The 55,601-nt window shown below is 71.6% G+C and carries 52 protein-coding genes, 1 tRNA gene and 1 pseudogene (2 of these 54 only partly in view); 30 read left to right on the top strand and 24 right to left on the bottom strand.

All coding sequences use genetic code 11. The annotated features are described in order from the left end of the window. On the bottom strand, window positions 1-1,542 hold the 5' portion of the coding sequence (locus ACH4UM_RS20745; protein ID WP_398181127.1) for a trypsin-like serine peptidase. The gene continues 303 nt to the left of window position 1, outside the view; the window shows 1,542 of its 1,845 coding nt (coding positions 1-1,542); its start codon is at window positions 1,540-1,542; the stop codon falls past the left edge of the window. Window positions 1,543-1,956: 414 nt separating this feature from the next. On the opposite strand from ACH4UM_RS20745, the gene ACH4UM_RS20740 reads away from it, so the two are divergent. Further along, the gene (locus ACH4UM_RS20740) at window positions 1,957-2,319 is read left to right on the top strand and encodes a carboxymuconolactone decarboxylase family protein (protein ID WP_398181124.1); all 363 of its coding nucleotides are present in this window, start codon (window positions 1,957-1,959) and stop codon (window positions 2,317-2,319) included. Window positions 2,320-2,458: 139 nt separating this feature from the next. Here the strand turns inward: ACH4UM_RS20740 and ACH4UM_RS20735 are convergent, their stop codons facing one another. The 3 genes from ACH4UM_RS20735 to phoU all read right to left on the bottom strand — a co-directional run bounded on the left by ACH4UM_RS20735 (window position 2,459) and on the right by phoU (window position 4,423). Continuing rightward, entirely contained in the window at window positions 2,459-3,016 is a 558-nt protein-coding gene (locus tag ACH4UM_RS20735; protein ID WP_398181121.1) for a lamin tail domain-containing protein, read from the bottom strand. Window positions 3,017-3,467: 451 nt separating this feature from the next. Further along, window positions 3,468-3,623 (bottom strand): hypothetical protein, encoded by a 156-nt coding sequence (locus ACH4UM_RS20730; RefSeq protein WP_190017446.1) that lies wholly within the window; start codon window positions 3,621-3,623, stop codon window positions 3,468-3,470. Window positions 3,624-3,733: 110 nt separating this feature from the next. Further along, window positions 3,734-4,423, bottom strand: coding sequence for a phosphate signaling complex protein PhoU (gene phoU / locus ACH4UM_RS20725; RefSeq protein WP_398181118.1), 690 nt, complete (start codon window positions 4,421-4,423; stop codon window positions 3,734-3,736). A gap of 331 nt (window positions 4,424-4,754) precedes the next feature. Between phoU and ACH4UM_RS20720 the strand changes: the two genes are divergently transcribed. Together ACH4UM_RS20720 and ACH4UM_RS20715 are read left to right on the top strand one after the other, a co-directional pair. Further along, entirely contained in the window at window positions 4,755-6,098 is a 1,344-nt protein-coding gene (locus ACH4UM_RS20720; protein WP_398181115.1) for a sensor histidine kinase, read from the top strand. Further along, window positions 6,095-6,775 carry a response regulator transcription factor gene (locus ACH4UM_RS20715; protein ID WP_010358452.1) on the top strand — a complete coding sequence of 227 codons (681 nt, stop codon included), beginning with the start codon at window positions 6,095-6,097 and terminating at the stop codon, window positions 6,773-6,775. Before ACH4UM_RS20720 ends, ACH4UM_RS20715 begins: the two co-directional genes overlap by 4 nt. 129 nt (window positions 6,776-6,904) lie before the next feature. On the opposite strand, the gene ACH4UM_RS20710 is transcribed toward ACH4UM_RS20715, so the two are convergent. Then, entirely contained in the window at window positions 6,905-7,600 is a 696-nt protein-coding gene (locus ACH4UM_RS20710) for a DUF461 domain-containing protein (protein ID WP_398181112.1), read from the bottom strand. Between the two features lie 656 nt (window positions 7,601-8,256). Here ACH4UM_RS20710 and ACH4UM_RS20705 point away from each other — a divergent pair. From ACH4UM_RS20705 to ACH4UM_RS20670, 8 genes and pseudogenes are all read left to right on the top strand, one after another. Beyond that, a complete protein-coding gene (locus tag ACH4UM_RS20705) occupies window positions 8,257-8,739 on the top strand; it encodes a CarD family transcriptional regulator (RefSeq protein ID WP_003953493.1) in 483 nt (160 codons plus the stop codon). Between the two features lie 294 nt (window positions 8,740-9,033). Next, entirely contained in the window at window positions 9,034-9,822 is a 789-nt protein-coding gene (ispD, locus tag ACH4UM_RS20700; RefSeq protein ID WP_398181110.1) for a 2-C-methyl-D-erythritol 4-phosphate cytidylyltransferase, read from the top strand. Next, on the top strand, window positions 9,812-10,309 hold the full coding sequence (gene ispF, locus ACH4UM_RS20695) for a 2-C-methyl-D-erythritol 2,4-cyclodiphosphate synthase (RefSeq protein WP_398181107.1): 498 nt from the start codon (window positions 9,812-9,814) through the stop codon (window positions 10,307-10,309). Before ispD ends, ispF begins: the two co-directional genes overlap by 11 nt. Before the next feature lie 168 nt (window positions 10,310-10,477). Continuing rightward, window positions 10,478-10,882, top strand: coding sequence for a PPOX class F420-dependent oxidoreductase (locus ACH4UM_RS20690; protein ID WP_398181104.1), 405 nt, complete (start codon window positions 10,478-10,480; stop codon window positions 10,880-10,882). 81 nt (window positions 10,883-10,963) lie between these two features. Further along, window positions 10,964-12,364: a cysteine--tRNA ligase gene (cysS, locus tag ACH4UM_RS20685; RefSeq protein ID WP_398181101.1), complete on the top strand. Its 1,401-nt coding sequence runs from the start codon at window positions 10,964-10,966 to the stop codon at window positions 12,362-12,364. A 115-nt stretch (window positions 12,365-12,479) separates the two neighbouring features. Next, window positions 12,480-13,421 carry a 23S rRNA (guanosine(2251)-2'-O)-methyltransferase RlmB gene (gene rlmB, locus ACH4UM_RS20680; protein ID WP_398181098.1) on the top strand — a complete coding sequence of 314 codons (942 nt, stop codon included), beginning with the start codon at window positions 12,480-12,482 and terminating at the stop codon, window positions 13,419-13,421. A gap of 833 nt (window positions 13,422-14,254) precedes the next feature. Then, window positions 14,255-14,314, top strand: a pseudogene (locus tag ACH4UM_RS20675) (hypothetical protein); the annotation flags it as partial. Between the two features lie 124 nt (window positions 14,315-14,438). Further along, window positions 14,439-15,413, top strand: coding sequence for a DoxX family membrane protein (locus ACH4UM_RS20670; RefSeq protein WP_398181426.1), 975 nt, complete (start codon window positions 14,439-14,441; stop codon window positions 15,411-15,413). Window positions 15,414-15,774: 361 nt separating this feature from the next. Here the strand turns inward: ACH4UM_RS20670 and ACH4UM_RS20665 are convergent, their stop codons facing one another. The 3 genes from ACH4UM_RS20665 to ACH4UM_RS20655 form a co-directional block, all read right to left on the bottom strand. Beyond that, window positions 15,775-16,509 carry an NDP-sugar synthase gene (locus tag ACH4UM_RS20665; protein WP_398181095.1) on the bottom strand — a complete coding sequence of 245 codons (735 nt, stop codon included), beginning with the start codon at window positions 16,507-16,509 and terminating at the stop codon, window positions 15,775-15,777. 116 nt (window positions 16,510-16,625) lie between these two features. Beyond that, the gene (locus tag ACH4UM_RS20660; protein WP_398181092.1) at window positions 16,626-17,081 is read right to left on the bottom strand and encodes a hypothetical protein; all 456 of its coding nucleotides are present in this window, start codon (window positions 17,079-17,081) and stop codon (window positions 16,626-16,628) included. A 259-nt stretch (window positions 17,082-17,340) separates the two neighbouring features. Beyond that, a complete protein-coding gene (locus tag ACH4UM_RS20655) occupies window positions 17,341-18,477 on the bottom strand; it encodes an ABC transporter ATP-binding protein (protein ID WP_398181090.1) in 1,137 nt (378 codons plus the stop codon). Window positions 18,478-18,722: 245 nt separating this feature from the next. On the opposite strand from ACH4UM_RS20655, the gene ACH4UM_RS20650 reads away from it, so the two are divergent. Then, a tRNA-Thr gene (locus ACH4UM_RS20650) sits at window positions 18,723-18,799 on the top strand. A gap of 461 nt (window positions 18,800-19,260) precedes the next feature. Here ACH4UM_RS20650 and ACH4UM_RS20645 read toward each other — a convergent pair. The 5 genes from ACH4UM_RS20645 to ACH4UM_RS20625 form a co-directional block, all read right to left on the bottom strand. Then, window positions 19,261-20,868 (bottom strand): cation acetate symporter, encoded by a 1,608-nt coding sequence (locus ACH4UM_RS20645; protein ID WP_398181087.1) that lies wholly within the window; start codon window positions 20,866-20,868, stop codon window positions 19,261-19,263. Next, window positions 20,865-21,311: a DUF485 domain-containing protein gene (locus ACH4UM_RS20640; RefSeq protein WP_398181084.1), complete on the bottom strand. Its 447-nt coding sequence runs from the start codon at window positions 21,309-21,311 to the stop codon at window positions 20,865-20,867. Before ACH4UM_RS20640 ends, ACH4UM_RS20645 begins: the two co-directional genes overlap by 4 nt. Window positions 21,312-21,668: 357 nt before the next feature. Then, window positions 21,669-22,322 carry a TetR/AcrR family transcriptional regulator gene (locus ACH4UM_RS20635; RefSeq protein WP_398181081.1) on the bottom strand — a complete coding sequence of 218 codons (654 nt, stop codon included), beginning with the start codon at window positions 22,320-22,322 and terminating at the stop codon, window positions 21,669-21,671. Between the two features lie 259 nt (window positions 22,323-22,581). Then, window positions 22,582-22,770, bottom strand: a complete 189-nt coding sequence (locus tag ACH4UM_RS20630) for a hypothetical protein (RefSeq protein WP_398181079.1) — start codon at window positions 22,768-22,770, stop codon at window positions 22,582-22,584. 38 nt (window positions 22,771-22,808) lie between these two features. Next, window positions 22,809-24,455: an FAD-dependent oxidoreductase gene (locus ACH4UM_RS20625; protein ID WP_398181076.1), complete on the bottom strand. Its 1,647-nt coding sequence runs from the start codon at window positions 24,453-24,455 to the stop codon at window positions 22,809-22,811. A gap of 257 nt (window positions 24,456-24,712) precedes the next feature. Here ACH4UM_RS20625 and ACH4UM_RS20620 point away from each other — a divergent pair, with 257 nt between their 5' ends. The 7 genes from ACH4UM_RS20620 (at window position 24,713) to ACH4UM_RS20590 (ending at window position 30,049) form a co-directional block, all read left to right on the top strand. Further along, window positions 24,713-25,846: a SchA/CurD-like domain-containing protein gene (locus ACH4UM_RS20620; RefSeq protein WP_398181074.1), complete on the top strand. Its 1,134-nt coding sequence runs from the start codon at window positions 24,713-24,715 to the stop codon at window positions 25,844-25,846. Window positions 25,847-25,921: 75 nt separating this feature from the next. Continuing rightward, window positions 25,922-26,368 carry a cupin domain-containing protein gene (locus ACH4UM_RS20615; protein ID WP_398181071.1) on the top strand — a complete coding sequence of 149 codons (447 nt, stop codon included), beginning with the start codon at window positions 25,922-25,924 and terminating at the stop codon, window positions 26,366-26,368. Beyond that, window positions 26,365-27,618: a beta-ketoacyl-[acyl-carrier-protein] synthase family protein gene (locus ACH4UM_RS20610; protein WP_398181068.1), complete on the top strand. Its 1,254-nt coding sequence runs from the start codon at window positions 26,365-26,367 to the stop codon at window positions 27,616-27,618. The genes ACH4UM_RS20615 and ACH4UM_RS20610 overlap by 4 nt, the downstream gene beginning before the upstream one ends. A 19-nt stretch (window positions 27,619-27,637) precedes the next feature. After that, a complete protein-coding gene (locus ACH4UM_RS20605; RefSeq protein ID WP_398181066.1) occupies window positions 27,638-28,882 on the top strand; it encodes a beta-ketoacyl synthase N-terminal-like domain-containing protein in 1,245 nt (414 codons plus the stop codon). Between the two features lie 63 nt (window positions 28,883-28,945). After that, complete coding sequence (locus ACH4UM_RS20600) at window positions 28,946-29,203, top strand: acyl carrier protein (protein WP_398181063.1); 258 nt, start codon at window positions 28,946-28,948, stop codon at window positions 29,201-29,203. Between the two features lie 2 nt (window positions 29,204-29,205). Further along, entirely contained in the window at window positions 29,206-29,688 is a 483-nt protein-coding gene (locus tag ACH4UM_RS20595; RefSeq protein WP_398181060.1) for an SRPBCC family protein, read from the top strand. Between the two features lie 28 nt (window positions 29,689-29,716). After that, a complete protein-coding gene (locus ACH4UM_RS20590; RefSeq protein WP_398181057.1) occupies window positions 29,717-30,049 on the top strand; it encodes a TcmI family type II polyketide cyclase in 333 nt (110 codons plus the stop codon). A 107-nt stretch (window positions 30,050-30,156) separates the two neighbouring features. On the opposite strand, the gene ACH4UM_RS20585 is transcribed toward ACH4UM_RS20590, so the two are convergent. Both ACH4UM_RS20585 and ACH4UM_RS20580 read right to left on the bottom strand, forming a co-directional pair. After that, a complete protein-coding gene (locus tag ACH4UM_RS20585) occupies window positions 30,157-31,185 on the bottom strand; it encodes a methyltransferase (RefSeq protein WP_398181054.1) in 1,029 nt (342 codons plus the stop codon). Window positions 31,186-31,238: 53 nt separating this feature from the next. After that, the gene (locus ACH4UM_RS20580) at window positions 31,239-32,297 is read right to left on the bottom strand and encodes a nitrous oxide reductase family maturation protein NosD (protein ID WP_398181051.1); all 1,059 of its coding nucleotides are present in this window, start codon (window positions 32,295-32,297) and stop codon (window positions 31,239-31,241) included. Between the two features lie 234 nt (window positions 32,298-32,531). On the opposite strand from ACH4UM_RS20580, the gene ACH4UM_RS20575 reads away from it, so the two are divergent. The 3 genes from ACH4UM_RS20575 to ACH4UM_RS20565 all read left to right on the top strand — a co-directional run bounded on the left by ACH4UM_RS20575 (window position 32,532) and on the right by ACH4UM_RS20565 (window position 37,400). Beyond that, the gene (locus tag ACH4UM_RS20575) at window positions 32,532-33,197 is read left to right on the top strand and encodes a rhomboid-like protein (protein ID WP_398181048.1); all 666 of its coding nucleotides are present in this window, start codon (window positions 32,532-32,534) and stop codon (window positions 33,195-33,197) included. A gap of 10 nt (window positions 33,198-33,207) precedes the next feature. Beyond that, entirely contained in the window at window positions 33,208-34,614 is a 1,407-nt protein-coding gene (locus tag ACH4UM_RS20570) for an NAD(P)/FAD-dependent oxidoreductase (RefSeq protein WP_398181045.1), read from the top strand. Window positions 34,615-34,766: 152 nt separating this feature from the next. After that, window positions 34,767-37,400 (top strand): glycosyl hydrolase, encoded by a 2,634-nt coding sequence (locus tag ACH4UM_RS20565; protein WP_398181043.1) that lies wholly within the window; start codon window positions 34,767-34,769, stop codon window positions 37,398-37,400. Window positions 37,401-38,209: 809 nt separating this feature from the next. On the opposite strand, the gene ACH4UM_RS20560 is transcribed toward ACH4UM_RS20565, so the two are convergent. Further along, entirely contained in the window at window positions 38,210-39,778 is a 1,569-nt protein-coding gene (locus ACH4UM_RS20560; RefSeq protein WP_398181040.1) for a DHA2 family efflux MFS transporter permease subunit, read from the bottom strand. Between the two features lie 85 nt (window positions 39,779-39,863). Between ACH4UM_RS20560 and ACH4UM_RS20555 the strand changes: the two genes are divergently transcribed. Next, a complete protein-coding gene (locus ACH4UM_RS20555; RefSeq protein WP_398181037.1) occupies window positions 39,864-40,565 on the top strand; it encodes a pentapeptide repeat-containing protein in 702 nt (233 codons plus the stop codon). Between the two features lie 16 nt (window positions 40,566-40,581). On the opposite strand, the gene ACH4UM_RS20550 is transcribed toward ACH4UM_RS20555, so the two are convergent. Further along, the gene (locus ACH4UM_RS20550; RefSeq protein WP_398181035.1) at window positions 40,582-41,082 is read right to left on the bottom strand and encodes a hypothetical protein; all 501 of its coding nucleotides are present in this window, start codon (window positions 41,080-41,082) and stop codon (window positions 40,582-40,584) included. A 7-nt stretch (window positions 41,083-41,089) separates the two neighbouring features. On the opposite strand from ACH4UM_RS20550, the gene ACH4UM_RS20545 reads away from it, so the two are divergent. Beyond that, the gene (locus ACH4UM_RS20545; RefSeq protein ID WP_398181033.1) at window positions 41,090-42,538 is read left to right on the top strand and encodes a M1 family metallopeptidase; all 1,449 of its coding nucleotides are present in this window, start codon (window positions 41,090-41,092) and stop codon (window positions 42,536-42,538) included. A 239-nt stretch (window positions 42,539-42,777) separates the two neighbouring features. On the opposite strand, the gene ACH4UM_RS20540 is transcribed toward ACH4UM_RS20545, so the two are convergent. Together ACH4UM_RS20540 and ACH4UM_RS20535 are read right to left on the bottom strand one after the other, a co-directional pair. After that, complete coding sequence (locus ACH4UM_RS20540) at window positions 42,778-43,308, bottom strand: GNAT family N-acetyltransferase (protein ID WP_398181030.1); 531 nt, start codon at window positions 43,306-43,308, stop codon at window positions 42,778-42,780. A gap of 94 nt (window positions 43,309-43,402) precedes the next feature. Further along, window positions 43,403-43,978: a TerD family protein gene (locus tag ACH4UM_RS20535; RefSeq protein ID WP_398181027.1), complete on the bottom strand. Its 576-nt coding sequence runs from the start codon at window positions 43,976-43,978 to the stop codon at window positions 43,403-43,405. Window positions 43,979-44,167: 189 nt separating this feature from the next. Between ACH4UM_RS20535 and arfB the strand changes: the two genes are divergently transcribed. Further along, a complete protein-coding gene (gene arfB, locus ACH4UM_RS20530; protein WP_398181024.1) occupies window positions 44,168-44,605 on the top strand; it encodes an alternative ribosome rescue aminoacyl-tRNA hydrolase ArfB in 438 nt (145 codons plus the stop codon). Window positions 44,606-44,740: 135 nt separating this feature from the next. On the opposite strand, the gene ACH4UM_RS20525 is transcribed toward arfB, so the two are convergent. Next, a complete protein-coding gene (locus ACH4UM_RS20525; RefSeq protein WP_398181021.1) occupies window positions 44,741-45,331 on the bottom strand; it encodes a flavin reductase family protein in 591 nt (196 codons plus the stop codon). 402 nt (window positions 45,332-45,733) lie between these two features. Between ACH4UM_RS20525 and cdgB the strand changes: the two genes are divergently transcribed. Beyond that, on the top strand, window positions 45,734-47,386 hold the full coding sequence (gene cdgB, locus ACH4UM_RS20520) for a diguanylate cyclase CdgB (RefSeq protein ID WP_398181018.1): 1,653 nt from the start codon (window positions 45,734-45,736) through the stop codon (window positions 47,384-47,386). A gap of 118 nt (window positions 47,387-47,504) precedes the next feature. Continuing rightward, complete coding sequence (locus tag ACH4UM_RS20515; RefSeq protein WP_398181015.1) at window positions 47,505-48,440, top strand: carbohydrate-binding protein; 936 nt, start codon at window positions 47,505-47,507, stop codon at window positions 48,438-48,440. 219 nt (window positions 48,441-48,659) lie between these two features. On the opposite strand, the gene ACH4UM_RS20510 is transcribed toward ACH4UM_RS20515, so the two are convergent. The 3 genes from ACH4UM_RS20510 to ACH4UM_RS20500 form a co-directional block, all read right to left on the bottom strand. After that, on the bottom strand, window positions 48,660-49,589 hold the full coding sequence (locus ACH4UM_RS20510; RefSeq protein WP_398181012.1) for a 1-phosphofructokinase family hexose kinase: 930 nt from the start codon (window positions 49,587-49,589) through the stop codon (window positions 48,660-48,662). 130 nt (window positions 49,590-49,719) lie between these two features. Next, window positions 49,720-50,862, bottom strand: a complete 1,143-nt coding sequence (nagA, locus tag ACH4UM_RS20505) for an N-acetylglucosamine-6-phosphate deacetylase (RefSeq protein WP_398181010.1) — start codon at window positions 50,860-50,862, stop codon at window positions 49,720-49,722. Window positions 50,863-50,869: 7 nt separating this feature from the next. Then, window positions 50,870-51,766, bottom strand: coding sequence for an ROK family protein (locus ACH4UM_RS20500; RefSeq protein WP_398181423.1), 897 nt, complete (start codon window positions 51,764-51,766; stop codon window positions 50,870-50,872). A gap of 220 nt (window positions 51,767-51,986) precedes the next feature. Here ACH4UM_RS20500 and ACH4UM_RS20495 point away from each other — a divergent pair, with 220 nt between their 5' ends. The 3 genes from ACH4UM_RS20495 to otsB all read left to right on the top strand — a co-directional run bounded on the left by ACH4UM_RS20495 (window position 51,987) and on the right by otsB (window position 54,600). Beyond that, window positions 51,987-53,237, top strand: a complete 1,251-nt coding sequence (locus tag ACH4UM_RS20495; protein WP_398181007.1) for an extracellular solute-binding protein — start codon at window positions 51,987-51,989, stop codon at window positions 53,235-53,237. Between the two features lie 76 nt (window positions 53,238-53,313). Next, window positions 53,314-53,619: a DUF3263 domain-containing protein gene (locus ACH4UM_RS20490; RefSeq protein WP_398181420.1), complete on the top strand. Its 306-nt coding sequence runs from the start codon at window positions 53,314-53,316 to the stop codon at window positions 53,617-53,619. A 60-nt stretch (window positions 53,620-53,679) separates the two neighbouring features. Then, window positions 53,680-54,600 carry a trehalose-phosphatase gene (otsB, locus tag ACH4UM_RS20485; protein WP_398181004.1) on the top strand — a complete coding sequence of 307 codons (921 nt, stop codon included), beginning with the start codon at window positions 53,680-53,682 and terminating at the stop codon, window positions 54,598-54,600. A gap of 182 nt (window positions 54,601-54,782) precedes the next feature. Here otsB and ACH4UM_RS20480 read toward each other — a convergent pair whose 3' ends face one another. Further along, on the bottom strand, window positions 54,783-55,601 hold the 3' portion of the coding sequence (locus ACH4UM_RS20480) for a trehalose-6-phosphate synthase (protein WP_398181002.1). It continues 624 nt past the right edge of the window; the window shows 819 of its 1,443 coding nt (coding positions 625-1,443); its start codon lies beyond the right edge, outside the window; it ends in the stop codon at window positions 54,783-54,785.

Here is a 55,601-nt window from a genome sequence, read left to right as displayed (position 1 = left end):
GGCGTTCTTCCAGTCGGAGTTCGGCGCCGCCAGGCGGTGCCTGGTGCCGAAGGTGCCGGCGCCGACGTTGGTGTGGAGGGTCAGTTCGCCGCTGGTCCAGCGGACCAGCAGGTCCGTGACGTACTTGCCGTTGTGGAACTGTCCGGCCGAGATCTGGACGGCGTTCTTCCAGTCGGAGCCGGGGGGCGCCAGCTGGATCTCCTTGCTTATGCCGGAGGGGCTGACGTCCGGGTAGAGGCTGACCTTGCCGCTGGGCCAGCGCACCACGAGGTCGAACAGGTCGGTGCCGGCGAAGTCGCCGCCGGTGATGGTCGCGGCCTGTGTCCAGGTGGAGTTGGGCGGCCGCAGCCGCGTCTCGGTCAGGTATCCGCCCTTGCCGTCACCGGGGTACAGGGTGACCTCGCCGTCGGACCAGACCACGATCATGTCGCTGAGGTGGTCGCCCGTGTAGTCGCCGGAGGTCAGCAGCCTCGCGTGCTGCCAAATTCCCGCTCCGTTGGGCAGCTTCGCCTGGATGCCCTGGTACGGGGGCAGGTCACCCGGCGGGTCCTGGTCGGCGACGGCGTTGGCGAGGAGGTTGGCGGCGTCGGTGCCGAACGCCGGTGCGTAGCTGATGTAGTCGACGTTCGCGTCGTTGCCGCCGCCGTTGTAGCCGCCGAGGTTGCCGATGACATGGCCGGTGCCCGCGTCGTCCTGGTAGTCGGTGATCCACGGACTGCCGGAGACACCGCCGTAGTAGCCGCCGCACGTCATGGACATCTGGCGGTAGCCGGACAGCTGGGTGGTCGGGACGGTGCACTTGATGGCCTGCCCGGCGTCATTGCCGTGCTTGCGCGCCGGGTAGCCCACGACGGTGACGCTCTTGTTGCTGTAGCCGGCCGGCTGAGTGAAGGTCAGCCCGCCTCCCACGGCGTCCTGGAGCTGCTGCCCGCGCTGGTTGGCCGAGACGCGCGCGAAGGCGGTGTCCAGGTCGGACCAGGCCTTCTTGGTCGTCGAGGCGCCCTGGTCGGGCACGTAGCGCGGGTCGATGAAGACGCGCTGGATGTGGAAGATGCCGTACGGCTGCTGGTCGGGGCCCGCGCCCTTGAGGAACTTCGGCACGAAGATGTAGTTGTTCCTGATGCCCAGCCCGCAGTGTCCCGCGGTGAGGATCACGTTCCGGGCCGGGGTGTCGAGCACGCTGCCGGTGCACGTCCAGTCGGCGCCGTTCGGGCCGCTGGAGCCGAAGAACGTCCCTACGAGCCGGGTCCCCCCGAACAGGGTGCCCTTGGCAACACCCGCCACCGCGGTCGCGCCCTGTTTCGGACCGGACGGTTCCGCCCGGGGGCCGTCCAACGGCCTTGCGCCCGCCATGCGTTGAGCGGTCCAGTACTCGGCGGCCTTCCGCGCCTCCTGCCCCGCGGCGGGGGAAGGGGCGGCGGAGGGAGCGGCCGCGGGGGGAGTGGGCGAGGGGGAGGACGGACGCGGTGACGGCGGCGCGGCCCACGCGGCCGGAACCGTGGCACCGAGCACGGCCGCGCACAGGGCGGCGACGACCGTCAAACGTCTGCGATACGAGAACAATTCCACTCCAGTGACAGCGCGACGGCCCACGCCAACGCGCCGGACGGCAGCAAACCAGGCGATCTTCGCACGAACGCACGAATAGAAGCGAGTGAGTTGAGCATCCCCGGAGCTGATTCGTCGACTTTCGGTCAACTCCGCCGTTCGACGGAGAGCGGCTTGGCCGACTCGGTCGTGGACCGGCCTGCGGCGCGGCGACCGCTGCCCCGGTGTCGCGGTGCCCCCGGTATCACGGTGCCTCGGTGTCGCGGTGCCGGGGTTCGTCCTGATGGCCCAGCATGCGCGCGGCCCGGGGGCCGCCTAACGTGGAAGGACAAGCCGCCGGCGTGTGAGGAATCCGTTCTCAGCGGGTCACGCGTGTCGGCTCTTCGTGGACCGGAAGGCTGCCTGAACATGCCCACTACGTCGGACACCCCCGTTCTCGACACACTCGCCGCCATGACCGTCGACTCGATCGAACGCTGTGGCCTCGACGAGCGCACGCTGATCCTCACCCGCATCGCCGCGCTGGCGGCCATGGACGCACCGCCCGTCTCCTACCTCGCCCACGTCGGTCCCGCCATGCAGGCGAACCTGACCGTCGAGCAGGTACAGGACGTGCTCGTGGCTGTCGCCCCGGTCGTGGGGACGGCCCGCGTGATGGCCGCGGCCGGCCACATCACCCAGGCGCTCGGCTTCACCATCGCCCTGGCGGACGCCGAGGCGCAGGCAATGGCCGATGCCGAGGCCCAGGCCGGGAGCGGCAGCAAGGGCTGATCCGGCCCGGCCCCGTCGCCGGCGGTCACGGAAGAGGGCCCCCTCCCCGCGGGAGATCCGCGGAGAGGGGGCCCTTCTGCTGCGTCGCGTGGCCGTGGAGTGTCGCCCGGGTGTCAGTGCGGGTTGTCAGCGCGGGGTGTCAGTGGCGGTCGCCGTGACGGTCGTCCCGGCGGTCGTCCCGGCGGTCGTCCCCGGGGACGTCGCGCCGGTCGTCGCGCCGGTCGTCGTCGCGGTAGTCACGGCGTTCGCCGCCCCAGGTGACGGTGTCGACGAGGCGGCCGTGTTCGTCGCGGAGGGTGGCTGTGTCGTGGCGGTTCCAGATCACGTCGCGGCGGTCCTGGAACAGGTCGGTGCGGGTGTCGCGGCCGTAGCCGGTGTGGACGCGGACGGTGGCGCGGCCGTCCAGGCGGTAGTGGTGGAAGGTGTAGGTGTGGCCGTCCCGGTCGGACAGCGTCCAGCCGTTCAGGTTCACATCGCGCCAGGAGCTGTTGGTGAGGGCCACCCACTGCTGGTTGAGGACGCGCACGGAACGGTCCTGGCGGCGGTTCTCCCGGCCAGGGGAGTCGTACCGCACGTTGCTGATCTCCACTCGCGGGTGGAACCGGCGGTCGTGGTCGGCAGCCGACGCCGGCAGCGCCACCGAGCCGACCAGGGCGCCCGCGGCGAGCGCGGCGGCGGCCAGACGACGGGTGGTCACAGAAGCGGAAACGGACACAGGTCCCCCTGCATGGTGTGGGCACGCCCCGTGCCGGCCTCCGGGCCGGGCACGGGAGGTGCGGTGTACGAGTGCGGCCGGGCGGCCGCACATCCACACCCTGCACTCTGATTCGTCCTGTTAAGGCGATACGTGCTCTGTGTTACGAGTCGTCCATTTATCCGTGACAGTAAGGTGCAATGTTCATCTATTGCCTGAACGTTTCGGTTCGGTGGAGCGACAGGGATGCGCGGCCCCGGGCGGCGGCCGCGTCACCTGAAAGTGGGTAACGGGGTCCGGCGGGTCGGTCGGGCGGACAGCGACGGTCTCGCGCGGTGCCTGCCGGGCCCCGGGCCCGTCCGCCCTGCACGCACGCATGCGAAGGGCCCCGGTCGTCGCCGTCGCGCGCCCGGGGCCCTTCAGTGTTGTACGGGAGTGCCGGCCTCGGGTGCCGTCAGCCGCACTGGCAGGGGCCGCCCGATTGGCACCCGCAGCCGCAGCCCGAGCCGCAGCCGCAGGCGCCGACGAGTGGAAGGCTCCTGATCTCGGCGGGCTGCTCGGTCTCGCGTTCCTGCGTGGGGTCGGGCGTGGTGCTGGGGGATTCGGCCATGGGTCCCTCCTCGGGGCTGGTGCCTTTGCTCATTCCATGCCCGCTGCACTGGGCGCATCAACGGCGCACAGTGGCTCACGCGCGCCCCGGCCCTCGGTCTTCGCGCCTGTTCAGGCGCCGTCCACGCCCGTCACCGGCTGGATGTCCTGCTGGAGCTCGTCCGCATGCTCGCCCGTCACCAGGTACACCACCCGCTTCGCCACCGCCACCGCGTGGTCGGCGTAGCGCTCGTAGTAGCGGCCGAGCAGGGTGACGTCGACGGCCGTCTCGATGCCGTGCTTCCAGCGGTCGTCGATCAGGTGCTGGAAGAGGGTGCGGTGCAGGAGGTCCATCTCGTCGTCGTCCTGCTCCAGCTGGAGGGCGAGGTCGACGTCCTTGGTCACGATCACCTCGGCCGCCTTGGCCATCAGGCGCTGCGCGAGCTGGCCCATCTCCAGGATGGTGGCGTGCAGGTCCTGCGGGACCGCACGCGCGGGGAAACGGAGCCGGGCGAGCTTGGCGACGTGCTGGGCGAGGTCGCCGGAGCGCTCCAGGTCGGCGGACATACGCAGCGAGGTGACGACGATACGGAGGTCCGTCGCCACCGGCTGCTGCCTGGCCAGCAGGGCTATGGCCCGCGCCTCGAGATCGTGCTGCAGCTCGTCGACCTTCTGGTCGGCCTCGATCACGCTCTCGGCCAGCTTCAGATCGGCGTCCAGGATGGCGGTCGTGGCGCGCCCGATCGCCGAGCCGACCAGCCGGGCCATCTCCACCAGTCCGTCGCCGATCGAGTCCAGTTCCTCGTGGTACGCGTCCCGCATCAGGGTTCCCTCTCGTGCGTCTTCGTTCGGGGGTTCGAGTTCGGTAAGGCTTTCCGCCAGGGATTTCGGTCGGTGTTCTCGGTGTTCTCGGTGTTCTCGGTGTTTCGGTGTCTGGCGTTCTCGGCCAGGATTTCGGCCAGGGGTTTCGGGCCCGGACCGTGGCGGAGCCGGCGGTGTGAACCCCACGCTCCCACGCTCCGGCCCTTACGCGTCCGTTTCCGTCACCCCAAATGAACCAATCCTGGCTCCAAGGTGAACTCTGGGCGACGAGTGTTCGAGCTCGCACCACGACGGCTGTGGTCATGTCGTACCCCATGCCTAACCTGGATGCATGGACGTGAACGCGGCGGTCGCCGCAGCGGCAGCGATCGCCGGAGTGCTCACCGGCGTCATCGCCATGCTGGCGTTCCGGTTCAGCGAGCGGGAACAGAAGCGCCCGACGCGGACGTCCCTGCACACCGACCCCGTCCTCCCGCCGGGCGTGGACACCGTCCTGTCCGTCCTGCGCTCCTCCGCCGTCGTCCTCGACGAGGCCGACGCCGTGGTCAAGGCCAGCTCCGCCGCGTACGCCCTCGGGCTGGTCCGCGGCGGCAAGCTCTCCGTGGAGCCCATGCTCCAGATGGCCCGGGACACCCGGCGGGACGGGGAGATACGGCAGGTCGAACTGGACCTGCCCCGGCGCGGTACCGGGCGCGGCGAGGCCCTGGCCGTCTCCGCGCGCGTCGCGCCACTGGGCTCGCGGCTGGTGCTGCTGCTCGTGGAGGACCTGACCGAGGCCCGCCGGATCGAAGCCGTACGACGCGACTTCGTGGCGAACGTGAGCCACGAGCTGAAGACACCGGTCGGCGCGCTCTCCCTCCTCTCCGAGGCCGTCATGGACGCCTCCGACGACCCGGAGGCGGTGGAGCGCTTCGCCGGACGGATGCAGATCGAGGCGACCCGGCTCACCAGCCTGGTGCAGGAGCTCATCGACCTGTCCCGGGTGCAGAACGACGACCCCCTGGAGGACGCCGAGCCCGTCCGCGTCGACGAACTGGTCGCCGAGGCCATCGACCGCTGCCGCCACCAGGCCGGAACCAAGCAGATCACGATGGCCACGAACATCTGGACGCCCGAGGGACCCGATCAGGGCGGTGGCGGGCGACGGGCGGGAGGTCCCGCCGACCTCCATGTGTGGGGCAACCGCGGCCAGCTCGCCGCCGCCCTCGGAAACCTCGTCGAGAACGCCGTCAACTACTCCCCGCCCCGCACCCGTGTCGGCATCGCCGCGCGCCGGATCACCGCCCCCGGCGGGGACCTGATCGAGATCGCCGTCACCGACCAGGGCATCGGCATCTCCGACAAGGACAAGGAGCGCATCTTCGAGCGCTTCTACCGCGTCGACCCGGCCCGCTCACGTGCCACGGGCGGCACCGGCCTGGGTCTCGCGATCGTGAAGCACGTGGTCGCCTCGCACGGCGGGGAGATCACGGTGTGGAGCGCCGAGGGACAGGGCTCCACCTTCACCCTTCGGCTGCCGGAGGCGGGTGCGGCCCGCGAGGCCCGTGACGCCCGTGACGCCCGAGACGCCCGTGACCGTGCCCAGCAGCACCCCGACCTCGACGACGAGGCCGGGCAACCCCCCACCGCATCATCCCCGTACGAATCGCTTCCCGCCCCGGAGGTCCTTCCGTGACCCGAGTGCTCGTCGTCGAGGACGAGGAGTCCTTCTCCGACGCCCTGTCGTACATGCTCCGCAAGGAGGGCTTCGAGGTCGCTGTCGCGGCCACCGGGCCCGACGGACTCGACGAGTTCGAGCGCAACGGCGCCGACCTCGTCCTCCTCGACCTGATGCTGCCGGGTCTGCCCGGTACGGAGGTGTGCCGCCAGCTGCGCGGCCGTTCCAACGTCCCCGTGATCATGGTGACCGCCAAGGACAGCGAGATCGACAAGGTCGTCGGCCTGGAAATAGGGGCCGACGACTACGTCACCAAGCCCTTCTCCTCCCGCGAGCTGGTCGCCCGCATCCGCGCGGTGCTGCGCCGCCGCGGCGAGCCGGAGGAGGTCACCCCCGCGGCGCTGGAGGCCGGCCCGGTCCGCATGGACGTCGACCGGCACGTCGTGACGGTCTCCGGCTCCAAGGTCGACCTTCCCCTCAAGGAGTTCGACCTGCTGGAGATGCTCCTGCGCAACGCCGGCCGCGTGCTGACCCGTATGCAGCTCATCGACCGAGTCTGGGGCGCCGACTACGTGGGCGACACCAAGACCCTGGACGTCCACGTCAAGCGGCTGCGCGCCAAGATCGAGCCGGACCCGGGGGCGCCGCGGTATCTGGTGACGGTCCGGGGACTGGGGTACAAGTTCGAGCCGTAGGCCGCGTGCCGGGCGCCGGCCGGTGGTCGGTGAGAAGGACGGCGGCCCGTCCGCGGCCGACGGCATCGGCTGCACGCGCAGGGGCGGCACCTCTCGACGAGAGGTGCCGCCCCTATGCGTACGCGGGTGTCAGTGACCGGCCGCCGACTGGGACGCCGAGTCGCTCGGGACCGGGGCCGTGGCGGTGCCCGTGCGGGTCGCCGACGGCGAGCCGGACGGCGTCCTGGACGGCGACTTCGACTTCGACGGCTTGCCGGAGGCGGAGGCCGGCCTGGACGGGTTTGCCGAGGCCTTGCCGCCCGGCGCCGCAGGGACGTTGCTCGGACCCCACTTGTCGAAGTAGCTCGTGGCCGGGACGACGAAGGCCCGCAGGCTCACGTCACCGGTCTTGCTGAAGGTGAAGGTGATCTGCTGCGCGTTGCCGTTCTGCACGGCCACACCGGCGTTCGACAGCACGGCGGAGGCGTTGCCCTTGCCGCCGATGACGATGGAGCCGCCGGCCGGGACGGTCAGCTTGCCCTTGCCCGTGGCGGGCGAGAGCTGGGCGTTGCCGTCACCCGTGACGCGGATGGAGTCCAGCGTCTGGTCGGTGGTGCCGTTGTTGAAGAGCGTCGCGGAGATCACGGCCGGGCCCTTGGACTGCGGGTCGGGCTGGCTGATGACCGTGGCGTTCTGGACCTTGATGTCACCGACGGCGGTGGCCGCGTTGTCCGGCTTGATCTGGAGCGTCTGGGCGTTGCTGCCGGCGCCGCACGCGGCGAGCGAGGCGATCGAGAACGCGATGGCGGCGGCGGCGAGGGCGCCGCGTCGAAGGCTGCTGCTCACGGCGGCGGCAACTCCTTGAACGTGGGCGGAGCAGGACGGCCTCCCTGTAAAGCCGCCCTAAGGTCTGTCAGCGGCCTTAGGTTACCGAGCCGTTCCCACGGCTCCGCACCCGACCCGCCCCTATCGGGCCCGGGGCACCCGCAGACCCCTCTGCCAGGGGTGTCACCGCGCTCGCAATGTGACCCCCGAGTCACATTGGCCGCACCGTCGTCCGCCATTCACATAAGCGTCCTCTGACATACCCCGGCAACCGCTCTCGGCGATTTCGGTGACGGAATGCGTGGCGGGCCGGGAATTGATCACCGGGTGCCCGGCCGGCGGGTTGTGCCGTGACCGTGATCAATTCCGGATTCGGCCCGGACGTGACTGAAGCTCACCGAACGGAGTAGCGGAAGTCGAGCACTTGGAACCGGACAAATCGGGATGTTCGGCCGTTTGGGCGGGCCGCCGGATGTGTGTAACGTACGCGTTTCACCCTGTGCGGAGAGCCCCTCCCACCTGCGAATACCCGCTTCCCCTTGGCCCGCGCGACCCTTCCGAAGCACGTTCCTGTTGCTGTTGTCAAGCCCCGAGATATGCCCTGACCTGCGAAAACGCCATTCAGAAGACGCCGTATCCGTGTTACCCTGGATAGCCACGGAAGGGGTACCTGTCACATGACGTTCAAGGTTGGCGACACCGTGGTCTATCCCCATCACGGGGCCGCGCTGATCGAGGCCATCGAAACTCGCCAGATCAAAGGCGTGGACAAGACCTACTTGGTGCTGAAGGTCGCCCAGGGTGACCTGACGGTGCGTGTGCCAGCGGACAATGCGGAGTTCGTGGGCGTGCGTGATGTGGTCGGTCAGGACGGGCTGGACCGGGTCTTCGAGGTGCTGCGCGCTCCGTACGCCGAGGAGCCCACGAACTGGTCGCGTCGATACAAGGCGAACCTGGAGAAGCTTGCCTCCGGTGATGTCATCAAGGTCGCGGAAGTCGTGCGTGACCTGTGGCGTCGCGAGCGCGAGCGTGGACTCTCCGCAGGCGAGAAGCGCATGCTCGCCAAGGCCCGCCAGATCCTGGTGAGCGAGCTCGCTCTCGCGGAGAACACGAACGAGGACAAGGCCGAGGCCCTGCTCGACGAGGTTCTCGCGTCCTGACGCGAGTCCTGACCCGGGGCGACACCACCACCCGCCTCAGTTCAGCACACTGAAATGCCGCGGTGCCCGATGACGCAGTTGCAGTCGCCGGGCGCTGCGGCATGTCCGCATCCGCTCCCGCCCGCGCGCGTGACGTCGCATGCCGTACGGCGGGGGAGGGCTCCCCCGATACTGTGTGCCGGGCCCGGGCAGCCGCCCGACCGGGGTCACGGAAGGGTCCGGTCTGGGCGTCGCGCGCCCGGCACGGTGAGGCCATACCCAGACAAGGCCAGCACACAAACCTGACAGGAACCGATGTCTGACGAATCGCGCCCTTCGCCCGCAGGTGCCCAGCCGGCAACCCCCGTCGCCGCCGTGATCCCGGCCGCCGGCCGGGGCGTACGCCTCGGCCCGGGCGCTCCCAAAGCGCTGCGCACGCTGAACGGCACTCCCATGCTGGTCCACGCCGTGCGCGCCCTGGCCGCCTCCCGGGCAGTCTCCCTCGTGGTCGTCGTCGCCCCGCCCGAGGGCGCCGCCGAGGTCAAGTCGCTCCTCGACGCGCACGCGCTGCCCGGGGGTCCCCCCAGCGCCAGCTGGGGGAGCACCGACTTCCTGGTCGTGCCCGGCGGGGAGACCCGCCAGGAGTCCGTGCGGCTCGGCCTGGAAGCGCTGCCGCCCGGCCACGACATCGTCCTCGTGCACGACGCGGCCCGTCCGCTGGTGCCGGTGGACACCGTGGACGCGGTCATCGAGGCCGTACGGGACGGCGCGGTCGCCGTCGTGCCGGCGCTGCCGCTCGCGGACACCGTCAAGCAGGTCGAGCCGGCGGCGGTGCCGGGCGAGCCCGAGACGGTCGTCGCGACCCCGGACCGGTCGCTGCTGCGCGCCGTGCAGACCCCGCAGGGCTTCGACCGGGCGACGCTGGTCCGCGCCCACGAGACGGTCGGCGACGACGTCACCGACGACGCGAGCATGGTCGAGCAGCTCGGCGAGCGGGTGGTGGCCGTACCCGGCCACGAGGAGGCGTTCAAGGTCACGCGCCCGCTGGACCTGGTCCTCGCGGAGGCGGTCCTGGCCCGGCGGAGGCTGAACGATGGCTTCTGACATCCCCGTCGCGCTGCCGCAGGTCGGCATCGGCACCGACATCCACGCCTTCGAGGAGGGCCGCGAGCTGTGGTGCGCCGGCCTGAAGTGGGAGGGCGAGGGCCCGGGGCTGGCCGGGCACTCCGACGCGGACGTCGTCGCCCACGCCGCGTGCAACGCGCTGTTCTCCGCCGCCGGCCTCGGTGACCTCGGGCAGCACTTCGGCACCGGGCGCCCCGAGTGGTCGGGCGCCTCCGGGACCACGCTGCTGACGGAGGCGGCGCGGATCGTGCGCGCGGCGGGCTTCCGGATCGGGAACGTCGCCGTGCAGGTCGTCGGGCCCCGCCCGAAGATCGGCAAGCGGCGCGAGGAGGCCCAGAAGATCCTCTCCGAGGCGGCCGGAGCGCCGGTCTCCGTCTCCGGCGCGACCACGGACGGCCTCGGTTTCCCCGGCCGGGACGAGGGCCTGATGGCGGTGGCGACGGCGCTCGTGGTGCGGGTGAGCTGACGGCGTGCGAGGGTACCCGCAGAGTCACCGCTGACACCGCTGACACCGCTGACACCGCCGACACCGCTGTCCGAGGCGGGTGAGACGCGTGAAGCATGTGAGGCGTGAAGCATGTGAGCGTGTGAAGCGCGTGAGGCGCACGAGGATCACGGAATCACGGAGGTACCCATGTCCGCCGCCCTGTCCGACCGGCTGAAGTCACTGCTCGACGGCCCCGTCTTCATCGTCCTCGGCACGCTCCAGCCCGACGGCAGCCCACAGCTGTCCCCGGTGTGGGTGAAGCGGGACGGCGACGAGATCCTCGTCTCCACGACCGCCGACCGCCGCAAGAAGAAGAACCTCGACCGCGACCCCCGCGTCAGCGTCGTCGTCCAGGACCCCGGCTCCCCCTACGAGTACGCCGAGATCCGCGGCACCGCCGAGATGACCACGGAGGGCGGCCAGGAACTCATCGACGAGCTGAGCCTGAAGTACACCGGCAGGAAGTACGCGGAGTTCAACCCCGCGTCCGCGCAGGACGCGGAGCGTGTGGTCGTGCGGATCAGGGCGCGGAAGGTCGTCGGCGGTCTGTGACGCGGCCCGCCGAGGTCACGAATGCGTGCCCGCGGCCGGGAGGGTCGCTGGGCACTCCCCGGCGCCCACTACCCTGGAGTGGTGACCATTCGCCTGTACGACACCAGCGCCCGGCAGATCCGTGACTTCGTCCCGCTCAAGCCGGGTTGTGTCTCGATCTACCTGTGTGGCGCCACCGTGCAGGCGGCTCCGCACATCGGGCACGTCCGGTCGGGGCTGAACTTCGACATCATGCGCCGCTGGTTCGCCTATCGCGGCTATGAGGTCACGTTCATCCGCAATGTGACGGACATCGACGACAAGATCATCGCCAAGGCGCGTGAGCAGGGCCGCCCGTGGTGGTCGATCGGGTACGACAACGAGCGTGCGTTCGACGACGGCTACACCGCTCTCGGCTGCCTGCCGCCCACCTACGAGCCCCGCGCGACGGGGCACGTGCCCGAGATGATCGAGATGATGCGCACGCTCATCGAGCGCGGGCATGCCTACGCCGCCGACGGCAACGTCTATTTCGACGTGCGTTCCTTCCCCGGCTATCTTCAGCTGTCCCGGCAGGAACTGGACAACCTCCAGCAGCCCTCGGGCACCGGTGAGACCGGCAAGCGTGATTCGCGGGACTTCGCCATGTGGAAGGCGGCCAAGCCGGGTGAGCCGACCTGGCCGACGCCGTGGGGCGAGGGGCGGCCGGGCTGGCATCTGGAGTGCTCGGCGATGGCGCACAAGTACCTGGGCAGTGCCTTCGACATCCACGGCGGCGGCCTGGACCTGATCTTCCCGCATCACGAGAACGAGATCGCGCAGGCCAAGGCATACGGGGACGAGTTCGCCCGCTACTGGGTGCACAACGCCTGGGTGACCATGGCCGGCGACAAGATGTCCAAGTCGCTGGGCAACAGCGTGCTCGTGGCGGAGATGGTCAGGCAGTGGCGTCCCATCGTGCTGCGCTACTACCTGGGCACCCCGCACTACCGGTCGATGATCGAGTACAGCGAGGAGTCGCTGCGCGAGGCCGAGTCGGCGTTCGCGCGGATCGAGGGCTTCATCCAGCGTGTGGTGGAGAAGGCCGGTTTGGTGGAGCCGGCCGCCGGGGTGCCGACGGCCTTCGCCGAGGCGATGGACGACGACCTGGGCGTGCCGCAGGCGCTCGCCGTGGTGCACACCACCGTCCGGCAGGGCAACAGCGCACTGGCGGCCGACGACAAGGAGGCGGCCGTGGCCCGGCTCGCCGAGGTGCGTGCGATGCTCGGTGTGCTGGGCCTGGACCCGCTCGACGAGCACTGGGCGGGCGGGGGCGGCGGCCGTGGTGAGGACCTGCACGGCGTGGTCGACAGTCTGGTCCGGATGGTGCTGGACCAGCGCGAGGCCGCCCGTGCCCGCAAGGACTGGCCGACCGCGGACGCCATCCGCGACCAGCTGGGCCAGTCCGGCCTGGTCATCGAGGACAGCCCGCAGGGCCCCCGCTGGAGCCTCGGCCCCCGCTGAGACCGCCCACGGGCACCGAAGATCGACTGTGCCGCCCGGCCTTTCGGGCGGCACACTTCATAGACGTACGTACGAAACAGACGTACGTACGAAGGCTTCAACAGACAGGTAGGTCATGGCCGCGAACAACCGCCGCATGTCCGGCAAGAAGGGCGCGCAGGTCGGCAGCGGCGGCAAGCGGCGCCGGAGCCTTGAGGGCAAGGGCCCGACGCCCCCCGCCGAGATGCGCAAGGGGCATGCCAAGCAGCGTGCCGCCCAGGCCAAGACGCGCCGTGCCCAGGGCCGTCCGCAGCAGCGCCGCGGATCGGGCAGGTCGTCCTCCGAGTTCGTCGTGGGCCGCAACCCGGTCGTCGAGGCGCTGCGCGGGGGCGTGCCCGCCTCCACGCTCTACGTCCAGCAGTTCATCGACAGCGACGAGCGGGTCCGCGAGGCGCTCCAGCTCGCGGCCGAGCGCGGCGGCATCAACCTCATGGAGGCCCCGCGCCCGGAGCTCGACCGGATGACCAACGGGCTCAACCACCAGGGGCTGGTCCTCCAGGTCCCGCCGTACGAGTACGCCCACCCCGAGGACCTCGCCGCCGCGGCCTACGACGAGGGCGAGGACCCGCTGATCGTCGCCCTCGACGGGGTGACCGACCCGCGCAACCTCGGCGCGGTGGTCCGCTCCGTCTCCGCCTTCGGCGGCCACGGCGTGGTCGTTCCCGAGCGGCGCGCGGCCGGCATGACCGCCGGTGCCTGGAAGACCTCCGCCGGTACGGCCGCCCGGACGCCGGTGGCCCGCGCCACCAACCTCACGCGGGCCCTGGAGTCGTACCAGAAGGCGGGCATCATGGTCGTCGGCCTCGCCGCGGACGGCGACGTCGAACTGAGCGAACTGGACGCCCTTCAGGGCCCGGTCGTCATCGTCGTCGGCAGCGAGGGCAAGGGCCTGTCCCGGCTGGTCGGCGAGACCTGCGACTTCCGGGTGCGCATCCCCATGCCGGGCGGGGCGGAGTCCCTCAACGCGGGTGTGGCGGCGGGCATCGTGCTGTACGAGGCGGCACGCAGGCGCGCGTGAGCGTCCCTCCGCCGGGCGGCGGGTGTCCGAACGGTCGTCCGCATGGTCGTCCGCACGGTCACCCGCTCGGGTAAACCCGGGCGTTCGGTGCAACCTTGACGCGGTCCGGACAGATCTGACGGGTCAAGGCAGTGTCCTAACTCCCCATCACTCGGTTAGATGAGTGTGGACACCAGAACACCCCGCACACCCACGGGGGACCGCTCGTCGGGAATCGACGACGCTCCCGCGCTGAGCATGGTGAAGGTGCCGAGCGATCCGGCGCAGGTCATCGTCAATCACGCGAGCTTCCGCGTGCAGTTGGGCGCCACCTCGCGGCGTACCCAGTCCCTGCGGGTCGCCCGGCACTTGAGCGCCACCGACAATCCCGCCCGGGTGCCCGTCTTCGGCGCGGCGGGCCGGGCGGCCGGCGCCGCCGCCCACCGCCGCCCGGTCGTCTGGAGCGGCAAGTCCGCCCCCGACGACACCGGCGCCCACCGACTGCTGCAGGCGGTGCGGAGCGGCAGCGTACGGCACGTCGAGGAGCCGCCCGCCGACGCCGGGGCCACGCAGGTCATCCCGCGCGTCGCCGGCGCCCCGGGCTACGGCGGCGGAGCCTACGGCGACCCCGACCAGACCGTCGAGACCCCCGTCGTCGGCGCCCCGCGCGCCCCCGGGCCCGGTGAGAGGCGGCTGCTGCCGCACATGCGGACGGTGGGCAGCACGTACGACGAGCCCGCGTACGGCGGTCCCGCCTACGGGGAGCCGAATCACGAGGAGCCGGCCTACGGGGAGCCGGCCTACGGGGAGCCGGGCTACGGCAACCCGGCCTACGGCGGTTCCGGCTACGGCGGTCCCGGCTACGGCGAGTCCGGCTACGGCGAGTCCGGCTACGGCGAGTCCGGCTACGGTGAAGGCCCCTACGACGACGCCGGCTTCGCGGACGACGACCACGACGACGTGCTGGGCGACGCGCGCCGGCCGGCCAGGCGGCACGCCGACGACCCGGCCCGGCACGCGTACTATCCGGGCCGCCGGATGAACCTCGGGGTCGTCCTTCTCCCGCTGCGGATCTTCCTCGGGTTCATCTCCATCTACGCCGGCATGGGCAAGCTGTGCGACCCGCTCTACTTCGACGGCGGCAAGCGCGGCTCCATGGTCAAGTGGCTCGACACGCTGCACCCCTGGGAAGTCGCCGAGCCACTGCGCCAGTTCGCCCTGCACCACCCGGTGGGCTCGGGGCTGGTCATCGCCTTCCTCCAGGTCATCGTCGGCGTGCTGACGGTGCTGGGCTGCTGGCAGCGGGTCGCGGCGGGGGTCGGCGCGCTGCTGTCGGCCGCACTCATCGTGACCGTCAGCTGGAAGACGATCCCGGCCTACGACGCCCCGGACATCATCTACCTCGCCGCCTGGTCCCCGCTGGTCATCGCCGGCGCCCCGGTCTACTCCGTCGACGGCCGTCTTGCGGCCTCGGCCTGGCGGCGGCTCGGGCCGCACTCCGACATCTGGGAGCTGCGGCAGTTCGTACTGCGCCGGGGTGCCCTGCTGACGGCGGTCGTCACCGGTCTCACGCTGCTCGTCGGCTCGCTGCTCGGCGGTGCCGTGCGGGACGCCGACCGGGTGGTCGCGCCCGGCCCGGGCGAGGCCCCGCGCAACGAACTGCCGGGCTCACCGCTCCCGCAGCAGCCGGGCAAGCGGCATCAGAAGTCGCCGTCGGCCTCGACCTCGCCCAGCCACCGCGGCGCGTCGGCGGGCCCCTCCGGCGGCCCCGCGACCTTGCCGGGCGCGGCCCGTGAGAGTGGCGGCACCGCCACCGGCGGCCAGCCCAGCCAGACCCAGGGCACCACCGGGCAGACCCGGCCGCGCCGGTCCTCCCCGGTGCAGCAGGCGCCCAGCACCAGCTCGGGCCCGACCTCCGGCGGCACCGCCACCGGTGGCAGCGGCTCGGCCGGCGGCTCGGGCGGCGGCTCCTCCTCGGGGCAGCCGGGGCTGGTGGGGGGTCTGCTGGGTTAGCGGGGGGTTGCCGGCTCGGTGGTCTGCGGGGGGCGGGTCGGACGGCTCGGTCGCCTGCGGGGCGCTCCAGCCGGTGTGGAGACGGCGAACGTGCTCGGCGCTTCGAGCCTCTGCGCTTCCCCCAAGCTCTTGATGACCAGGGGGAGACCCCCATGCCGTCTCCGCACCGGCGCGCCCCTTCGGCTCACTCGCGGCCGGTGCCCGGGGAGATGCGCCGTGGGTGGGCCGTTGCCCCTGCCCTCCGCCCTTGCACAGCCACCGGTCACGGTTCGAGTCGGCGCGATCCCGCGGCGCAGCCGCCACCGGTACCCCGGGAGAGCTGCCATGGGTGGGCCCGGGTCGCGATGAAACGGGCCGGCCGTCAGGCGCGGCCCAGCGCCGCCAGTTCCTTCGCGGCCTCCGTGAGGTCCTTCGCGGTGTCGATGGCGCGCCAGTAGGCGCCCTGCGGGATCGGGAAGCCCGCCAGCCGGAGTTCGCGGGCCAGGCGCGGGAACGTGGTGCGCTCGTGGTCGCCGCGCTCCGGGAGCAGGCCGGCGAACTCGGGCGAGAAGACGTAGACGCCCGCGTTGATCTCGAAGGTCGAGGGCGGCGCCTCGATGAAGTCCGTGATGTGGCCGAAGCCGTCCGTCTGCACGGCGCCCCAGGGGATGCGGGGGCGGGCCAGTGCGAGCGTCGCGACCGCGTCGCGCTCGGTGTGGAAGTCGGCCATGTCGCGCAGCGAGAAGCGGGTCCAGATGTCGCCGTTGGTGGCGTACCAGGGCCGGTCCGGATGGGGGAGGTGCGCGGCGGCGAACTTCAGACCGCCGCCGCGGCCGAGGGGCTCGGTCTCCACGGCGGTGGTGATGTTGACGGGGAGGTCCGCCGACTTGAGCCATGTCTGCAGGACCTCGGCGAGGTGCCCGCAGGACACCACCACGTCCGTCACGCCCTCCTCGGCGAGCCAGGCGAGCTGGTGACCGATGATCGGAGTGCCCGTACCGGGGATCTCGACCATCGGCTTGGGCCGGTCGTCTGTGTAGGGGCGCAGCCGGGACCCCTGGCCACCGGCCAGGATGACGGCTTGAGTGGGGCGGGACGCCGCATTCGGATGGGTCATGACGGAACTGTACGTCGCGCTCCCCACCGCTCTCCCGCCCGCAACCACCCCTTGGGGGGCGTGTGTCCCGGGCGGACGATCCGGAGTGCCCGGGACGGGTGGGGGGCGTCGGTGGGTCAGCTGTGGGCGGCCAGGACGCCTGAGGCGAACGAGGTGTCGCAGACCGGGCGGGCGTAGGACTGCGCGCGGGAGGGGCCGTAGATGCGTACCGCGGCGCGGCCCAGCGTGCGGGCGAGCGAGGCGCAGTGCTTCGCCAGCGACGGGCGGCCGTTGACCGCCTCCTGGAGGTGGGTGAGCGCGACGCCCGGGTCCTTCTCCTGCAGCTCGGTGAGCAGCCGGTCGCGCAGCACGTCCTGCGGGGCGCGGGCGTGCTCGTGGGCGGAGACCTCGGCCGCGGACGCGTCGGACGCGGTGAGCACCGAGTTCGAGGGGCTCCCCGACCAGTTGACTCGGGTGACCGCGAGGGTCCCGGAGAGCACCAGGACGACGGGCAGGACGAGGGCGAGGGAGCGGCCGATCCGGCGGGCGGGGCCCCGGCCGCGTCGCGTGGGTTGGGTGGTGGAGTGCTTCACGCGAGTGAGGGTAGCGCCCGGTAATGATTTGGCGACATTTAGTCACCTCATCGAGGGATGCCGAGGTGGCCCTTCCCGGGTGGCACGTTGACGCACATTGCTCGAAATGTCCGGTGGGCCGGGGTATTTCGGGGGCGGCGGGAGGCAGCGGGAAGGGCCCCGCGGCAGTTCGCGGGGCCCTTCCCGTCAGCCAGGGTGAATCACCCGGGTCCGTCCCGGGGTTTCAGCCGTAGGGCGTCAGCCGGAGTGAGTCACCCACTCAGTCCAAGAGGCGCTCGCCCGTCGAGGTCGAGAACACGTGGATCTCGCCCGGCCGCGGCACGACGTGCAGCGTGGAGCCCTTCTCCGGCACCTGGCGGCCGTTGACGCGGACCACCAGGTCCTTCTGCTCGCCGCTGACATCGGCGGTGCCGTAGACGTAGCCGTCGGCGCCGAGCTCCTCGACGACGTTCACCGAGACCGCGAGGCCGGCCGGGGCCTCCTCGGTGTCCTTGGAGAGCGAGGAGGCCACAGCGCCGCCCAGCTCGACCACGTCGAAGTGCTCGGGGCGGACGCCCACCGTCACCGTACGGTCACCCTTGTCGGTGGCGGCCTTGAGTGCGTCCCGGTTGACCGGCACCACACTGTTGCCGAACTTCACCCCGCCGTCGGCGATCGGCACCTCGATCAGGTTCATCGCCGGGGAGCCGATGAAGCCGGCCACGAACAGGTTGGCGGGCTTGTCGTACATGTTGCGCGGCGAGTCGACCTGCTGGAGCAGCCCGTCCTTGAGGACCGCCACGCGGTCACCCATGGTCATGGCCTCGACCTGGTCGTGGGTCACGTACACCGTGGTGATGCCGAGGCGGCGCTGCAGCGAGGCGATCTGCGTACGGGTGGAGACGCGGAGCTTGGCGTCCAGGTTGGACAGCGGCTCGTCCATGAGGAACACCTGGGGCTCGCGCACGATCGCGCGGCCCATGGCGACACGCTGGCGCTGACCGCCGGAGAGCGCCTTCGGCTTGCGGTCCAGGTACTCGGTCAGGTCGAGGATCTTCGCGGCCTCCTCGACCTTCTGCCGGATCTCCGCCTTGTTGACGCCGGCGATCTTGAGCGCGAAGCCCATGTTGTCGGCGACCGACATGTGCGGGTAGAGCGCGTAGTTCTGGAACACCATGGCGATGTCCCGGTCCTTCGGCGGCAGGTGGGTGACGTCGCGGTCACCGATCCGGATGGCGCCGGCGTTGACGTCCTCGAGCCCCGCGAGCATCCGCAGCGAGGTGGACTTGCCGCAGCCGGACGGGCCGACCAGGACGAGGAACTCGCCGTCCTCGATGTCGATGTCGAGCGCGTCGACGGCGGGCTTCTCGGAACCCGGGTAGATCCGGGTCGCCTTGTCGAACTGAACAGTGGCCATGGTGAATGGGCCCCCTTCTACCGGCAGGAACGTGCCGGACGATCCGTTGTGGAAGGTGGTTGCCACTACGGGTGGTTCCGTTGTGGTTGTGGTGTAGTCCACAAGGGTGAACTGGCACAGGACGGTACCTGGCGTTCACCTCGTCTGTCAGTACCCCCTGCCCTGTGAACTTCGTGGAAATTCTCGACGGGACGCGGCGGCGACCTGGGTACACTGCTCGGGCACGGCCACGCGCGCCGGTGCACGCCTCCTTAGCTCAGCTGGTCAGAGCGCCGCTCTTGTAAAGCGAAGGTCGTCGGTTCGAATCCGACAGGGGGCTCCACCCACTACCTGGGTCAACGCCCTCACGATCCATGATCGTGAGGGCGTTGACGGTAGCTCTTGACGGCAGTCCCCCTCTGACGGCGTCGCCTGAGCAGGTCGATCCATGTGCCCCGTGGTCTCCCGCCGGTCGCCGTCGCTCACGTGCGTGAGGTCGGCAACGCGCCGCCGGCAGCCCTCGAGGACAACCGCGGTGGACGTCGCCGCATTCGAAGACGCAGTCCCGTACCTCGCAGGCCGGACAGGCTAGCTGCGACCGGAAACGTTCACCGGCTCGCGACGCCCGGCACGGCACCTCGCCGCGTTGTCGCCTCACCCGAGTACATCCAGTACGCGGGCGATGCTCCGCCTTGCGATGCACCGCACCGGACGCCGCGGGCTTTCCGGCAAACCTTTCCGGCCACAGCACTGGCCAGGATCCTGGTCCGATCACCGGCAGGAGGAACTTGTGAGGAGTCGGCCTCACGAGGAGTCGCTGCCCACGAGCATGCGCAGCTCGAAGGCGGACCGGGTGGCCGGATGGGTCCTCTCCCCACCCATCACGGAGCCCAGCCATCCGAGCAGGAAGGCCAGGGGGACCGAGACGATGCTCGGGTACTTCAGCGGGAAGACGTCGAAGTCCATGCCGGGGAACAATGCGGCCGGATTTCCGGAGACGGCGGGAGAGAGCACGGCCAGGGACACCGAGCAGATCAGGCCGCCATAGACGCTCCACAGTGCTCCGGTGGTGGTGAAGCCCCGCCAGTACAGGCCGAGCAGCAACGAGGGGAGGACCGCCGAGGCCGCGACGGCGAACGCCAGCCCGGCGGCGAAGGAGACGTTGAGGCGTGAGGAGAAGAGGGCGATGGTCGTCGCCCCGGCGCCGATCACCACCACCGACGCCCGGGCCACCAGAACTTCCTGGGACGCGGTGGCACGCCCCTTCGTGATCACCGCACCATAGACATCGTGCGCCATGGAGGTCGCGGCGGCGAGGGCGATGCCCGCCACAACGGCCAGGATGGTCGCGAACGCCACACACGACATCACGGTGAGTAGCAGCGACCCGCCAAGCGAGCCCCCCAGCAGCAGCGTCGCCGTGTTCCCCGAGGCATTGCTGCTCACGACCGTCCGGGGGCCCAGCAGGCCCGCCGCGCCGAACCCGAGGACCCCCGCGGTCACACAGAAGACGCACGTCAATACGGCTGTCCATTGGACGGAGCGCCGGGCGGAGCGTGGGTTGGGTACCGCGCGCAGGCGCAGCAGGAGGTGCGGAAGGCCGGCTGCTCCGAGCACCGCTCCCAGTTGCAGGCTCAGCGCGTCCAGCTTGTCGGTGCCAGTGCCCTGAGACCGTGCTCCGGGCGCGAGGAACGCCTCGCCGACGCCGCTGCGTTCGGCCGCGACCCCCAGCAGGTGACTGGGGTTCCAGCCGAACTTCCCCAGCACCAGCAGGCCCAGGTACACGCTGGCAACCAGCAGGAAGGCGGCCTTGAAGCACTGCACCAGCGTCGCGCCGTACATGCCGCTGATGGTCACGTAGATGATCATCAGGATGCCGAGGAACAGCATCAGGAAGTTCTGGGCCGGGACTCCGGTGATGCCGAGCAGCGGGGCGGCGAGGGCGCCGGCACCCACCAGCTGGGCCGTCAGGTAGAACAGCGAGATCACCAGCGTGGCGATGCCCATGGCCATATGGACGGGGCGCGGCCGCAGATACTGCGCCAGCACATCGCCGACCGTGTACTGCCCGGCGTTGTGGAACGGCTCGGCGACCAGCAGGAGGATCACGGCCCAGGCGACGACGGGACCCAGCAGGTAGGGGATGCCGTCGAACCCGGCCAGCGCGATGAGACCGGGGGTCCCCAGCAGCGTCGCGGCGGAGATGAAGTCGCCGAACAGGGCGATGCCGTTGCGGGGGGAGGACAGCCGGCGACCGCCCGCGAAGAAGCGCCGGGGTGTGTCCGATTCCGATGCGTCCAGCAGGGAGATGAGCACGACGCCGACGACGAAGACCGCGAAGGCGGTGATGACGACCCCGGTGTGGCTCGTCTGCGTGAGCACGGGAGACGCGAGCAGGGGAGAGATGGTCACTGCTCCTCCCCTCGGTATCCCAGTCCTGCGCGCACCTGGGCGACGAGCGGATCCAGGTGGGTGTGCGCGTAGCGCGCGTACCACCGGCAGACCGCGAGCGTGGTGCCGCACTGCAGCAGCGCCAGCGCCAGGCCGACGTTCAGATGGCCGACGAGTCTGATCGCCATCACATCGGCCGCCCAGCTCGCCATGAGGGCACTGACCAGGTACAGGCTGACGACAGCGGCGGCGACGGGAAAGATCCTGGAGCGGCGCTCGGCACGCAGCCGGGCGAGGGACGTCATCACCTCGGGCGGGGTGCCCCAGTCCTCAGGGGCCTCGCGGAACTCCTCAGGAGCCTCACGGACGTACGACGGCGGTTGCCCGTACGGCGGCGGTTGCCCGTACGGCGACGGGTGCCCGTACGACGACGGTTGCCAGCGCGGCTCATGGGGCCCGTACACGGCATCAACTCCTTACTGCGAGCGGTGACGCGAGGCCGTGTGTGAGCAGGGATAGCGTGACACCACAACCGAACGCCGTTCGGTTCGGGAGCTTAGAGTGGGCTCCTGAGCCCGACAAGGTGCAGGCCGAGGTGTCACCGCGCTGTGACCTTGGGTGCGGGGTGCCGCTGCTGCCCGGCACGGGGAGGGGGCCGCCGGGGCGATCAGCGGCCGGGTTGTGCGGATCGCCGGGTCCGTCATGGGTCGTCGGCGGCCGTTGTGCGGATCGGGAACGGGCCGCTGTGCGGATCCGGAGCCACCGCCGGGTCGGGCGCGGGGGATCGGGAGCCCGCCCGCCGGGTCGGCGGGCGGGGCGGATCAGGAGCCGGACACGGACGCCTTGGGTTCCGTCACGCGCGCGTACAGCACGCCGAGGCCGTCGAGGAACATCTCCAGGGCCAGTTCGAAGCTGTCCCGGTCGATGGTGTCCGCGTGGTCGCTCAGGCGGTGGGCATCGGCCAGGTGCGCATACCGCTCGACGTAGACCTGTACGTCGTCGTCGAACCCTCGGGCGAAGGAGCTCATCGCCGACCCGATGACCAGGTACTTGGTCGAGGCTCCGATCATCGTGGCGTAGCGCGGGGGCCAGCCGGCGCCGACGAGGCCGCCGTGCACGGTGTCCGCGCGCCGCAGCGAGGCCTCGCGGCGAGCCGGGCCGTGGGCCAGGAACGGAACGATATGGGGATGGGCGGCGAGGGCGGCGCGGTAGGACCGGGCCCAGGACGCCACGCCGTGCCGCCAGTCGCCGGTCTCGAAGCCGGAGACGTCCACGCTCTCCATGATGGTGTTGGTGACCTCGTGGAGGACGTCGTCCTTGGTCTTGACGTGCTCGTAGAGGGAGGAGACCTGAACTCCGAGCTCCCCGGCGAGCTTTCGCATCGACAGCTCGGCGAGCCCCTCACGGTCCACGATGGCGAGCGCCGCGGCGCAGATGCCGCCCCGGCTGAGGATCGGCCTGGTTGGTCGGGCCACCGCTGCACCCCCGCATCGCTGCGCGCTCCGTCCTTCGTAGCGCCGTTTGCTCGGCGTTTACGGTACACGCACTCCGATAACCGAACATCGTCCGGAAGGGCGAGATCGTTCGATCTCAGACTTCCCCGAGCTGCCTTACGTTTCCGGGCGTGGGGCGCCTGCCATTCGCCGTGCGCCCGAGTCAAACCCGTCCCGCTGATCGAAGCCGATGTGCGTGGGCGGGGCAGGCGGTCCCCCTGTCCCGGCTCACGCCTTTTCGTCAGGCCGGCGTGCCGGCGACTCCGGTGTGGCCGTCCGCGACGCCGACGAGCGTCACGATGATCTGCCTGCGGATGTCCTCGCCGAGCGCGTCAACCAGGGCGTCGGTGGTGGCGGCGATGTGCTGGGCGGGAGCGTCCGGGACCTCGAGGAAGGTGATGGGCGGCTCCGCACGACCGAGGCCACCCACACCGTCCGGTATGGGTGGCCTCGGTCGTGTCCTGCGGGTCAGGCGGTTCTCAGCAGCGTCGCGAGGACCTCGCGCAGGACGCCTCCCGGGTCCGGTGCGGCGCCCGGTGCGCGCCAGGCCACGAACCCGTCCGGGCGGACCAGCACCGCCCCGTCGGAGGTGGTGCCGTGCGTCCGGGCCCAGTCCGGGGTCTCCCCGTCGGCGGCGCCCCGCGGGTCGTAGGTGAGCTCGGCCCCGATGCGGTACGAATCCAGCTGCATGCCCCCGTTCTCGGCGAGGCGCCGGGCCGCAGTGTGCCAGCCGGCCGCCGACTGGGCGTCGCTGAGCAGCACCATCGAGCGCTCGTAGAGGTCCAGCGTCGACACGCGCTCGCTGCCGCGCCGCAGCCACAGGTGGGGGGCCCGGCTGCCGGGCTCGCCGGTCAGGCGCATGCCCTCGGGCACCACTTCCTGGCCGGGGTCGGCGCCGATGACCGCGCCGTGCGGGTAGCGGTAGCCGAGGACGACGTTGAGGATGCCGCCCCGCTTGCCGCCGCCGACACCGGGGGCGGGCGCGAACCCGGGGTGGCTGTGCTCGACGGAGCGGGCGGAGGCGCGGGCGCTGGTCGCGGTGGCCACCGGGCGGCGCTCGGTGTCGTAGGTCTCGAGGAGCCCGGGTCCGGCCCAGCCGGCGAGGACGGCGGCCAGCTTCCAGGCGAGGTTGTGCGCGTCCTGGATGCCGGTGTTCGAGCCGAAGGCACCGGTGGGGGACATCTCGTGCGCGGAGTCCCCGGCGAGGAAGACCCGCCCGGCCGCGTACCGGTCGGCGACCCGTTCGGCGGCGCGCCAGGACGCCTTGCCGGTGATCTCCACGTCGAGGCCGGGGGCGCCGACGGCGCGGCGGATGTGCCGCTGGAGGCGGTCCTCGGTGAATTCGTCGAGGGTCTCCCCGTGCTCGGGGTGCCAGGGGGCGTGGAAGACCCAGTGCTCCTTGTTGTCCACCGGGAGCAGGGCGCCGTCGGCGTCCGGGTGGGTGAGGTAGCAGCAGATGAAGCGGCGATCGCCCACGACGTCGGCGAGCAGCTTGGAGCGGAAGGTGACGCTGACGTTGGCGAAGAGGTCGCCGGGGCCCGTCTGGCCGATGCCGAGGCTGCTGCGGACCGGGCTGCGCGGGCCGTCCGCGGCGACGAGGTAGTCGGCGCGGACGGTGTACCGCTCGTCGGCGGCGCGGTCGCGTACGACGGCGGTCACTCCCGCGCCGTCCTGCTCGAAGGACTCCAGCTCGTGCGAGTAGCGCAGGTCGCCGCCGAGTCGCCGGGCGCTTTCCAGCAGCACCGGCTCCAGGTCGTTCTGGCTGCACAGGCACCAGCCGGTGGGGCTGAACCTCGCCAGCCCGCCGCCCGGGTCGATGTTCCTGAACAGCCACTCGCCGGCGTCGCCGACGAGTGTCGGGGTCTGCAGGATGCCGTGGTTGTCCGCGAGCAGCGATGCCGCCGTCCTGACGTCCTGTTCGATGCCGGCCACCCGGAACAGCTCCATCGTCCGCACGTTGTTGCCGCGTCCGCGCGGATGGATGGAGGTTCCCGAGTGCCGCTCGACCAGCATGTGCGGCACGCCGAGGCGGCCAAGGAACAGCGAGGTGGACAGGCCCACCAGGGAGCCGCCGACGATGAGGACGGGTACCCGGTGGTCGGCTTCTTGGCGCATCGATGCCTCCAGGGGCGGGGTGCGGGATGTGGGCGCGTCGGAGTTTCCATGCCCGGCGCGGAGCCGGTCCGCGTGCGTTCGCGGGGCCAATCACCCGTGTGATCACCCACGTGGTGCATACGAGTCGCGCACGGTTCGGGACCGGCACAGGATCGAGATCACGCTGACGTCGTGTCACCCGCGGCCGGCGTCGCCCTCCCCCTGTTCCCGTGCAGACCGCCAAGACCCACCGAGCACCGCCAAGGAGACGTACGCAGATGACCGCCATCTCTGAGCGTGTTTCAGAACCGACCAAGCAGCAGGCCTCGAAACGTGTCTCCCAGTCCGTCTTCGACGGCTCCCGGCTCCGTGTCGTGCTGCTGGTGGACGTCTACGACGGCGCCCAGCAGCAGTTCCTGGAGGCTTACGAGCAAATGGGCAAGCAGGTCGCGTCCGTTCCCGGGCACGTCAGCGACCAGCTGTGCCAGTCGATCGAGAATCCCTCCCAGTGGCTCATCACCAGCGAGTGGGAGAGCGCCCCGCCGTTCCTCGCCTGGGTGAACAGCGAGGAGCACGTCCGGATGGTGGAGCCGATGCACAGCTGCATCCGGGACACCCGGTCGCTGCGCTTCCACATCGTCCGCGAGACCGGCGGTGAGGCGGCGTCCGCCGAGCGCCGGCTGCAGACCTCGCCCCGTATCGGCGACGGAGTGATCCGGCACGCGCTGACCTTCACGGTGAAGCCGGGCAGCGAGCGGAAGGTCGCCGAGCTCCTCGCGAACTACAAGTCGCCCGAGGCGCGGGTAGACGACACCACCCGGCTGTGCCGCACCTCCCTGTTCATGCACGGCAACCGGGTCGTACGGGCCATCGAGGTGCGCGGCGACCTGCTGGCGGCGCTGCGCCACGTGGCCAGGCAGCCCGAGATCCGGGCGGTCGAGGAGGCCATCAACCCCTATCTGGAGCAGGACCGCGATCTCAACGACCAGGAGTCCGCACGGGTGTTCTTCACCCGGGCGGCGCTGCCCGCCGTGCACCACGTGACGGTCGGTCAGGACAGCGCGCAGACCGAGCGGCACGCGCTGTACTACCCGGCCCGGGCCGGCATGGGCATGAAGCTGGCCGAGCTGCTCGCCCAGCATGACGAGCGGGCCGCGGACGACCCGCGCAACCCGGTCGTGCGCAGCACGGTCTTCGAGCGGGACGACGTCGTGGTGCGCCTCATCGACGTCCGCGGCGGGCTCGATGCCGACCCGGTGGTCGCGCTGGGCCTGGCGGACGCCGCGCAGGCGGCCGAGCTGACCACCCTGCTCGACGAGGGGGCCGCCAAGAAGGACGGCGACCTGGCACGCCTGCTCACCCTCGCCCGCATGGACCTCATCACCGACCGCCGGTCCGCGCCGGACGCCTGAGTGCCGGCCCGCGCGGCCGCCTGCCCACGGCGGCCGCGCTCCCCCAGTCGACGTACCACACCACGGAGGAACGACGTGATCAAACCCAGGCCCAGGATCGTGGATCTCAGCGAGACCGAGCCCAACACCAAGCGCGGAGGCGATCTGCGCGCCATGCTCACCCCGGCCACGGTCGGCTCCACCAGCGGCTTCATGGGCGTGGCCATCGTGCAGCCCGGCGACCGCATCGGCGAGCACTACCACCCCTACTCCGAGGAGTTCGTGTACGTCGTCTGCGGCGATCTGGAGGTGGACCTGGACGGCGACCCGCACCCGCTCAGGCCCGAGCAGGGTCTGATGATTCCCGCCTACATGCGCCACCGTTTCCGCAACGTGGGCAACGTGGAGGCGCGGATCGTCTTCCACCTGGGGCCGCTGGCCCCGCGCCCGCAGCTCGGCCACGTCGACACCGAGGGCACGGAGACCGTGCCGGTCGCGGCCGGTGCGGTGGAGGAGCCCGAGGCCGCCGAGGTGCGGTCATGACCAGGCGGGTGGCGGTCACCGGCATAGGCATCGTGGCGCCGGGCGGCATCGGCGCCCCGGCGTTCTGGGACCTGCTGGCGAACGGGCGCACCGCGACGCGGGGCATCACGTTCTTCGATCCGGCCGGCCTGCGGTCCCGGATAGCCGCGGAGTGCGACTTCGACCCGGTGGCCTCGGGGCTGGACGAGGAGCAGGTCGCGCGCTGCGACCGCTACATCCAGTTCGCGCTGGTCGCGGGGGCGGAGGCGGTACGGGACTCGGGACTCGACCTCGCCGGCGAGGATCCCTGGCGGGTCGGGGTCTCGCTCGGTACCGCGGTCGGCGGCACCACCCGCCTGGAGAACGACTACGTGCTGGTCAGCCACGGCGGTGAGCGCTGGGACGTGGACCACGAGCGGGCCCGCCCGTACCTGGAGCGGGCGTTCACGCCGAGCACGCTCGCCTCCACGGTGGCCGAGCGGTTCGGCGCGCGCGGCCCGGTTCAGACCGTCTCCACCGGCTGCACCTCCGGGCTGGACGCGGTCGGGTACGCCCTGCACACCGTGGAGGAGGGCCGGGCCGACATCTGCATAGCCGGAGCGTCGGACTCGCCGATATCACCGATCACGATGGCGTGCTTCGACGCGATCAAGGCCACGTCCCCGAACAACGACGACCCGGCCCACGCCTCCCGCCCCTTCGACAACGACCGTGACGGGTTCGTCATGGGCGAGGGCGGCGCGGTGCTCGTCCTGGAGGAGCTGGAGCACGCCAGGGCCCGCGGCGCCCATGTGTACTGCGAGCTCAGCGGCTACGCCACCTTCGGCAACGCCTACCACATGACCGGCCTGACCAGTGAGGGCCTGGAGATGGCGCGGGCCATCGAGACCGCGCTCGACCACGCCCGGCTGGACGGCTCCGCCATCGACTACGTCAACGCGCACGGCTCCGGCACCCGGCAGAACGACCGTCATGAGACGGCCGCCGTGAAGCGGGCGCTCGGCCACCACGCCTACGACACGCCCATGAGCTCCATCAAGTCCATGGTGGGGCACTCCCTCGGCGCGATCGGGGCGATCGAGGTGGTGGCCTGCGTGCTGGCCCTGGCCCACCAGATGGTCCCGCCGACCGCGAACTACGAGACCCCCGACCCCGAGTGCGACCTGGACTACGTACCGAAGGCCGCCCGCGAGCGGAAGCTGGACGCCGTGCTCTCCGTGGGCAGCGGGTTCGGCGGTTTCCAGTCCGCGGTGATCCTGACCCGGCCGTAGGGAGTAGGGAGAGGACACGATGAGTGCACCCCATGAACGGCGCGCCGCCGTCACCGGAATCGGTGTGGTCGCGCCCAACGGAACGAGCACCGAGACCTTCTGGAAGGCCACCCAGGAGGGCCTGAGCGTCCTCGACCGCGTGACCCGTGAGGGCTGCGAGCATCTGCCGCTGAAGGTGGCCGGCGAGGTGCGGTCCTTCGACGCCTCGGCGGCGATCGAGGAGCGCTACCTCGTCCAGACCGACCGCTTCACGCACTTCGCGATGGCCGCGGCCGACGCCGCCCTGGAGGACGCCCGGCTCGGCCAGGCGGACACCGACGGGGCGCCGTTCGCCGCGGGCGTGGTCACCGCGGCCGGGTCCGGCGGCGGCGAGTTCGGCCAGCGGGAGCTGCAGAAGCTGTGGGGCAAGGGCAGCCGCTACGTCGGCCCCTGGCAGTCCATCGCCTGGTTCTACGCGGCCAGCACCGGCCAGATCTCCATCCGCCGGGGTTTCAAGGGCCCCTGCTCGGTGGTCGCGGCCGACGAGGCCGGGGGCCTGGACGCCCTGGCGCACGCGGCGCGGGCGGTGCGGCGCGGCACCGACGTGATCGTGGCCGGTGCGACGGAGGCGCCGCTGGCTCCGTACTCCATGGTCTGCCAGCTCGGTTACCGGGAGCTGAGCCCGGTCGGCGACCCGGCGTCCGCCTACCGCCCGTTCACCGAGTCGGCCTGCGGGTTCGTGCCCGCCGAGGGCGGCGCGATGCTCGTGGTGGAGGACGTTGGCGCGGCCCGGGAGCGGGGCGTGCCCGTGCGGGCCATCCTCGCCGGGCATGCGGCCACCTTCACCGGTGCCTCCCGCTGGGAGCTGTCCCGGGAGGGCCTTGCGCAGGCCATCCGCGGCGCCCTGGCGGAGGCCGGCTGCGCCCCGGAGGAGGTCGACGTCGTCTTCGCCGACGCGCTCGGTGTCCCGGAGGCGGACCGCGCCGAGGCTCTCGCCATCGCCGACGCGCTCGGCGTGCACGGCCGGCGGGTGCCGGTCACGGCGCCCAAGTCGGGCACCGGCCGGGGCTACTGCGCGGCGCCCGTGCTGGACGCGGCGGCGGCGGTGCTGGCCATGGAGCACGGCCTGATCCCGCCCACCCCCAACGTCTCCGACATCTGCCATGACCTCGACCTGGTGACCGCCCGCGCCCGTGCCGCCGAGGTGCGTACGGCGCTGGTCCTCAGCCGGGGGCTCATGGGCTCGAACTCGGCGCTGGTGCTGCGGCACGGCGCCGCCTCCTAGCCGGCCGGCCGGAGAAACCGGAGGCCATCCGAGGCAAACGGGAGCAACAAGGAGAGGAACGAGATGAGTGTCCGAATCACCGTGGAAGAACTGTCCGAACTCATGAAGAAGGCCGCCGGCATCACCGTCAGCCCCAAGGAGCTGGCGGACCGGCCCGACATCGGTTTCGACGAGCTCGGCATCGACTCGCTCGGCCTGCTGGGCATCGTCGGCGAGCTGGAGAACCGGCACGGCATGCCGATGCCGGCCGACGCGGAGCGCTGCAAGACACCCCGGAAGTTCCTCGACCTCGTCAACAGCACCCTTCTGGCAGGAGCGTAGAGATGGCCGGACACACCGAGAACGAGATCACCATCGCCGCGCCGGTGGGCCTGGTCTGGGACATGACCAACGACGTGGAGAAGTGGCCGGAGCTGTTCAGCGAGTACGCCTCCGCCGAGATCCTGTCCCAGGAAGGCGCCAAGTGCACCTTCCGGCTGACCATGCACCCCGACGAGAACGGCACCGTCTGGAGCTGGGTCTCCGAGCGTGAGCCGGACCGCGCCACGCTCACCGTCAAGGCCCGCCGGGTCGAGACGGGCCCCTTCGACCACATGGACATCCGCTGGCGCTACGAGGAGGTCCCCGCCGGCACCCGGATGATCTGGACCCAGGACTTCGCGATGAAGCCGGACGCGCCGGTCGACGACGACTGGATGACCGACAACATCAACAAGAACTCCAAGGTCCAGATGGCCCTGATTCGCGAAAAGATCGAGAAGGCCGCCGCCCGGCGCCGGCCCGAGCCGGCCCTGACCACCGACTGAGCCGGACCGGACGAGGAGGACAACTCTCATGCACCAGGCCCTGATCGTGGCCCGGATGGCCCCGGGCTCGGCCCCGGACATCGCCAAGATCTTCGAGGAGTCCGACCGGGGGGAGCTGCCGCACCTGGTCGGCGTCGCCCGGCGCAGCCTCTTCCAGTTCGGCGATGTGTACATGCATCTCGTCGAGGCCGACCGGGACCCCGGTCCCGCCATCGCCAAGGTGGCCGGCCACCCCGAGTTCCGGGGCATCAGCGAGCGGCTTTCGGCGTACGTCAGCGCGTACGACCCCGAGACCTGGCGGTCGCCGAAGGACGCGATGGCGACCCGCTTCTACCTCTGGGAGCGCGACGCCCGCGGCTGACGCCGCCGCGCCGGACGCACGGAACACCGGTCGCCGGGCCCGCGACATCGCGGGCCCGGCGACCGGCGTTCGCGGCCGTTCCCGCCGCCGGGCGGGGACGGCCCCCGTCAGGAGGGGACGGTGCAGTCGAAGGCGTGCAGGTAGGGGTTGACCGGGCTGATGTCGTCGATGACCAGGCCCGCCGCCTTCAGCCGGCTCACCATGGAGTCGGTGGTGTGCTTGGCCCCGCCGACGTTCATCAGCAGCAGCAGGTCCATGGCGGTGCTGAACCGCATCGACGGGGTGTCGTCGACGAGGTTCTCGATGACCACGACCCGCGCCCCCGGGCCGCCCGAGTCGATGACGTTGCGCAGGCAGCGCGCGGTCGAGTCGTCGTCCCACTCCAGGATGTTCTTGATGATGTAGACGTCGGCCTTGACCGGGATGGCCTCCCGGCAGTCGCCGGGCACGATGCTCACCCGGCCGGCCAGCGAGCCGCCCTCGCGCAGCCGCGGGTCGGCGTTCTCCACCACCCGCGGCAGGTCGAGCAGGGTGCCGCGCATGGCCGGGTACTTCTCCAGCAGGCTGGCCACCACGTGCCCCTGGCCGCCGCCGATGTCGGCGACCGAGGAGGCCCCGGACAGGTCCAGCAGCTCGGCCACGTCCCGCGCGGACTGCTTGCTGGAGGTCGTCATGGCCCGGTTGAAGACGTCCGCGGACTCCGGGGCGTCCTCGTTGAGGTAGACGAAGAACTCCTTGCCGTACAGGTCCTCCACGACGTTGCGGCCGGTGCGCACCGCCTCGTCCAGCTTCGGCCAGGCGTCCCAGGTCCATGCCTCGGTACACCACAGGGTGATGTAGCGCAGGCTGTTCGGGTCGTCCTCGCGCAGCAGCCGGGACATGTCGGTGTGCGCGAAGGTGCCGTCCTGCCGCTCGGTGAAGACGCCGTAGCAGGACAGCGCCCGCAGCAGCCGCCGCAGCGGCTTCGGCTCGGTCTTCACCGCGGCCGCGAGGTCCTCCACGGCCATGGGGGCGTCCCCGAGCGCGTCGGCCACGCCCAGCCGGGCGGCCGCGCGGAGGGCGGCGGCACACGCCGCCCCGAACGCGAGCTCCCGGAGCCGCATGGACGGCGGTGGGGCGGTTTGAGCGGTGGTCATGTGCCGCCTTCCTTCCTTGTCGGTCCCTGTCGATGCCACGAGTGGCTACGGCCTCAGCACAGTCCGGCGGGCCGGGAGGCCCGGCAGGCGTTGTGCCGGAAGGTGTTGCCGCGCTTGGCCTTCTCCTGGTTGACCAGGTCCGCCGGGGAGTTGCTCCGCAGGAGGTTCTCGTTGATGCGGTTGCGGTCGCTGGTGACGCCCACGAAGCTCTTGAACAGCACGACGCCGCCCGACAGCGGTGACCTGCCGGAGTTGCCGACGATCGTGTTGCGGGTGATCTGCGAGTCCTCGGCGCCGGTCAGGACGATGCCCGAGCCCTGCAGGAAGGGCAGCCGTTTGGTCGCCGCGCAGTACTTGTTGTTCTGCACGATCCAGTTGTCGCGCACGGTCAGGGCGCCGGCCTTCGGCTTGTTCTCGTCGCCGACGAGGAAGACGCCCGCGCAGTTGGCGGTGATCTGGTTGCCCACGACGGTCAGGTCGCGCAACCGCCGCACGGTGACACCGATCCGGTTGCCCTCCAGGCGGTTGAGTGCGATCAGGGTGCCCCCGGTGTCGGTGGCGCCCTTCTCGGCGGTGATGGTGTTGGCCAGGAAGAGGCCCGCGTCGCCGTTGTTCCGGGCGGTGTTCTGCCGGTACACGCTGTGCGCGGAGCGCTCCTCGGCGATGCCCCAGAGCCTGTTCTTCTCCGCGGTCACGTGCCGCACGGTCAGCCCGTCGGTGCCGATGGCCATCACACCCGCGTGGGAGTAGCCGGTCACGGTCAGGTCGGAGACCGTGACGCCCTTCAGGGGCTTGGTCTTGGTCCCCACCACGCAGACGCCGTTGCCGCGCGAGCCGCAGTCGTCGGTGGCCTTCCTGGCCGGTTCGAGGACGGTCTGGCGGCCCGTGCCGCGCAGGGTCAGCCGGGGCGTCGTCACCTTGACGCTCTGGCGGTAGGTACCGGGCATCAGCACAACGGTGTCGCCGGCCTTGGCGGAGTTCACCGCCCGCTGGATCGATTCGCCGGGGTGCACCAGATACGTCCTGGGCACGGAGATCGGTGGGGCGGCGGCGACGCCCGAACCGACGAGCGCTGTGGCGCTCACAAGCAGAGCGATATGGCGTTTCGTCATATTCTGTACGCTATGACCTGATGACCCTTTGGACTGCCGGATGGGCCATCCGGCGGCGTGTCCTGCGCGCAGGGCGCGACGGCGCCCCGGAGCGCAGCCGCCACCGCTCCGGGAATCCCGCCGCCGGGCAGGGCAGGTCCGCGACGAAGGCCCGCCAACCGCCCGTTGAATTTCTCCTGAGAAGCGGTCGGCCCGTGGGACACCTCGATCGCCTTGCCGACCATACTTGCGACTGTGAACGGGGTCATCTGGTTGCGGCGTGGGCTTCGGGCGGTGGCGGAGTACGTCCGCAGGGCGCCGGGGACGTACGTCTGGCTGCTGATCCTGTTCGTCACCACCGTCGCTCTGCACCGTATGTCGCCGGGCTTCGAGGAGAACTTCCTGCGCCAGCGTTCGACGAACATCCACGAGCTGTCGAACAGCCCGGTGCGGGTGCTGTTCACCAGCGCCATGTGGATCGCCAGCGGCCGCTGGCTGCCGTACGCGGCGCTGTACACGGTCTTCCACGCCCAGGCCGAGCGCTGGCTGGGCACGCTGCGCTGGCTGCTGGTGTGCGTGGCCGCGCATGTGCTGGCGACGCTGATCAGCGAGGGCGCGCTGCTGTGGGCGCTCCAGCGCGGGGTGGCCCCGGAGTCGTCCGTCAACACCCTCGATGTCGGCGTGAGTTACGCGCTGGCGGGGGTCATGGGCGTGCTGGCCTGCCGGATCGCCGCCCCCTGGCGGTACCCGTACGCGGCCGCCGTGTTCCTCTTCTTCGGGGTGCCGCTGCTGACCGGGCGCACCTTCACCGATCTCGGGCATTTCACCGCGGTACTGCTCGGCCTGGGCTGTGGTCCGCTGGTCGGGAGCCGGGGAAAAGCATGGAATCCGAAGGAGACACTGGCTGCTCTCAGGCGTTAACGTCCCGGCCATGAGCAGCTCGGCAAGCGGTGTCGTCAACGGTGGCATCTCCTTCTGGTTCGCGGACGACGGCCTCCCGGCGGCGCGGGAGCCGCTCACCGGGGACGCGAGCACCGACGTGGTGATCGTCGGTGGTGGATACACGGGCCTGTGGACGGCGTACTACCTGAAGAAGGCCGCGCCCTTCCTGAGGATCACCGTGCTGGAGCAGAAGTTCTGCGGCTACGGCGCCTCCGGCCGCAACGGCGGCTGGCTCTACAACGGTGTCGCCGGCCGCGACCGGTACGCGAAACTGCACGGTCACGAGGCCGCCGTACGCCTGCAGCGGGCGATGAACGACACCGTGGACGAGGTGATCCGGGTCGCCGCCGAGGAGGGCGTCGAGGCCGGGGTCCACAAGGGCGGCGTACTGGAAGTGGCCCGCACACCCGCCCAGTTGGCCCGTCTGAAGGCCTTCCACGAGCACGAGATGTCGTACGGCGAGAAGGACCGCGAGCTGTACGGCGCCCGCGAGACCGCCGAGCGCGTCCGGGTCGCGGACGCCGTCGGCTCCAGCTGGACCCCGCACGGCGCCCGGCTGAACCCGGCGAAGCTGGTCAAGGGCCTCGCGGCGGCCGTCGAGGCGCTCGGCGTGACCATCCACGAGTCGACGCCCGTCACGGAGATCCGCCCCAGGCACGCGGTCACCCCGTACGGAACCGTCCGCGCCCCCTACGTCCTGCGCTGCACCGAGGGCTTCACCGCCTCCCTCAAGGGCCTCAGACGCGCCTGGCTCCCCATGAACTCCTCGATGATCGCGACCGAGCCGCTGACCGACGAGCAGTGGGCGGCGGTGGGCTGGGCGGGCCGCGAGACCCTCGGCGACATGGCGCACGCCTACATGTACGCCCAGCGCACCGCCGACGGCCGGATCGCGCTCGGCGGCCGCGGGGTGCCGTACCGTTTCGGCTCGCGCACCGACAACGACGGCCGCACGCAGGAGGAGACCGTCGAAGCGCTCAGGGACATCCTCGTCGGTTTCTTCCCCGCCCTGGCCGGGGCGCGGATCGAGCACGCCTGGTCCGGCGTCCTCGGTGTACCGCGCGACTGGTGCGCGACCGTCACCCTGGACCGGTCGACCGGCCTGGGCTGGGCGGGCGGCTATGTCGGCTCCGGCGTCGCCACCGCCAACCTCGCCGCCCGCACCCTGCGCGACCTGGTCCAGCTCGACTCCGGCCAGGCGGGCCGCACCGAGCTGACCGAGCTGCCCTGGGTCGGCCACAAGGTGCGCAAGTGGGAGCCGGAGCCGCTGCGCTGGCTGGGTGTGCAGGGCATGTACGCCACCTATCGCACGGCCGACCGGCGTGAACTGCTCACCCACAGCGCGCGGTCGTCCCGGCTGGCGCGGCTGGCGGACCGGGTGGCCGGGCGTCACTGACAGTCCCCTCAAGTCCCGGTGCACGCTTGACGTAGCGGCCGAAAATTTACGTTCTGATTGCCGTCTCCAGCACCTCCCGTCACTCCCATCGAGCCGAGGCTGTGTGCCGTATACGTGTCATGTACGCCACGGCTCTTAGGGGAGGGCACTTCATGGCGGCCACAAGCCGGCACAGAAGAACTCGAACGGCGGCGGTTCTCATCACCACCGCCGCACTGGGACTGACCATCACTCAGGCCCAGGCCGCGGGGCGCGGCACCGACCCCTTCGGGGTCCGTGCGCTGCGTCACCAGGCACAGCTGAACGAGCAGCACCAGGGACGCTCCGCCCTCGCCAAGGACGGCGAGGACGAGGGCGGCAACGAGGGCGAGGAGATCGCCGAGCAGGCCGACCAGTACGCCGAGGCCCGCACCTCGCCCGGCATCGTGGCGCCGGGCGCGTACGGCGCGGCGTACGACGCGCTGCGGAACCTGCCGCACACGCACGGCGGCTGGCGGGACGTGACCCGGCTGCCGTACGACTCCGACGACCCGCGCTACCGGGACGTCAACTCCAACTCCAGCGGCGGTTCGGGGCGGGTGACCGGCCGGGTCACCGGGCTCGCGGCCGACGACCACGGCTATGTGTACGCGGGTTCGGCCAACGGCGGCGTCTTCCGGTCACGCACCGGCGGCGGCCACTGGACCGAGATCTCCGACCGGCTGCCCGCCCTGTCCACCGGTGACCTGCAGCTCGACGGCCGCGGACGGCTCTGGTACGCCACCGGCGAGGCCAACACCAGCGCCACCGCCTTCCTCGGCACCGGCGTCTACGTCCTCGACGACCCGCGGCACGGCCGGTTCGGCAAGCGTGACCGGGTCGGTGGCGACGAGCTGGAGTCGACGTCCATCCACGCGCTGCGGTTCGCGGGCGACAAGGTGTGGGCGGCGACCACCCGGGGCGTGTGGAGCCACTCCACGAAGACCCTCAAGGGCGCCTGGAAGCTCGAATTCGCGCCCAACCCGGACTATCTGCCCGGCGGTTCGAAGGCCGCCGACCCGGACGCCGCGTACAAGAACATCGCCAACGACATCGCGGTCGACCCCAAGGACCCGGGCAAGGTCGTCCTCGCGGTCGGCTGGCGCGGCGGTGACACCTACAACGGCTTCTACGCCAAGGGCAGCAAGGGCTGGGAGCGGCTGACCGGTCTCGGCGACCTTCCGGACAACAGCGAGGACGTCGGCAACGTCACCTTCGCGCGCAGCGCGGACGGCTCCCGCTACTACGCCGTCGACCAGTCGCCCGAGCAGACCGCCGAGAACCCGGACAGCGGCCTGGAGGGCATCTTCGTCTCCAAGTCCGGCTCCCCGACCGGCCCGTGGACGAGGATCGCCGACTACAAGCAGCTGCGCGACTCCGGTTCGGCGCTCACCGGCGCCGGGTACCAGCCGGGCATCCAGGCCTGGTACAACCAGTTCCTCGCGGTCGACCCGAAGAACCCCGACCACGTGTACGCGGGTCTGGAGGAGGTCTTCGAGACCAAGGACGGCGGCACGTCCTGGACGGTCCCGGGCCCGTACTGGAACTTCGGCTTCAAGTGCTGGGCCATCGACCCGGCCAAACAGTCCGGCGACTGCCCGTCCACCGTGCACGCCGACCAGCACGCGGTGACCATCGGCAGCGACCACGGCAGGCCGTACGTCGTCGTCGGCGACGACGGCGGCGCCTTCCGCCGCCCGCTGGACGGCAGCGCCAATGCCGAGGGCCACGCCACCGACTGGACCTCGCTGAACGACGGCACGATGGACGCCCTGCAGTACTACTCGGTCGGCGTCGGCACCGACGGCCGTGGCGTCGCCGTCACCGGCGGCCTGCAGGACAACGGGCAGTCGGTCCTGCGCCCGCACGACGCCGTCATGGGCTCCAACTTCGGCGGTGACGGCGGTGACACGATCACCGACCCGGGCAACGGCTGCAACATTGCCCAGGAGTACGTCTACCTGGCGGTGTCGGTGACGCAGAACTGCGCGGTCAACGACGGCGGCTGGACCACCGACCCGTCCAGGGCGACCACCTACTCCGTCGCCCCGCCCGACAGCGCCACCAGCGAGGCCCGCTTCATCGCCCCGCTGAACGCCGACATCCAGGACAAGAACACCTGGGTCGCGGGCGGGCGGCACGTGTGGATCAACACCAAGGGCTGGGCGATCCGCAGCGGCAGCGAGTGGTTCGGCGCCTACGACCTCGGCGCGGGCCACACCGCCACCGCGGTCGCCTCCTCCGGCGGCAAGGTCTACGCGGCCTGGTGCGGCCCCTGCAACAACCAGGGCTTCACCCGGGGCATCGCCGTCGGCAACGCCGACGGCACCGGCTGGCACCAGCTGACTCTGCCGGTCGACGGCACGGTCCCCAACCGCTACCTGTCCGGTCTGGCCGTCGACCCGGCCGACAACAACCACGTCCTGCTCGCGGTCAACGGCTTCTCCCGCAAGTGGACCGAGGGCCCGGGCGCGGGCGTCGGTCACCTGTTCGAGACCCGGGACGGTGGAGTCACCTGGAAGGACATCTCCGGAAACCTCCCGGACGTCCCGGCGAACTCGGTCGCGCTGCTGAAGGGCGGGACGATCGTGCTCGGCACCGACCTGGGTGTCCTGGTCCGCACGGCGAGGTCGGCCACCTGGGAGGTGGCGGGCCACAACCTGCCCACCACCGCGGTCATGCAGCTGCGCACCGGCCCCGGCGGCCTGCTGTACGCGGCCACCCACGGCCGCGGCATCTGGTCGATCGACCCGCGGCACCTGCGCTGAACCGGGCCGGGGGCGGCACCCGGGCCGCCCCCGGCACATACCCGGTCCCGGGACGGCGCCCGCCGCCTCGGGACCTTTCGCTGTCGGGCTCGGGTGCCGGGGGACGCGGCCGGCGGGGGTGTGCTGCCGCGGCGGTGGGTTGGCGGGGTCGCGCGGCCCGGGGCGCGTCGGCTCCGGACCGCGCTGGTTGCGGGCCTCGTCGGTTCCGGGCCGCGCTGGTTCCGGGCCTTGCCGGTTCTGGGGTTTGTGGCGTTCCGGGCCTGTCGGATCGGGGTCTCGTCGGTTCTTGGGTCTGTGGCGTTCCGGCCCCGGCGGCTCTGGGCCCTTCGGCTCCCGGGCCTATCGCGTTCCGGGTCCGTGCGTTCCGGCCCTCGGTGAGGGCTTCGGCCCGGGTGCGGGGTGCCTTCGTCCCGGTCTCCGGGCGGCGGGTCCGGCACCCGTGTGGCCTGCGCACCCGGGGGTGGGCTGGGAGCCGGGTGTGGGCCGGGCACTGAGTGGGCTGGGAGCCGGGTGTGGGCCGGGCACTGAGTGGGCTGGGAGCCGGGTGTGGGTCTGGCGCCCCTGGCCTGGGCACCCCGAGTGGCCCGGGAGCCGGGCGGCGGGTCTGGTACCCGCGTGGCCTGGGCATCCCGAGTGGTCTGGGCGCCAGGAGTGGCCGGGGGCGCTCCTGGGCCTGGGCGCCGCGTGGCCCGGACGGCTTGCGGCCTGCGCAGGTCATTGCCCTCGGGGCTCGGCGGTCTCTGCCCGCGGGCCGCGGTGAGGCCGCTCGGGCCCTTTTCCACTCGCCGAATCCTCAGACCGCCGAATCCTCAGACCGCCGGTTCCGGCAACGCCGCCTCGGCCGGTGCACCGTGTTTCGGGGCCCTCGCCGTCACCATCAGGCCCGCGACCAGGCCGGCCAGGAGCATGACGCCGGCGGCCCACCAGATGGCGACCGTGTAGCCGTGCACGACGCCCTCCGGGACCACCCTGGCCCGGTCCGCCGGGCTGCGAAGGTGTGCGGTGATGTAGGCGGCGCTGCTGGTGGTGGCGATCGTGTTGAGCAGGGCGGTGCCGATCGAACCGCCCACCTGCTGCGAGGTGTTCACGGTCGCCGAGGTCACGCCCGAGTCCTGCGGGGCGACGCCCGCGGTGGCGGTGGCGAACACGGGCATGAAGGTCAGGCCCATGCCGAGCCCCATCAGCAGCAGCGCGGGCAGCACCTCGCTCGTGTACTGCGACTGGACCGTCAGCCGGGTCAGCAGCAGCAGACCGCTCGCGGCCAGGAGCATCCCGGGCACCATGAGCATCCGTGGCGGCACACGCTGGAGCAGCCGGGCCGAGACCTGGGTGGCGCCGAAGATGATCGCGGCCGTCAGCGGCAGGAACGCCAGGCCCGTCTTCAGCGGCGAGTACCCGAGGATGCCCTGCAGGTAGTAGGTCATGAACAGGAACAGGCCGAACATGCCGATCACGGCCAGCAGCATGGTCAGGAAGCAGCCGGCCCGGTTGCGCTCCCGGACGATGTGCAACGGCAGCAGCGGCATCGGCGCCCGCGTCTGCCACCACACGAACGCCACGAGCAGCGCCACGCCCACCGCGAACAGGCTCAGCACCAGCGGGTCCGTCCAGCCGCGCGCCTCGGCCTCGCTGAAGCCGTAGACGACCGCGACCAGCCCGCCGCAGCCCAGCACCACCCCGGGCACGTCCAGCCGGGCGCCCGGGTGGCCGGGCCGGCCGTGCAGCAGGACGAACGCGCCGAGCACCGCGACGAGGGCGATGGGCACGTTGACGTACAGGCACCAGCGCCAGTTCAGGTACTCGGTCAGCAGGCCGCCGACGATGAACCCGATCGCCGAGCCGCTGCCCGCCAGGGCGCCGTAGATGCCGAACGCCTTCCCGCGCTCCCGGGGGTCGGTGAACGTGGTGGTCAGCAGGCTGAGCGCGGAGGGGGCCAGCACGGCGGCGAAGGCCCCCTGCAGCGCGCGGGCGCCGAAGAGCATGCCGGAGGAGGTGGCCGCGCCGCCGAGTGCGGAGGCGCCGGCGAAGCCGATGAGCCCGATGACGAACGTGCGTTTGCGGCCCACCAGATCGGCGATCCGCCCGCCCAGCAGGAGCAGCCCGCCGAAGGCGAGGGAGTAGGCGGTGATGACCCACTGCCGGTTGCCGTCGGAGATGTGCAGGGCCTGCTGCGCGGAGGGCAGCGCGATGTTCACGATGGTCGCGTCCAGCACCACCATCAGCTGCGCCATCGCGATCACCACCAGGGCCCACCAGCGGTGTGCATCGGCGGGGCGGGCGTGCCGGGGCTGGTGATGCCTGGGGCGCAGGGGGTTCGTATCGCGGGAGCCCTGGTGCTGATGTACAGGCGAGGATTCACCTTTTCGGGTGACACTCATCCTGCCAGAACACCATGAATCGGCCCCTAACGCATCCCTGGACTCCTGCCGGGGCGTTGTCAGTGCTGTGGTGCAGCATGGGGCCATGGCGAAGAGAGCGACCAGCAGCGTGGGCGGGAGCCGTGCCGGCGGTGACGGGGTGAAGGCGGCGCGGCGGCCACAGGTGCGGCTGCCGGCGCTGGAGACGTACGGCGGCTCAGGGCTGGCCCCGGACGGGGACTACGACGGACTGGAGTTCCGGGACGCGGACTTCGCCGGGCAGGACGGCGCGGGCGCCCGGTTCATGGACTGCGCGCTCTCCGGCTGCGCGCTGGACGACACCTCACTGCACCACGCCCGCGTGCTCGACTCGGTCCTCACCGGTGTACGGGGGGTCGGTACCGACCTCGCGGAGTCCACCCTGCGGGACGTGGAGCTGGTCGACGCCCGCCTCGGCGGGGTGCAGCTGCACGGCTCGGTGCTGGAGCGGGTGTGGGTCCGGGGCGGCAAGATCGACTATCTGAATCTGCGCAAGGCCAGGCTGCGGGACGTGGTCTTCGAGGGCTGCGTCCTCGTCGAGCCGGACTTCGCGGGCGCGAAGCTGGAGCGGGTGGAGTTCGTGGACTGCGCGCTCAAGGGCGTGGACCTCACCGCGGTGACGCTCACCGACGTCGACCTGCGCGGTGCCGCGTCGCTGGAGATCGCACGCGGGGTGGACCGGCTGGCGGGCGCGGTGATCAGTACGGGCCAGCTGCTGGACCTGGCCCCCGTGCTGGCGGCGGCGCTGGGGGTGCGCGTGGTGGGCTGACGAGTGCCGCGCGGGGTCAGCCCACCCGGGGGAAGCGGGCCTGCAGGGTCCAGATGGCCGGGTTCTCGCCCAGGTCCTCGTGCATGTCCACCAGGTCGGCGATCAGGTCGTGCAGGAAGTCCCGCGCCTCCCGGCGCAGGGCGGAGTGGGAGAAGGACAGCGGGGGCTCCTCGGCCGGCATCCAGTCGGCCTCGATGTCCACCCAGCCGAAGCGGCGCTCGAAGAGCATGCGGTCGGTGGACTCGGTGAAGTCCAGCTCCGCCCGCTGCGGCCGCGCCGCCCGGGACCCGGCCGGATCCCGGTCCAGCAGTTCCACCATGTCGCACAGTGCCCACGCGAAGTCGAGCACCGGAACCCACCCCCAGGCGGTGGCCAGCTCCCGGTCCGCCTCCGTGTCGGCGAGATACACGTCCCCGCAGAACAGGTCGTGCCGCAGCGACCGCACGTCCGCCCGCCGGTAGTCGGTCTGCGGCGGGTCGGGGAAGCGGTTGGAGAGGGCGTAGCCGATGTCGAGCACGTAGGCGATGGTGCCATGGGCCCCGCATAGGATCGTACTCGTGTTCCGATCAGCACCGGTTGCCCGAACCGCCACCGCCGCCACAGCGCTGCTCACCCTCACCCTGACCGCGTGCGACGGCGGCGTGCGCGGTACCCCGGGCGGCTCCGGGGTACGCGACCCGTACTTCCCCAAGGCGGGCAACGGCGGATACGACGTCTCCCACTACGGTCTGACCCTCTCCTACGACCCGGACCGCCGCCGCCTCACCGGCACGGCGGTGATCACCGCCCGCGCCACCCAGGACCTGTCCGCCTTCGACCTCGACCTCAAGGGGCTGGACGTCGACAGTGTCACGGTCGAGGGCAGGTCCGCCCGTTTCGACCGTGCGGGCCAGGAGCTCACCGTCCGTCCGCACGACGAACTCAGCAGGGGCGAGACTTTCAGCGCGACGGTCCGCTACTCCGGCACCCCGCAGACCATCACCGACGCCGACGGCTCGAAGGAGGGCTGGCTGCCCACCGCCGACGGGGCGCTCGCCCTCGGCGAGCCGATGGGCTCGATGGCGTGGTTCCCGGGCAACGACCACCCCTCCGACAAGGCCGCCTACGACGTCTCCGTCACCGTGCCCAAGGGCCTGCAGGCCGTCTCCAACGGCGAGTTGAAGAGCCAGACGACCACCGGCGGCCGTACGACGTTCAGCTGGCACACCGCCGAGCCGATGGCGAGCTACGTCGCCACCGTCGCGATCGGCCACTACGACATCACCCGCACCACCACGAAGAACGGCCTGCCGGTGTACGTCGCCGTCGACCCCACCCAGTCCAAGGCGAGCGGCGCGGTCCTGGCGAAGATCCCCGAGATCATGGAGTGGGAGGAGTACAACTTCGGCCCGTACCCCTTCTCCTCCACCGGCGCGATCGTCGACCGGGGCGAGGACGCCGGCTATGCCCTGGAGACCCAGAACCGGCCCTTCTTCCCCGGCGCCCCCGAGCTGGGCACCCTCGTCCACGAACTCGCCCACCAGTGGTACGGCGACTCCGTCACCCCCAAGAGCTGGCGGGACATGTGGCTCAACGAGGGCTTCGCGACGTACGCGGAGTGGCTGTGGGAGGAGGACCACGGCGGCGACAGCGCCCAGCAGACCTTCGACTCCGTCTACCGCGGCGACTACTTCGACAACGACGCCGACAACAAGGCCGTCTGGTCCTTCCCGCCGGCCAGACCGAGCGGCGCCGCGCACATCTCCGACCGGCCCGTCTACGAGCGCGGCGCGATGGTCCTGCACAAGATCCGCCAACTGGTCGGCGACGACGCCTTCTACGGCATCATCCAGGGCTGGGCCGCCACCCGCCGCCACGGCAACGCGGACACCGCCGACTTCACCGCCTACGTCGAGAAGAAGGCCCCCGGCAAGGACTTCGGCGAGATCTGGAAGGACTGGCTGTACGGCGACGGAAAGCCGGCGCATCCCTGAGCCCTGCCGCGGCTTCGTCCCTCACGCCCGCCGTCACGCCCGTCGTCACGCCCACCCTCGGCGCCCACTCGCGTCGCGGACCTCGTCGCACCGCGACGCCCGGAACGCCCGGAACGCCTCCCGCACGGCCGCCGCCAGAGCCGGCGGCTCCCGCTCGCGGTGCACCGGCGAGCGCGCCGAGTCCCTTACCGGCCGGGGTCATCCAGTCCACCCCGGCGTGGTGCCCGGCCGCGGTCCGGTCAGGAGGACCGTGGGGCCGGCAACTCCTTGCGCAACACCGCGCAGGGGCGGTCCAGCCGGCGGTCCCGTCGGTGGCCGATGACCTCGTAGCCGAGGGCGGTCCAGAAGGTCAGGCCGCTGGGGTTGTTCTCCAGGACGGCGAGGCGCACGGCGGTGCGGCCCGCCGCGCGGAAGCGCTCCTCGACGAGTGCCGCCAAGCGCCGCCCGTGACCCTGCCGTTGAGCTGCCGCGTCCACCATCAGCAGACCGATCCACGGGTCGGGGTCGGCCGGGTCGGGGTGGTGGGCGAGGGTGGTCGCGATCCCGACGAGCCGTCCCTCGCTGCGCGCCAGCAGCACCTCCGCGTCCGGCTCGGCCAACTCCTCGGCCAGCGCCGTCGCCACCTGTTCCGGGCGGATGTCGTCCGGGTCGGGGAAGTCGCCGCTGAGCGCGTGGAAGTCGCGCTGGGAGGCGTAGAGCGCGGTGAGTTCGGTCAGCAGTTCGCCCGGGAGGCCGTGGTCCGGGGTGAGGCGGAGGGGTTCGAGGATCATCCGCGCAACGTATCGCGGGGCCCGGCGGGACGGCCGGAGCCCCGGCCCTCGGGAGGGTCCGGGGCTCCGGGCGGGGCGTCGTCCGGGGTCGCCCTCAGACGTTGACGCCGAAGTCCTGGGCGATGCCGACCAGGCCCGAGGCGTAACCCTGGCCGACCGCGCGGAACTTCCACTCCGCGCCGTTGCGGTACAGCTCGCCGAAGACCATGGCCGTCTCGGTGGCCGCGTCCTCCGACAGGTCGTAGCGGGCGATCTCGGCGCCGCCGGCCTGGTTGACGATGCGGATGTAGGCGTTGCGGACCTGGCCGAAGTTCTGGCCGCGGTTCTCGGCGTCGTAGATGGAGACCGGGAAGACGATCTTCTCGATGTCGGCCGGGAGCGCGGCGAGGTTGACGTTGATCGCCTCGTCGTCGCCGGCGCCCTCGCCCGTGCGGTTGTCACCGGTGTGGACGATGGCGTTGTCCGGGGTCTGCTTGTTGTTGAAGAAGACGAAGTGGGCGTCGGAGTACACCTTGCCCTGAGGATTGACCGCGATCGCGGAGGCGTCCAGGTCGAAGTCCGTGCCGGTGGTGGTGCGGACGTCCCAGCCGAGGCCAACGGTGACGGCGGTCAGGCCCGGGGCTTCCTTGGTGAGCGAGACGTTGCCGCCCTTGGAGAGGCTTACAGCCATGGTGTGGGAGTCCCTTCCCTCGTTACGTGTGCGGACGAAGCTACAGCCACCCCTATGAACGCCAAGAGGGGTCCCCATGGTTCCGGACCTCTTTACCATTTTTACCAAGCCCGGCTCGAACACCCCGGCCCGGGCGTCCCGGGTGTCCCGGCGAAAACCGGGTGACGCGGCCCGGACAGGAACGGGAACATGGAGGACATGTCCGGTCCCTATCTCATCCGCGGCTTGGTCGCGCTCCCCGAGGCCGAGCTGGCCTGGCGCTTCTCGCGGTCCTCGGGGCCCGGCGGCCAGCACGTCAACACCAGTGACAGCCGGGTCGAGCTGAGCTTCGACCTGGCGAACACCGAGTCCCTGCCCGAGGTGTGGAAGCAGCGTGCGCTGGAGCGGCTGGCGGGCCGGCTAGTCGGCGGGGTCCTCACCGTCCGCGCCTCCGAGCACCGGTCCCAGTGGCGCAACCGCGAGGCCGCCGCCGTGCGCCTCGCGGCCCTCCTCGCCGAGGCGACCGCGCCCCCGCCCAGGCCGCGCAGGCCGACCCGCATCCCGCGCGGGATCAACGAGCGGCGGCTGCGGGAGAAGAAGCAGCGCTCGCAGACCAAGCGGGGGCGGTCCGGGCGGGACTGGGGGTAGCGGCGGCAGCGGCCGGCGGCGCCTGTTCGGGCCTCGCCTGTTCGGGCCTGGTCGGTTCGGGCGGCGCCTGTTCGGGCCGCGCCGGGCGACGGCCGGGGCGGCTGACGCCTGGGAGGGTTCGAGGGGCCCGCCCGCTCAGCCCAGCTGCCGGTACCGGCCCTTGAAGTACATCAGCGGGCCGCCTTCAGCGCTCGGGACGCCGGCCGTCAGGACGCGGCCGACGACCAGGGTGTGGTCGCCCGCCGCCACCCGCTGCTCGGTGCGCAGTTCCAGGGTGGCCAGGGCGCCGCCGACCAGCGGGGCACCGGAGACCTCGCCGCGAACGTAGGGGATGTCCTCGAAGAGCAGGCGGTCGCTGATGCGGCCTTTCATGGCGAAGCGGCCGGCGATGTGGCGCTGGCTCCCGGAGAGGACCGAGACCGCCCACAGGGGCTGCTCGGCCAGCAGGTCGTCCATGCGGGAGCCCTCGCGCAGGCTGACCAGGGCCAGCGGCGGGTCCAGGGACACCGACACGAAGGCCGTCGCCGTCATGCCCACGTCCTCGCCGCCCGGCGCCGTGGGGTCGTCCGGGTCGAGCGGCGGCTCCTGAGCGGTCACCAGGACCACGCCCGCCGCCAGCCGGGACATCGCGGCGCGGAACTCGTCGTTGGTCACCCCCTCAGCATGCCCGGCGGCAGCCGTGGCGGTGGGGGAGGCGGGGGCCGGCGCAGCGGAAGTGTTCAGCACACGTCAACGCTAGTCACCGGCCCGCGGGCCCCGCATCGGGCCTCCGCCCGAAGCCGGGATCGGGCTGGTCCTAGGACCAGCGAAGGAGCGGTTCGGGAGCGGTTCGGGAGCGGTCCCGGAGCGGTCCCGGGGTGGTTTCGGGGCGATTCCGGCGGGTGCGGCCCACCTCTCGTGCATCATGTCCGCACACCCACAAAGTTTGTGTCGGTAAACGCACAGGGAAAATGCAGAAACTCCACTCAATTGCTCACGTTCTGCTGTGACTTGAGTCACAAGGGCCATGAATTGTTGACCCTGTGTACCGAGTGGGCTTCGCGCTGTGATTCAGTGGCTGAGACTGCACAGACGATACGCCGAAGAGAACCCTTTGATTCGCTGCGAGGTCTCGGGGGGAGGGCGAGCATGGAGACCGAGTCGGAGCCGTACGTCCGTCTTGCGACCCTGCGGCAACTGCATCAGGTCATGGCGGACATGAACACCGCGCGGAGCCTGGCGGACACGTTGCAGACAGTGGCCGACGGCGTCGTGAACGGCCTCGGCTACGAGCTGGCCTGCGTCAACCTCGTACGCCCCGACGGCGATCTGGTGGTCGCCTCCTTCGCCGGGAACCCGGCCGCCGAGGCCCTCATCACCGGCCGCGTCGGCTCCCGCGACTCCTGGGAGCGCCGGCTGAACATGGGCGAGCACTGGGGCGACCTGGTGTTCATATCCCACACCGAGGGCTGGGTCCTCGACGACGACGACGTCCCGCAGTGGTACACCGACGGGCCCGCGCCCCGCTTCGAGGACGAGTGGCACCCCTCAGACCGGCTCTTCGCGCCCATGTTCTCGCCCGGCGGCCCGGCCGGCTCCTCCGGTGAGCTGCTCGGCGTCCTCTCCGTGGACCGCCCTCGCAACGGCCGCCGGCCCGGCGCCTGGGGCCGCGAGGCCCTGCAGATGTACGCCTTCCAGGCCGCCATCGCGATCAGCAACGCCCGGCTGCGCGCCAACATGCAGCGTGCCCTGGTCCGCCTGGAGCGCGAGCAGCAGGCCCTGCGCGCCAGCGAGGAGAGCTTCCGGCAGGCCTTCGAGTACGCCCCCTCCGGCATGGCCATCGCCGAGATGGGCGGTGACCAGCACGGCCGCATCCTGCGCACCAACGACGCCCTGTGCCGTCTGCTGGGCCGCCCGGCCTCCGCGATGCGCCGCTACTCCTTCTCCGACCTCGTCCACCCCGAGGACATCGGCACGCTGCTGCGCACCTCGGCGGAGGGCGGCCGGGCGGAGCTCAGACTGGGCCGCCGGGACGGCACCTACGTCTGGGTGTCCCTGCGCAACTCCGTCGTCGCCGACGCCGCCGACGGCCCCCGCTTCCTCCTCACCCACGTCGAGGACATCGAGGAGCGCAAGCGCCGCGAGCTCCACCTCGCCCACCGCGCCTCCCACGACTCCCTCACCGGCCTGCCCAACTCCGCCGAGCTGCGTGCCCGCCTGGCGGCCCGCCTGTGCCGGCGCCCGGCGCACGCCGGGGAGCTCGAGTCGCTCGACGCGGCCTACGGCCACCCGGGCTACGACGTCGCCGGCCACGGCTTCGACTTCCGGCCGGGCGCGGAGGCGTACGACGCCTACGACCACCATGTGCACACCGTCGCCCCCGAGGGCGACCAGGACGACGGCACCAAGGGGCTGGCGGTCCTCTTCTGCGACCTCGACGGCTTCAAGTCGATCAACGACCGGTTCGGGCACAACGCTGGCGACGCCGTCCTGATCGAGGTCGCCCGGCGGTTGTCGAACGGCGTGCGCGACGGCGACACGGTGGCCCGCCTCGGCGGCGACGAGTTCGTGATCCTCGCCGACGGTCTCGGCCGCGCCGACGCCCAGGACCTCGCCGTACGGCTGCGCAACGAGATCATCCAGCCGATCCGCGCCGAGGGCCGGGCCGTCCGGGTCGGCGCGAGCTTCGGCATCGGCTGGGCACATTGTGGGATGACGGCGGACGAAGTGTTGAAGTCTGCCGACGAACGGATGTACGTCGAGAAACGATCTCGTCCCAAACAACATCGTCGCGCCGGATGATCCGCAGGTCAGTGGGTTGATGCGGTCCGAGTCACCCGTTTGGCGCCCGCGGAGCGGGTAGGCTCGCCATTCTCACGACGTACTGCATCAGCCCCGCACCTGTTGAGGAGACCAAGGGATGACGCCCGGCAACAACGGCGCGAGCACGCCCGAGGACGACGACCCGTTCGGCTACCTGTACGCCGACGGTCAGGCCAACGGAGCCCAGCCGCCGTCCGGCGGTTACGGCTATCCGAACTCGGTCAACCGGGTCCGCGCCGTCGGCCAGCGTCAGTACGGCCAGCAGGCGCCCACGGCGCCCTACGGCCAGGTCCCGCAGCAGCAGGGCACCTACGGCCAGCCGAACGCCCACTACGCGGCCCCGGAGACGATCCCGGGCGGCGCCGCCCCCACGACCCGCCAGCCGGCCCAGAGCGGCGGTGGCGGCCGCGGCCGGGGCCCGAACACCAAGGGTCTGCTGATCGGCGCCGTCGCGGTGGTGGCCGCGGTGGTCATCGGCATCGGCATCGCGATGGTCGGCGACAAGGGCGGCAACAAGGCCGGCGGCACGACACCCACGGCCTCCCACAGCTCCCAGCCGAGCCCTTCGGCGAGCAGCAGCGTGGCGGCCGGCGGTGAACTGCCCAAGATCGACGCCAAGGCGCTGCTGCTGGGCGGCGGCGCGACCCTCGCCTCCGACGTCAAGGGCGCTCAGGCCGACGGCGGCGTCTACGTGACCAACTTCAACAACGTGGGCGCTTCGGTCACCTGGACCGTCAACGGGATCCCGACCGACGGCAAGTACACCGTGTACGTCGGTTACACCGTCCCCGGCAAGGACGGCACCGCCACCCTGACGGTCAACGGCACGCCGTCCGACAGGCCCGTCAATCTCAAGAACTGGGCGGGCGCCCAGCAGGGGGACTACGAGAAGGGCTGGACGAAGACCTACAACTACGTCCAGCTCAACAAGGGCACGAACACCATCAAGGTCTCCTGCGAGCAGGGCAACCAGTGCGACGCCGACCTCGACCAGCTCTGGCTGGTGAAGGGCTGGGTCAAGTCCAACGGCTAGACGCGTCCAGGGCATCGTGGGTTGCCGCGATCGCGGTGGCTGCCGAAGGACTTCACCTTTGACAGCCACCGATCAGGAATGGCGATCACCTGTGAACGGGTGACAACGGGCTAGTCAGATGCGTCCGGCTTCCACGCACCTTGCAGCTACCCATCCCGTCCGGCCGGCCGGCCCGGTACACCTTGGTGACTCCAAGTCGTCTATTGGCCACGCTCCGCTCTACGCCGCCGTCGCCTCCCCCGTCACCGCCACCCGCCCCACCAGCTCCTCGTACGCCGGGTGGTCGAACTCGCCCGCCACGGGGGACAGGACCGTCGCCGTGGAGAGGGCTACGGCGCGGGCCAGGCGGGCTGGCCAGGGCAGGTGCTCCACCAGGCCCGAGAGCAGGCCCGCGACCGCCGAGTCGCCGGCGCCGGTCGGGTTGCCCCGGACGCGGGCGGGCGGCGCGGCGCGCCAGGTGCCCTCCGGGGTGTGGGCGAGCAGGCCATCGGCGCCCAGGGAGGCGACCACCGCGCGCGCGCCGCGCCGGCGGGCGTCCCGGGTGGCGCGCAGGGGCTCGTGGGAGCCGGTCAGTTCGGCCAGTTCCTCGGCGTTCGGCTTGACGATGTCGGGGCGGGCCGCCACCCCGCGCCGCAGGGCCTCGCCGCTGGTGTCCAGCAGGACGGGAACCCCGGCCGCCCGCGCCGTGCGCACCAGACCGGCGTACACCCCCACCGGCAGCCCCGGCGGCAGGCTGCCGCACAGCGCCACCGCCGACACCGAGCCGAGCAGGTCCTCGTAGACGTCCTGGAAGGCGGACCACTCGGCGGGGGAGACGACCGGACCCGGCTCGTTGAGCTGGGTGGTGTCGCCGGTGCGTTCGTCGACCACGGCCAGGGTGCGCCGGGTTGCGCCGGCGACCGTGACCAGGGCGTCCGTCACCCCCCGTACCTGGGCGAGCCCGTCCCGCACCTCGCGTCCCGTGGTGCCGCCCACGAAGCCCGTGACGGTCACCTCGTGGCCGAGGGCCGCGAGCACCCGGGCCACGTTGACGCCCTTGCCGCCCGGCCGCTCGGTCACCTCCGACACCCGGTGCGAGGCGTGGGGCCTGAGCGCCGGCACCCGATAGGTGATGTCGAGAGCGGTGTTCAGCGTGACCGTGAGGATCACGAGGTCCGACCTCCCCCGAGTGAGCCGAGCCGGCGCGCCTGTCGCGGTGCCGTGGGGGTTCGATCATGCCAAAGAGACGGCAGACCGCCCAGCCCTCGGACCGGCCACCGCGTCCGGATGGCCGGACGGATCAGCCCAGTTGGGGTTCAACCACCCATTCGCCCCGCCGCATCACTCCGGTCAGGGCGAAGTTCTCGTCCAGCAGCACGAGGTCGGCGTCCTTGCCGGGCTCCAGGGAGCCGATCCGGTCGTCCATGCCGAGCAGCCGGGCCGGGTTGGCGGACAGCGCGGCCACGACGTCCCGGACCGGCAGCCGGTCGACCGTGACCGCCCGCTGGAAGGCCCGGTCCAGGGTGAGCGTGGAGCCCGCGATCGAGCCGCCCTGCACCAGCCGCGCCACCCCGCCCGCGACCTCGACCTCCAGTGGGCCGAGCATGTAGCGGCCGTCGCCGATCCCGGCCGCGTCCATCGCGTCCGTGATGAACGCGACCCGCCCGGCACCCGCGTGATGGAACGCCAGCTCCAGGGCGGCCCGGTGCAGATGCACGCCGTCGTTGATCAGCTCGACCGTGACCCGCTCGTCCTCCAGCAGGGCCGCGATCGGGCCGGGTGCGCGGTGGCCGAGGGTGGGCATGGCGTTGAACAGGTGTGTGGCCACGGTGGCCCCGGCCTCGATCGCCGCCACCGTCTGCTCGTACGTCGCGTCCGTGTGCCCGACCGCCGCGATCACGCCGTGCTCCGCGAGCAGCCGTACGGAGCCGATGCCGCCGGGCAGTTCGGTGGCGAGGGTCATCATCCGGGCGCGGCCGCGCGCCGCGTCGACCAGCTTGCGCACCTCCGCCGGGTCCGGGTCGCGCAGCAGCGCCTCCGAGTGCGCGCCCTTGCGGCACGGCGAGATGAACGGTCCCTCGAAGTGGATGCCCGCGATCTCGCCCTGCTCGGCCAGCTCGGACAGCAGTCCCGCCTGCTTGGTGAGGATGCCCATGTCGTCGGTGACGGTGGAGGCGACGAGCGTGGTGGTGCCGTGCAGCCGGTGGGTGCGCACGGCGGTCAGCACGTCGTCGGCCGAGCCCGAGAAGGAGGCACCGCCACCGCCGTGATTGTGCAGGTCGACGAAGCCGGGGACCACCCAGTGCCCGCGTACGTCGACGACCTCGGCGTCCTCCCGGGCCGAGTCCCCGATCCGGGTGCCCTCGACGATCACCCGGCCGTCTTCCACGATCCCGGTGGGCAGCACCACCCGGGCACCGGCGAGAACCTTGCTAGCGGCCATCAGGTGGTTACCTCCGGGGAGTCGTAGAAGTGTTGATCAGGTCCCAGGCGAGGAGCCCCGCGCCCAGGCATCCGGCGGTGTCCCCCAGGGCGGCGGGGACGATCGACGGCAGCTTCTGGAAGGTGACGCGCCGCCGGACGGCCTCCCGCAGCGGTGCGAACAGCGTTTCCCCCGCCTCGGCGAGCCCGCCGCCGATGATCAGCATGCGCGGGTCCAGCAGGGTGAGTGCGGTGACCAGCCCGTCGGCGAGCGCGTCGACCGCCTCCTGCCAGACCTGCCGCGCCCGCGGGTCCCCGGCTGCCACGGCCCTGGCGCAGTCCGCCGCGTCCGCGTCCGGGTCCCCGCACGCCTCGGCCCATGCCTGGCTGACCGCCGCCGCGGAGGCGAACCGCTCCAGGCAGCCGCGCTGCCCGCAGGGGCAGGGGGTGCCCCCGGGCCGTACGACGATGTGGCCGATCTCGCCCGCGAAGCCGTGCGCGCCCGCCTCCACCCTGCCGTCGATGCCTATGGCGCCCGCGATCCCGGTGCCCAGCGGGACGAAGAAGAACCGGTCGGCGCCCTTGCCCGCCCCGATCCGGCCCTCGGCGAGCCCGCCGGCGCGCACGTCGTGGCCCAGGGCCACGGGGATGCCGAGCCGTTCGGCCAGCAGGTCGCGCAGCGGTACGTCCCGCCAGCCCAGGTTGGCCGCGTAGGCGGCCACCCCACGCTCCTCGTCGACGATGCCGGGGACGGCGACGCCGGCGGCGGCCGCGGGCCCGCCGAAGCGCTCCGCGCCGTAGGCGCGCAGCTCGGCGGCGAAGCCGAGGATGCCCTCGACGACGGCGTCGGGCCCGCGCTCGCGGCCGGTCGCGCGGCGCGCCTGGTGCAGCAGCGCGCCGCCGGCGGCGACCAGTGCGGCCTTCATCCCGGTGCCGCCCACATCGAGGGCGATGACGTGTTCCACGGGGGTAGTGTGACCCTTCGACCCACAAGAGGTCTAGTCCACTCACGTGGTGTAGACCTTATGGCTGACGTTTTGAAAGTTTTCGGCTTGCGGCCGCGCGGGTTCCGGTTCTGTGCGTTTCCGTTCGGGCGAGCCGGCATTCGTATGGGGCGGAGAAGCAGTGCGGCGTCGTAGGACAGGAATGATCGCGGTGGTGTCCGCACTGGGCATGACGGCGGTTCTCGGCGGCTGCGGGAGCACCGGCTCCTCCGGCGTCACCCTCAAGCTGGTCGCCGCCGACTACGGCGACTCGGCGGCCAACGGTTCGCAGAAGTACTGGGACAAACTGGTCAAGGACTACGAGTCCCGGCACCCGGGCGTGAAGGTCGAGGTCAGCGTCTACTCCTGGACCGAGGTCGACCGCAGGGTCAGGCAGATGGTCGACGCGGGCGACCCGCCGGACATGGCACAGATCGGCGCGTACGCCGACTACGCGGCCAAGGGCCTGCTCTACAAGGCCGACGACGTGCTCTCCATACCCGTCCAGGCCGACTTCCTCGGCCAGCTCTCCGACGCCGGGCAGCTGCGCCACGTCCAGTACGGCATCCCGTTCGCCGCCTCCACCCGCGTGCTCTTCTACAACAAGGGCCTCTTCGCCAAGGCGCACCTCACCCCGCCGACGACCTGGGACCAGCTCGCCTCCGACGCCCAGGCGCTGAAGGCACAGGGCGTGAAGTACCCCTACGCGCTGCCGCTCGGCCCGGAGGAGGCACAGGCCGAGACCATGCAGTGGCTGCTCAGCGGCGGCGCCGGCTACACCGACGACATCGGCACCTACACCATCGACTCCCCGCAGAACGTCCAGACCTTCACCTGGCTCAGGGACGAGCTGGTAGGCAAGGGCCTGACCGGCCCCGTGGCCCCGGGCAGGCTCAACCGCGCGGACGCCTTCTCGGCCTTCGCGGCCGGCGACGTCGGCATGCTCAACGGCCACCCCACCCTGATGCAGCAGGCCGTGAAGAAGGGCGTGGAGTTCGGCACGGTGCCGATGCCGGGCAAGAACGGCCCGGCCAAGGCGACCATGGGCGTCGCCGACTGGATGATGGCCTTCAAGAAGAACGGCCACCAGGACCAGATCGGCGACTTCCTCGACTTCGTCTACGACGAGAAGAACGTCCTCGACTTCTCCCGCGAGTACGACCTGCTGCCGGTCACCGGATCCGCGTCCGGGGCGATGGCCGCGGCGGAGCAGGACAAGGGCCTGAAGCCGTTCCTGGAGGAGCTGCCGCTGGCCCAGCTCTACCCGGTCGGCAAGACCTCCTGGGCCCAGGTCAGCGCGGACCTGAAGAAGCGGATCGGCCAGGCGGTCGCCTCCGGCGGCAGCCCCGCCGCCGTCCTCGGGCAGCTGCAGGCCACGGCGTCGGCGGCGGAGAGCGCGGAGAACGCCAAGTAGACCCGCCGGTGGGGCCCCTGTCGGTGGCAGGGGCTACGGTGCCGGTATGGACGCGGACGACGACGGGGCCGCCGGCATGGCCGACCACGGGGCCGACCACGGGACCGACGACCGGGCCGACCACGGGACCGACGACCGGGCCGACGGCTGCCGGGAGCGGCGGCTCGGCCGCACGGAACGGGACATCCTCGCCCTGGAGCGCCGCGGCTTCACCGGCCCCGGCGTGAAGGAGCGCGCGATACGCGAGGAGCTCGGTCTGTCACCCGTCCGCTACTACCAGCTCCTCAACGCGCTCCTCGACGACACCCGGGCGCTGGCGCACGACCCGGTGACGGTGAACCGGCTGCGCCGGGTGCGGGAGGCACGGCGGGCCGAGCGCTGAGAACCTGGGCGGGCGGTCCGTCGAGGAGTGCGGTCGGCCCGTGGTGGATAGGTTCGCCGTATGGGCAGCCATGACAGCGACGCCAACCACGACGGCCACGCCGCGGACCCGACCACCCCCGTCTCCTCCGTTTCCTCCCGCCACTCGCTCCCCTCCCTGCCGACGCCCGCCAGCCAGGCCGGGCGGGACGGGCTCGCCGCCATCCTCGCGCGGCCGGAGCAGGCGGTGATCGCGCTCGACTTCGACGGCACGCTCGCCCCGATCGTGCCGGACCCCGACCAGGCCCGGGCGCATCCCGAGGCGGTGCCCGCGCTGGCCGTGCTGGCCCCGAAGGTGGCCGCCGTGGCGGTGGTCACCGGGCGCCCGGCGGGCGTCGCGGTACGGCACGGCGGCTTCGCGGGCGTACCCGGCCTGGAGCACCTCGTCGTCCTCGGCCACTACGGCGCCGAGCGCTGGGACGCGGCCTCGGGCACCGTCACCGCCCCGGCGCCGCACCCCGGCGTCGCCGCCGTCCGCGCCGAGCTGCCCGGTCTCCTGGACCGGGTCGGCGCCTGGCGCGGCACCTGGATCGAGGAGAAGGGCCGCTCCGTCGCCGTCCACACCCGCCGCGCGGAGGACCCCCAGGCCGCCTTCGACCTCCTGCGCGAGCCCCTCACCGACCTGGCCACCCGACACGGCCTGATCGTCGAACCGGGCCGCATGGTCCTCGAACTCCGCCCCCCGGGCATGGACAAGGGCGTGGCGCTGTCCGACTACGTCCGCGACCTCGGCGCCGCAGCCGTCCTCTACGCCGGCGACGACCTCGGTGATCTCCCGGCCTTCGCCGCGGTCGACAAACTCCGCTCGGACGGAGTACCGGGCGTACTCGTGTGCAGCGGCAGCACAGAGGTGACGGAGCTGTCGGAGAAGGCCGATCTGGTGGTGGACGGCCCTGCAGGGGTGGTGGCGCTGCTGAGGACGCTGGCGGACCAGCTGCGGTAACCCGCTCAGCCGGGCACCCGCGCACCCGCACTGCCGCGCACCCCCGCACCCGCTCGGCCGCGTACCACCGCACCCGCTCGGCCGCGCACCCCCGCACCCGCACTGCCGCGCACCCTCACAGCCTGCGGGCACGCGCGCCCGCAGGCTGTCCCATCCCCGCAGCGAACCCCAGGGGGCGCCCTTCAGCCGGCGGCCGGCCTCCCCAGCTCCTCCAGCTGATCCAGGAACCACTGGGCCGGCGGCAGCGCGGTGGCGGCTTCCGCCAGCCGCTTGGACCGCTCCACCCGCTCGGGCCCCGCCATGCTCAACGCCTCGTGCAGCGCCTCCGCCGTCCCCACCACGTCGAACGGATTCACCACCAGCGCGTCGTCCCCCAGTTCCGCACAGGCCCCCGCCTCCCGCGACAGCACCAGCGCGCACCCCGCGTCGGAGACGACCGGCACCTCCTTGGCGACCAGGTTCATCCCGTCCCGGATGGGATTGACCAGCGCCACGTCCGCGATCCGGTAGGCCGCAAGTGACCGTGCGAAGTCGTCCTTGACGTGGAGCACGACCGGCGTCCACCCGGGCGTCCCGTAATGCCCGTTGATCTCCTCCGCCAGCCGCTGCACCTCGGCGGTGTAGTCCCGGTAGACCGCGAGATCCTGCCGTGAGGGATACGCGAACGCGACGTGCACCACCCGCTCGCGCCACTCCGGCCGGTCCTCGAGCAACTGCCGGTACGCGAGCAGTCCCCGCACGATGTTCTTGGACAGCTCGGTCCGGTCCACCCGGACGATCGTCTTCCGCACCCCGCCGTCCGGCCCCGCGCCGATCTCCTCGCGCAGCGCGGCCATCCGCTCGAAGACGTCGGCCTGATGCGACCGCTCCCGCAGGAAGTCGGCGTCCGCGCCGAGCCCGTGCACCCCGATCATGGTGCCCCCGAGCCCGCCCACGAGCGCCTCGCAGCACCCGGTGAACGCGTCCGCCCACCGCCGGGTCAGGAATCCCAGCCGGTCGGC

The sequence above is a fragment of the Streptomyces sp. NPDC020801 genome (assembly GCF_044334385.1).
GTDB lineage: Bacteria > Actinomycetota > Actinomycetes > Streptomycetales > Streptomycetaceae > Streptomyces.
This window is presented reverse-complemented; position numbering and strand designations above follow the sequence as displayed.

Excerpts from the sequence above, each read along its gene's own strand:
- ispD (WP_398181110.1), top strand. The coding sequence starts at position 9,034 with ATGTCTGACGAATCGCGCCCTTCGCCCGCAGGTGCCCAGCCGGCAACC.
- ACH4UM_RS20625 (WP_398181076.1), bottom strand. The coding sequence starts at position 24,455 with ATGCGCCAAGAAGCCGACCACCGGGTACCCGTCCTCATCGTCGGCGGC.
- ACH4UM_RS20600 (WP_398181063.1), top strand. The coding sequence starts at position 28,946 with ATGAGTGTCCGAATCACCGTGGAAGAACTGTCCGAACTCATGAAGAAG.
- ACH4UM_RS20740 (WP_398181124.1), top strand. The coding sequence starts at position 1,957 with ATGCCCACTACGTCGGACACCCCCGTTCTCGACACACTCGCCGCCATG.
- ACH4UM_RS20495 (WP_398181007.1), top strand. The coding sequence starts at position 51,987 with ATGATCGCGGTGGTGTCCGCACTGGGCATGACGGCGGTTCTCGGCGGC.
- ACH4UM_RS20670 (WP_398181426.1), top strand. The coding sequence starts at position 14,439 with ATGAACCTCGGGGTCGTCCTTCTCCCGCTGCGGATCTTCCTCGGGTTC.
- rlmB (WP_398181098.1), top strand. The coding sequence starts at position 12,480 with ATGGCCGCGAACAACCGCCGCATGTCCGGCAAGAAGGGCGCGCAGGTC.
- cdgB (WP_398181018.1), top strand. The coding sequence starts at position 45,734 with ATGGAGACCGAGTCGGAGCCGTACGTCCGTCTTGCGACCCTGCGGCAA.
- ACH4UM_RS20560 (WP_398181040.1), bottom strand. The coding sequence starts at position 39,778 with ATGAGTGTCACCCGAAAAGGTGAATCCTCGCCTGTACATCAGCACCAG.
- ACH4UM_RS20580 (WP_398181051.1), bottom strand. The coding sequence starts at position 32,297 with ATGACGAAACGCCATATCGCTCTGCTTGTGAGCGCCACAGCGCTCGTC.
- ACH4UM_RS20515 (WP_398181015.1), top strand. The coding sequence starts at position 47,505 with ATGACGCCCGGCAACAACGGCGCGAGCACGCCCGAGGACGACGACCCG.
- ACH4UM_RS20540 (WP_398181030.1), bottom strand. The coding sequence starts at position 43,308 with ATGATCCTCGAACCCCTCCGCCTCACCCCGGACCACGGCCTCCCGGGC.
- ACH4UM_RS20590 (WP_398181057.1), top strand. The coding sequence starts at position 29,717 with ATGCACCAGGCCCTGATCGTGGCCCGGATGGCCCCGGGCTCGGCCCCG.
- ACH4UM_RS20490 (WP_398181420.1), top strand. The coding sequence starts at position 53,314 with ATGGCCGACCACGGGGCCGACCACGGGACCGACGACCGGGCCGACCAC.
- ACH4UM_RS20605 (WP_398181066.1), top strand. The coding sequence starts at position 27,638 with ATGAGTGCACCCCATGAACGGCGCGCCGCCGTCACCGGAATCGGTGTG.
- ACH4UM_RS20500 (WP_398181423.1), bottom strand. The coding sequence starts at position 51,766 with ATGAAGGCCGCACTGGTCGCCGCCGGCGGCGCGCTGCTGCACCAGGCG.
- ACH4UM_RS20720 (WP_398181115.1), top strand. The coding sequence starts at position 4,755 with ATGGACGTGAACGCGGCGGTCGCCGCAGCGGCAGCGATCGCCGGAGTG.
- arfB (WP_398181024.1), top strand. The coding sequence starts at position 44,168 with ATGGAGGACATGTCCGGTCCCTATCTCATCCGCGGCTTGGTCGCGCTC.
- ACH4UM_RS20690 (WP_398181104.1), top strand. The coding sequence starts at position 10,478 with ATGTCCGCCGCCCTGTCCGACCGGCTGAAGTCACTGCTCGACGGCCCC.
- ispF (WP_398181107.1), top strand. The coding sequence starts at position 9,812 with ATGGCTTCTGACATCCCCGTCGCGCTGCCGCAGGTCGGCATCGGCACC.
- ACH4UM_RS20570 (WP_398181045.1), top strand. The coding sequence starts at position 33,208 with ATGAGCAGCTCGGCAAGCGGTGTCGTCAACGGTGGCATCTCCTTCTGG.
- ACH4UM_RS20665 (WP_398181095.1), bottom strand. The coding sequence starts at position 16,509 with ATGACCCATCCGAATGCGGCGTCCCGCCCCACTCAAGCCGTCATCCTG.
- ACH4UM_RS20730 (WP_190017446.1), bottom strand. The coding sequence starts at position 3,623 with ATGGCCGAATCCCCCAGCACCACGCCCGACCCCACGCAGGAACGCGAG.
- ACH4UM_RS20595 (WP_398181060.1), top strand. The coding sequence starts at position 29,206 with ATGGCCGGACACACCGAGAACGAGATCACCATCGCCGCGCCGGTGGGC.
- ACH4UM_RS20555 (WP_398181037.1), top strand. The coding sequence starts at position 39,864 with ATGGCGAAGAGAGCGACCAGCAGCGTGGGCGGGAGCCGTGCCGGCGGT.
- ACH4UM_RS20655 (WP_398181090.1), bottom strand. The coding sequence starts at position 18,477 with ATGGCCACTGTTCAGTTCGACAAGGCGACCCGGATCTACCCGGGTTCC.
- otsB (WP_398181004.1), top strand. The coding sequence starts at position 53,680 with ATGGGCAGCCATGACAGCGACGCCAACCACGACGGCCACGCCGCGGAC.
- ACH4UM_RS20545 (WP_398181033.1), top strand. The coding sequence starts at position 41,090 with ATGGTGCCATGGGCCCCGCATAGGATCGTACTCGTGTTCCGATCAGCA.
- phoU (WP_398181118.1), bottom strand. The coding sequence starts at position 4,423 with ATGCGGGACGCGTACCACGAGGAACTGGACTCGATCGGCGACGGACTG.
- ACH4UM_RS20610 (WP_398181068.1), top strand. The coding sequence starts at position 26,365 with ATGACCAGGCGGGTGGCGGTCACCGGCATAGGCATCGTGGCGCCGGGC.
- ACH4UM_RS20535 (WP_398181027.1), bottom strand. The coding sequence starts at position 43,978 with ATGGCTGTAAGCCTCTCCAAGGGCGGCAACGTCTCGCTCACCAAGGAA.
- ACH4UM_RS20565 (WP_398181043.1), top strand. The coding sequence starts at position 34,767 with ATGGCGGCCACAAGCCGGCACAGAAGAACTCGAACGGCGGCGGTTCTC.
- nagA (WP_398181010.1), bottom strand. The coding sequence starts at position 50,862 with ATGGCCGCTAGCAAGGTTCTCGCCGGTGCCCGGGTGGTGCTGCCCACC.
- ACH4UM_RS20585 (WP_398181054.1), bottom strand. The coding sequence starts at position 31,185 with ATGACCACCGCTCAAACCGCCCCACCGCCGTCCATGCGGCTCCGGGAG.
- ACH4UM_RS20620 (WP_398181074.1), top strand. The coding sequence starts at position 24,713 with ATGACCGCCATCTCTGAGCGTGTTTCAGAACCGACCAAGCAGCAGGCC.
- ACH4UM_RS20705 (WP_003953493.1), top strand. The coding sequence starts at position 8,257 with ATGACGTTCAAGGTTGGCGACACCGTGGTCTATCCCCATCACGGGGCC.